General features: G+C 64.8%; 57 protein-coding genes and 1 tRNA gene (1 of these 58 running past the window's edge). 27 read left to right on the top strand and 31 right to left on the bottom strand.

Features of this window, described 5'->3' with window-relative positions; translation table 11 throughout:
* Positions 1–286, top strand: partial view of an inositol monophosphatase family protein gene (locus tag ACRCSW_RS12230; RefSeq protein WP_438705441.1) — the final stretch only. It extends 500 nt beyond the left edge of the window; 286 of the gene's 786 nt are visible here — the last part of the coding sequence; its start codon lies beyond the left edge, outside the window; its stop codon occupies positions 284–286.
* 72 nt (positions 287–358) lie between these two features.
* Here ACRCSW_RS12230 and ACRCSW_RS12225 read toward each other — a convergent pair whose 3' ends face one another.
* On the bottom strand, positions 359–1264 hold the full coding sequence (locus ACRCSW_RS12225; RefSeq protein ID WP_438705439.1) for a LysR family transcriptional regulator: 906 nt from the start codon (positions 1262–1264) through the stop codon (positions 359–361).
* A gap of 87 nt (positions 1265–1351) precedes the next feature.
* Between ACRCSW_RS12225 and metF the strand changes: the two genes are divergently transcribed.
* The 4 genes from metF (at position 1352) to ACRCSW_RS12205 (ending at position 5167) form a co-directional block, all read left to right on the top strand.
* On the top strand, positions 1352–2221 hold the full coding sequence (gene metF / locus ACRCSW_RS12220) for a methylenetetrahydrofolate reductase [NAD(P)H] (RefSeq protein WP_438705437.1): 870 nt from the start codon (positions 1352–1354) through the stop codon (positions 2219–2221).
* Positions 2222–2367: 146 nt separating this feature from the next.
* The gene (aroQ, locus tag ACRCSW_RS12215; RefSeq protein ID WP_438705436.1) at positions 2368–2808 is read left to right on the top strand and encodes a type II 3-dehydroquinate dehydratase; all 441 of its coding nucleotides are present in this window, start codon (positions 2368–2370) and stop codon (positions 2806–2808) included.
* Positions 2805–4106, top strand: a complete 1302-nt coding sequence (locus tag ACRCSW_RS12210) for an AMP-binding protein (protein WP_438705434.1) — start codon at positions 2805–2807, stop codon at positions 4104–4106. Before aroQ ends, ACRCSW_RS12210 begins: the two co-directional genes overlap by 4 nt.
* On the top strand, positions 4094–5167 hold the full coding sequence (locus ACRCSW_RS12205; RefSeq protein WP_438705432.1) for a thiolase family protein: 1074 nt from the start codon (positions 4094–4096) through the stop codon (positions 5165–5167). Before ACRCSW_RS12210 ends, ACRCSW_RS12205 begins: the two co-directional genes overlap by 13 nt.
* On the opposite strand, the gene ACRCSW_RS12200 is transcribed toward ACRCSW_RS12205, so the two are convergent.
* From ACRCSW_RS12200 to ACRCSW_RS12180, 5 genes are all read right to left on the bottom strand, one after another.
* Positions 5156–5698: a biotin transporter BioY gene (locus tag ACRCSW_RS12200; protein ID WP_438705431.1), complete on the bottom strand. Its 543-nt coding sequence runs from the start codon at positions 5696–5698 to the stop codon at positions 5156–5158. The genes ACRCSW_RS12205 and ACRCSW_RS12200 overlap by 12 nt on opposite strands.
* 26 nt (positions 5699–5724) lie before the next feature.
* On the bottom strand, positions 5725–6324 hold the full coding sequence (locus ACRCSW_RS12195) for an energy-coupling factor transporter transmembrane component T family protein (protein WP_438705429.1): 600 nt from the start codon (positions 6322–6324) through the stop codon (positions 5725–5727).
* Positions 6299–7042: an energy-coupling factor ABC transporter ATP-binding protein gene (locus ACRCSW_RS12190; protein ID WP_438705428.1), complete on the bottom strand. Its 744-nt coding sequence runs from the start codon at positions 7040–7042 to the stop codon at positions 6299–6301. Before ACRCSW_RS12190 ends, ACRCSW_RS12195 begins: the two co-directional genes overlap by 26 nt.
* A gap of 192 nt (positions 7043–7234) precedes the next feature.
* Entirely contained in the window at positions 7235–7495 is a 261-nt protein-coding gene (locus ACRCSW_RS12185; RefSeq protein WP_438705427.1) for a YtxH domain-containing protein, read from the bottom strand.
* A 130-nt stretch (positions 7496–7625) separates the two neighbouring features.
* Positions 7626–8903 carry a 4-aminobutyrate--2-oxoglutarate transaminase gene (locus tag ACRCSW_RS12180; protein WP_438705425.1) on the bottom strand — a complete coding sequence of 426 codons (1278 nt, stop codon included), beginning with the start codon at positions 8901–8903 and terminating at the stop codon, positions 7626–7628.
* A 177-nt stretch (positions 8904–9080) separates the two neighbouring features.
* Here ACRCSW_RS12180 and dprA point away from each other — a divergent pair, with 177 nt between their 5' ends.
* On the top strand, positions 9081–10226 hold the full coding sequence (dprA, locus tag ACRCSW_RS12175) for a DNA-processing protein DprA (RefSeq protein WP_438705424.1): 1146 nt from the start codon (positions 9081–9083) through the stop codon (positions 10224–10226).
* A 387-nt stretch (positions 10227–10613) separates the two neighbouring features.
* Positions 10614–13187: a type I DNA topoisomerase gene (topA, locus tag ACRCSW_RS12170; protein WP_438705422.1), complete on the top strand. Its 2574-nt coding sequence runs from the start codon at positions 10614–10616 to the stop codon at positions 13185–13187.
* A gap of 172 nt (positions 13188–13359) precedes the next feature.
* Here the strand turns inward: topA and scpA are convergent, their stop codons facing one another.
* The gene (gene scpA, locus ACRCSW_RS12165; RefSeq protein WP_438705421.1) at positions 13360–15492 is read right to left on the bottom strand and encodes a methylmalonyl-CoA mutase; all 2133 of its coding nucleotides are present in this window, start codon (positions 15490–15492) and stop codon (positions 13360–13362) included.
* A gap of 80 nt (positions 15493–15572) precedes the next feature.
* Between scpA and ACRCSW_RS12160 the strand changes: the two genes are divergently transcribed.
* Positions 15573–16022: a DUF4174 domain-containing protein gene (locus ACRCSW_RS12160; protein ID WP_438705419.1), complete on the top strand. Its 450-nt coding sequence runs from the start codon at positions 15573–15575 to the stop codon at positions 16020–16022.
* Positions 16023–16024: 2 nt separating this feature from the next.
* Here the strand turns inward: ACRCSW_RS12160 and ACRCSW_RS12155 are convergent, their stop codons facing one another.
* From ACRCSW_RS12155 to ACRCSW_RS12125, 7 genes are all read right to left on the bottom strand, one after another.
* Positions 16025–18025, bottom strand: coding sequence for an acetyl-CoA carboxylase biotin carboxylase subunit (locus ACRCSW_RS12155; RefSeq protein ID WP_438705417.1), 2001 nt, complete (start codon positions 18023–18025; stop codon positions 16025–16027).
* Positions 18026–18121: 96 nt separating this feature from the next.
* Entirely contained in the window at positions 18122–18340 is a 219-nt protein-coding gene (locus ACRCSW_RS12150) for a hypothetical protein (RefSeq protein ID WP_438705415.1), read from the bottom strand.
* A gap of 316 nt (positions 18341–18656) precedes the next feature.
* Positions 18657–19052, bottom strand: a complete 396-nt coding sequence (locus ACRCSW_RS12145) for a hypothetical protein (protein ID WP_438705413.1) — start codon at positions 19050–19052, stop codon at positions 18657–18659.
* A gap of 186 nt (positions 19053–19238) precedes the next feature.
* Positions 19239–19370 (bottom strand): hypothetical protein, encoded by a 132-nt coding sequence (locus ACRCSW_RS12140; protein ID WP_438705412.1) that lies wholly within the window; start codon positions 19368–19370, stop codon positions 19239–19241.
* Between the two features lie 211 nt (positions 19371–19581).
* On the bottom strand, positions 19582–19995 hold the full coding sequence (locus ACRCSW_RS12135) for a DUF6497 family protein (protein WP_438705410.1): 414 nt from the start codon (positions 19993–19995) through the stop codon (positions 19582–19584).
* Between the two features lie 4 nt (positions 19996–19999).
* Positions 20000–21532, bottom strand: coding sequence for an acyl-CoA carboxylase subunit beta (locus ACRCSW_RS12130; protein WP_438705409.1), 1533 nt, complete (start codon positions 21530–21532; stop codon positions 20000–20002).
* A gap of 137 nt (positions 21533–21669) precedes the next feature.
* The gene (locus tag ACRCSW_RS12125) at positions 21670–21843 is read right to left on the bottom strand and encodes a hypothetical protein (RefSeq protein ID WP_438705408.1); all 174 of its coding nucleotides are present in this window, start codon (positions 21841–21843) and stop codon (positions 21670–21672) included.
* Between the two features lie 353 nt (positions 21844–22196).
* On the opposite strand from ACRCSW_RS12125, the gene ACRCSW_RS12120 reads away from it, so the two are divergent.
* Both ACRCSW_RS12120 and ACRCSW_RS12115 read left to right on the top strand, forming a co-directional pair.
* Entirely contained in the window at positions 22197–23402 is a 1206-nt protein-coding gene (locus ACRCSW_RS12120) for a multidrug effflux MFS transporter (protein ID WP_438705407.1), read from the top strand.
* Positions 23403–23451: 49 nt separating this feature from the next.
* A complete protein-coding gene (locus tag ACRCSW_RS12115) occupies positions 23452–24846 on the top strand; it encodes a helix-turn-helix domain-containing protein (RefSeq protein WP_438705405.1) in 1395 nt (464 codons plus the stop codon).
* Here the strand turns inward: ACRCSW_RS12115 and ACRCSW_RS12110 are convergent, their stop codons facing one another.
* The 3 genes from ACRCSW_RS12110 to betI all read right to left on the bottom strand — a co-directional run bounded on the left by ACRCSW_RS12110 (position 24847) and on the right by betI (position 27400).
* The gene (locus ACRCSW_RS12110; protein WP_438705404.1) at positions 24847–25086 is read right to left on the bottom strand and encodes a YdcH family protein; all 240 of its coding nucleotides are present in this window, start codon (positions 25084–25086) and stop codon (positions 24847–24849) included.
* An 80-nt stretch (positions 25087–25166) separates the two neighbouring features.
* The gene (betA, locus tag ACRCSW_RS12105; RefSeq protein WP_438705402.1) at positions 25167–26816 is read right to left on the bottom strand and encodes a choline dehydrogenase; all 1650 of its coding nucleotides are present in this window, start codon (positions 26814–26816) and stop codon (positions 25167–25169) included.
* Positions 26817–26818: 2 nt separating this feature from the next.
* Positions 26819–27400 (bottom strand): choline-binding transcriptional repressor BetI, encoded by a 582-nt coding sequence (betI, locus tag ACRCSW_RS12100; protein WP_438705400.1) that lies wholly within the window; start codon positions 27398–27400, stop codon positions 26819–26821.
* Between the two features lie 85 nt (positions 27401–27485).
* Between betI and choX the strand changes: the two genes are divergently transcribed.
* The 3 genes from choX (at position 27486) to choV (ending at position 30502) form a co-directional block, all read left to right on the top strand.
* Positions 27486–28415, top strand: coding sequence for a choline ABC transporter substrate-binding protein (gene choX, locus ACRCSW_RS12095; RefSeq protein ID WP_438705399.1), 930 nt, complete (start codon positions 27486–27488; stop codon positions 28413–28415).
* A 180-nt stretch (positions 28416–28595) separates the two neighbouring features.
* Entirely contained in the window at positions 28596–29471 is an 876-nt protein-coding gene (gene choW / locus ACRCSW_RS12090) for a choline ABC transporter permease subunit (protein WP_438705489.1), read from the top strand.
* Positions 29468–30502 carry a choline ABC transporter ATP-binding protein gene (gene choV, locus ACRCSW_RS12085; protein WP_438705397.1) on the top strand — a complete coding sequence of 345 codons (1035 nt, stop codon included), beginning with the start codon at positions 29468–29470 and terminating at the stop codon, positions 30500–30502. Before choW ends, choV begins: the two co-directional genes overlap by 4 nt.
* Before the next feature lie 12 nt (positions 30503–30514).
* Here choV and ACRCSW_RS12080 read toward each other — a convergent pair whose 3' ends face one another.
* The 7 genes from ACRCSW_RS12080 to ACRCSW_RS12050 form a co-directional block, all read right to left on the bottom strand.
* Positions 30515–30868: an AAA+ family ATPase gene (locus tag ACRCSW_RS12080; RefSeq protein WP_438705395.1), complete on the bottom strand. Its 354-nt coding sequence runs from the start codon at positions 30866–30868 to the stop codon at positions 30515–30517.
* A gap of 43 nt (positions 30869–30911) precedes the next feature.
* Positions 30912–31964, bottom strand: a complete 1053-nt coding sequence (locus ACRCSW_RS12075; RefSeq protein WP_438705393.1) for an endonuclease/exonuclease/phosphatase family protein — start codon at positions 31962–31964, stop codon at positions 30912–30914.
* Positions 31961–32674 carry a TerB family tellurite resistance protein gene (locus ACRCSW_RS12070; protein ID WP_438705391.1) on the bottom strand — a complete coding sequence of 238 codons (714 nt, stop codon included), beginning with the start codon at positions 32672–32674 and terminating at the stop codon, positions 31961–31963. The genes ACRCSW_RS12075 and ACRCSW_RS12070 overlap by 4 nt, the downstream gene beginning before the upstream one ends.
* Positions 32675–32705: 31 nt before the next feature.
* On the bottom strand, positions 32706–33194 hold the full coding sequence (locus ACRCSW_RS12065) for a GNAT family N-acetyltransferase (RefSeq protein ID WP_438705390.1): 489 nt from the start codon (positions 33192–33194) through the stop codon (positions 32706–32708).
* Positions 33191–33808 carry a VOC family protein gene (locus tag ACRCSW_RS12060; protein WP_438705388.1) on the bottom strand — a complete coding sequence of 206 codons (618 nt, stop codon included), beginning with the start codon at positions 33806–33808 and terminating at the stop codon, positions 33191–33193. Before ACRCSW_RS12060 ends, ACRCSW_RS12065 begins: the two co-directional genes overlap by 4 nt.
* The gene (locus tag ACRCSW_RS12055) at positions 33805–35376 is read right to left on the bottom strand and encodes a Ppx/GppA family phosphatase (RefSeq protein WP_438705386.1); all 1572 of its coding nucleotides are present in this window, start codon (positions 35374–35376) and stop codon (positions 33805–33807) included. The genes ACRCSW_RS12060 and ACRCSW_RS12055 overlap by 4 nt, the downstream gene beginning before the upstream one ends.
* A gap of 119 nt (positions 35377–35495) precedes the next feature.
* Entirely contained in the window at positions 35496–35714 is a 219-nt protein-coding gene (locus tag ACRCSW_RS12050) for a DUF6324 family protein (protein ID WP_438705384.1), read from the bottom strand.
* 81 nt (positions 35715–35795) lie between these two features.
* Here ACRCSW_RS12050 and ACRCSW_RS12045 point away from each other — a divergent pair, with 81 nt between their 5' ends.
* Positions 35796–36683 (top strand): bifunctional helix-turn-helix transcriptional regulator/GNAT family N-acetyltransferase, encoded by an 888-nt coding sequence (locus ACRCSW_RS12045; protein WP_438705382.1) that lies wholly within the window; start codon positions 35796–35798, stop codon positions 36681–36683.
* Positions 36684–36726: 43 nt separating this feature from the next.
* Positions 36727–36803: transfer RNA gene (locus ACRCSW_RS12040), tRNA-His, on the top strand.
* Positions 36804–36829: 26 nt separating this feature from the next.
* Here ACRCSW_RS12040 and ACRCSW_RS12035 read toward each other — a convergent pair.
* From ACRCSW_RS12035 to ACRCSW_RS12015, 5 genes are all read right to left on the bottom strand, one after another.
* Complete coding sequence (locus ACRCSW_RS12035) at positions 36830–37456, bottom strand: glutathione S-transferase family protein (RefSeq protein WP_438705380.1); 627 nt, start codon at positions 37454–37456, stop codon at positions 36830–36832.
* Positions 37457–37469: 13 nt separating this feature from the next.
* Positions 37470–38060, bottom strand: coding sequence for a hypothetical protein (locus ACRCSW_RS12030; RefSeq protein WP_438705378.1), 591 nt, complete (start codon positions 38058–38060; stop codon positions 37470–37472).
* Between the two features lie 187 nt (positions 38061–38247).
* Entirely contained in the window at positions 38248–39669 is a 1422-nt protein-coding gene (tldD, locus tag ACRCSW_RS12025; protein WP_438705376.1) for a metalloprotease TldD, read from the bottom strand.
* A 302-nt stretch (positions 39670–39971) separates the two neighbouring features.
* The gene (locus tag ACRCSW_RS12020; RefSeq protein WP_438705375.1) at positions 39972–40751 is read right to left on the bottom strand and encodes an alpha/beta hydrolase; all 780 of its coding nucleotides are present in this window, start codon (positions 40749–40751) and stop codon (positions 39972–39974) included.
* Between the two features lie 41 nt (positions 40752–40792).
* Positions 40793–41602: an alpha/beta hydrolase gene (locus ACRCSW_RS12015; RefSeq protein WP_438705373.1), complete on the bottom strand. Its 810-nt coding sequence runs from the start codon at positions 41600–41602 to the stop codon at positions 40793–40795.
* A 175-nt stretch (positions 41603–41777) separates the two neighbouring features.
* On the opposite strand from ACRCSW_RS12015, the gene coxB reads away from it, so the two are divergent.
* The 12 genes from coxB (at position 41778) to ACRCSW_RS11955 (ending at position 52381) form a co-directional block, all read left to right on the top strand.
* Positions 41778–42689: a cytochrome c oxidase subunit II gene (gene coxB, locus ACRCSW_RS12010; RefSeq protein WP_438705371.1), complete on the top strand. Its 912-nt coding sequence runs from the start codon at positions 41778–41780 to the stop codon at positions 42687–42689.
* Positions 42690–42761: 72 nt separating this feature from the next.
* A complete protein-coding gene (cyoE, locus tag ACRCSW_RS12005; RefSeq protein ID WP_438705369.1) occupies positions 42762–43706 on the top strand; it encodes a heme o synthase in 945 nt (314 codons plus the stop codon).
* 1 nt (position 43707) lies between these two features.
* Complete coding sequence (locus ACRCSW_RS12000; protein WP_438705367.1) at positions 43708–43899, top strand: hypothetical protein; 192 nt, start codon at positions 43708–43710, stop codon at positions 43897–43899.
* On the top strand, positions 43896–44492 hold the full coding sequence (locus ACRCSW_RS11995) for a cytochrome c oxidase assembly protein (protein WP_438705365.1): 597 nt from the start codon (positions 43896–43898) through the stop codon (positions 44490–44492). The genes ACRCSW_RS12000 and ACRCSW_RS11995 overlap by 4 nt, the downstream gene beginning before the upstream one ends.
* A gap of 27 nt (positions 44493–44519) precedes the next feature.
* Positions 44520–45323 carry a cytochrome c oxidase subunit 3 gene (locus ACRCSW_RS11990; RefSeq protein ID WP_438705363.1) on the top strand — a complete coding sequence of 268 codons (804 nt, stop codon included), beginning with the start codon at positions 44520–44522 and terminating at the stop codon, positions 45321–45323.
* Between the two features lie 67 nt (positions 45324–45390).
* On the top strand, positions 45391–46059 hold the full coding sequence (locus tag ACRCSW_RS11985) for an SURF1 family protein (RefSeq protein WP_438705361.1): 669 nt from the start codon (positions 45391–45393) through the stop codon (positions 46057–46059).
* 10 nt (positions 46060–46069) lie between these two features.
* Positions 46070–47455, top strand: a complete 1386-nt coding sequence (gene thrC, locus ACRCSW_RS11980) for a threonine synthase (RefSeq protein ID WP_438705359.1) — start codon at positions 46070–46072, stop codon at positions 47453–47455.
* Positions 47452–48711 carry a M16 family metallopeptidase gene (locus tag ACRCSW_RS11975; protein ID WP_438705357.1) on the top strand — a complete coding sequence of 420 codons (1260 nt, stop codon included), beginning with the start codon at positions 47452–47454 and terminating at the stop codon, positions 48709–48711. Before thrC ends, ACRCSW_RS11975 begins: the two co-directional genes overlap by 4 nt.
* A complete protein-coding gene (locus ACRCSW_RS11970; RefSeq protein WP_438705355.1) occupies positions 48711–49295 on the top strand; it encodes a GNAT family N-acetyltransferase in 585 nt (194 codons plus the stop codon). The genes ACRCSW_RS11975 and ACRCSW_RS11970 overlap by 1 nt, the downstream gene beginning before the upstream one ends.
* A gap of 180 nt (positions 49296–49475) precedes the next feature.
* Positions 49476–50015 carry a DUF1697 domain-containing protein gene (locus ACRCSW_RS11965; protein ID WP_438705353.1) on the top strand — a complete coding sequence of 180 codons (540 nt, stop codon included), beginning with the start codon at positions 49476–49478 and terminating at the stop codon, positions 50013–50015.
* 80 nt (positions 50016–50095) lie between these two features.
* Positions 50096–50905, top strand: coding sequence for an MBL fold metallo-hydrolase (locus tag ACRCSW_RS11960; RefSeq protein WP_438705352.1), 810 nt, complete (start codon positions 50096–50098; stop codon positions 50903–50905).
* 57 nt (positions 50906–50962) lie between these two features.
* Positions 50963–52381 carry an FAD-binding oxidoreductase gene (locus tag ACRCSW_RS11955; RefSeq protein WP_438705350.1) on the top strand — a complete coding sequence of 473 codons (1419 nt, stop codon included), beginning with the start codon at positions 50963–50965 and terminating at the stop codon, positions 52379–52381.
* A gap of 314 nt (positions 52382–52695) precedes the next feature.
* Here ACRCSW_RS11955 and ACRCSW_RS11950 read toward each other — a convergent pair whose 3' ends face one another.
* Both ACRCSW_RS11950 and ACRCSW_RS11945 read right to left on the bottom strand, forming a co-directional pair.
* Positions 52696–53235 (bottom strand): adenine phosphoribosyltransferase, encoded by a 540-nt coding sequence (locus tag ACRCSW_RS11950; RefSeq protein WP_438705348.1) that lies wholly within the window; start codon positions 53233–53235, stop codon positions 52696–52698.
* A 34-nt stretch (positions 53236–53269) separates the two neighbouring features.
* Positions 53270–54136, bottom strand: coding sequence for an S-methyl-5'-thioadenosine phosphorylase (locus ACRCSW_RS11945; RefSeq protein WP_438705346.1), 867 nt, complete (start codon positions 54134–54136; stop codon positions 53270–53272).
* Between the last annotated feature and the right edge of the window lie 370 nt (positions 54137–54506).

The following is a 54506-nucleotide window of genomic DNA, read 5'->3' as shown; positions in this document are numbered from 1 at the left end:
CCTGCCGGCCATGCTGCAGGACCTTGCCCGCCTGATGCCCGGTTGTGCGGGCGTCCGGCGGTGGGGGGCTGCTGCTCTCGACCTCGCCTATGTCGCGGCGGGGCGCTTCGATGGCTATTGGGAGCGTGAGCTTTCCGCCTGGGACGTGGCTGCGGGCATCCTTCTCGTCAAGGAAGCTGGTGGCATGGTCGAAGGCCTGCGCAAGGGCTCGGACCCACTAGACGGCGCGCTGATCGCCGGGAACGACGGGCTTTTTGGCGCCTTTGCGGGCACGATCCGCGGTTGATGCTCGTCGATGACTTCGTCACTCCTCGCGGGCAACCCGACGAGGAGACGAAGTCGAACGAGGAGGCCCCCCTCAGACCCGCTGCAGCTTCACCGGCTCGCTCCGCGCCAGCCGCAGGAAATGCGCCATGTAGGGCTTGGCCACATCTTCCTCGCGGGTCGCGGCATACATCCGCTTTGTCACCACCTCTGGCCCCAAGGGCCGCGTGACATAGTCCGCGTTCGACTTCACCTCGCGCATCACCCAGTCGGGCAGCACCGCCACCCCTCGGTTCGAGCCGACCAGCATCAGGATCACTGCCGTCAGTTCCGCCGTCCGTTGCGCGCGGGGCTCCACTTTTGCGGGCGTCAGCACCTCGGTGAAGACATCCAGCTTGTCGCGGCTGACCGGATAGGTGATCAGCACCTCGTCCCGGAAGTCTTCAGCCGCGATGAAATCCTTTGCGGCCAGAGGGTTCTGGGATGAAGCGACAAAAGTCGGGTGGTAGTCGAAAAGGGGGTTGAACACGATCCCCGGCGGCGGCTCGCGGTCTGACGAAATCACCAGGTCCACCTCTTCCCGGTTCAGCGCAGGCAGCGCTTCAAACGCCAGCCCGGCCCGGATGTCGACGTCGATCTCTGGCCAGGCGTGGCGGAACAGTTCCAACACCGGGAATAGCCAGTCGAAACAGGCGTGGCACTCGATCGCGATGTGCAACCGCCCGGTCCGGCCCGCCCGCAACGAACGGAACTCCTCCTCCATCGCGTCGATCTCGGGCAGGATGCGTTCCGCCGCGCGCAGCATTCGCACGCCTGCCGCCGACAGCCGCATCGGCTTTGACCGGCGGACGAAAAGCTCCATCCCCGCCTGATCCTCCAGTCCCTTCACCTGATGCGAAAGCGCCGATTGCGTCATGTTCAGCATGTCCGCCGCCCGGGCCAGCCCCCCGGCCTGCTGAATGGCGCGGATAGTGCGCAGGTGGCGAAGCTCGACGTGCATGAACAGACCTCATGAAGATCGTGAGAATTATGAATTGGTCTCACATCATGGAATCTGCGACAAGAGCCGAAGTGAAGGAGTTTCCCAATGGCCAACGCGCCCCGCATCAGTTTCGAGTTCTTCCCGCCGCAGTCGCTCGACGCCTCGTTCCGGCTTTGGGAAACCGTGCAGGCGCTCGCGCCGCTCAAACCCTCCTTCGTCTCTGTGACCTACGGCGCGGGTGGCACCACCCGCACTTTGACGCATGAGGCGGTCTCGACGATTCACCGCAACTACGGCCTGCCAGTCGCGGCGCACCTGACCTGCGTCGACGCCACCCGGACCGAGACGCTTTCCATCGCCGAAGCCTACGCCGCCGCCGGTGTGACCGAGATCGTCGCCCTGCGCGGTGACGCGCCGAAAGGGGCCAATCGCTTCGTGCCGCATCCGCTGGGCTTTGCAAATTCGGTCGAGCTTGTTGAAAAGCTTGCGAAAAGCGGCAAGTTCACGATCCGCGTCGGTGCCTATCCCGAACCTCACCCCGACGCTGCCGACCAGAACGCCGATGTGACCTGGCTGAAGCGCAAGATCGACGCGGGCGCGTCGTCGGCCATCACCCAGTTCTTCTTCGACACGGACACGTTCTTCCGCTTCCGCGATGCCTGCCACCGCGCGGGCATCACCGCGCCCATCATCCCCGGCATCCTGCCGATCACCTCCTGGGAGGGCGCAAAGAAGTTTGCCCACCGCTGCGGCACATCGGTTCCGCCGAAGCTCGACGAAGCCTTCACCACTGCCATCCGTGATGGCCGCGAAGAGCTTCTGGCCCTCGCCCAATGCACAGCACTTTGCGACCGGCTTATCCAGGGCGGCGTCGAGGACCTGCATTTCTACACTCTGAACCGCCCGCATCTGACCCGCGAAGTTGTCCATGCACTGGGCATTCTGCCCGAGGTCGTTCTGGAGAAAGTAGCCTGAGATCAATCCTTCGGGATAAACGGTGTCTCCCTCGGCGGCTTTCCCGCCCGTCTCAACCGGGCCAAGGAAAGCCGCCACTTTTTTCCCGGGCTTGCCCCGGGGGGCATATCGGCTAATCTCGCGCGAACCTTTCGCCCGGACGCCCCATGTCAAAGCTTGTCACCCTTCTGAACGGCCCGAACCTGAACCTCCTCGGTCTCCGGCAGCCCGAGATCTACGGGCATGAAACCCTGGCAGACGTCGCCGCCAAGACCGCTGATCTGGCGGAAGAGCTGGGGCTCCGGCTGAAGGCGCTGCAGTCGAACCACGAAGGCCAGCTCGTCGACTGGATCCAGGAGGCGCGGGGCACTTCCGCCGGGATCATAATCAACGGTGGCGCGCTGACCCATACCTCCATAGCCGTCCTCGACGCGCTTCACGCCTTTGACGGCCCGGTGATCGAGGTCCACATCTCCAACATCCACAAGCGCGAGCCGTTCCGCCATCATTCCTACGTGAGCCAGCGCGCCGATGGGGTGATCGTAGGTTGCGGGACGGACGGCTATCTCCTCGCGCTCCGCCGGATCGCCTCGCTCCTCAAGGCATGACCGACAGCTTCCGCTGGCACCCGGACGCCCGGCTCTTTGATGGCGCTGGCAGAGAGTTCACGCGCCTGCCGCCTGAAGGCCCGGTCACCGACGACAGCCCCCAGGGCCTGGCCCAAGTCATCGGCCTCCCCGCCTTCCGCCTTGGCGCGACCGAAGAACCGCCCCCCGAACCAGGCCACCAGCCGGTTTTCGAGACCCTGACCTCCGGCTCCACCGGCAAACCCCGCCGCATCCGCCGCACGCAAGGCTCCTGGATCACAAGCTTTACTGTCAACGCCCGCTTCGGCATCGGCCCCGGCGCGCGGGTGGCCGTCCTCGGCCGACTGATCCACTCCCTCTCGCTTTACGGCGCCATCGAGGGCCTGCACCTCGGGGCCGAGGTCCACCTCCTCGACAGCCTTCGCCCCGACCGCCAGCGCCAGGCCCTCGCCAAACGCCGCATCACCCACCTTTACGCCACCCCCGCCCAGTTGCGTCTGCTGGAAGGGCAGGGCACGTGCCCCGACCTCCGCATCATCCTCGTTGGCGGCTCGAAACTCGATGAAACTCTTCGCAAGACCCTCGCGGCCATGGCCCCCGCCGCTGCCATCCGCGAATTCTACGGCGCGGCCGAAGCGAGCTTCATCACGCTCGCCGACGAGACCACCCCCGAAGCCTCGGTTGGCCGCCCCTATCCGGGGGTAGAGCTCTCGCTGGACCCGACGGGTGAGATCTGGGTCAAAAGCCCCTACCTCTTCCTCGGCTACGCAGGCACTCCGGATGCCGACCCGACCTTGCGACCCTCCGACAGTTTCCCTTCACCAAATATCCCCCGCGCGGCGCGCCCTTCGTCCGAGCCGGTTGCGCGCTCTTCGCGCGCAGAGGCGAGACAAAAGGCTTGCGCGCCAGCGCTCAATTCAAAAACCGCCCCCACCCGCTGGCGCGACGGTTGGCTTTCGGTCGGCGAGATCGGGCGAATGGAGGACGGCTACCTCTACCTCAAAGGCCGCGCGGGCCGGATGGTCACGGTGGCCGACCAGAACGTCTTTCCCGAGGAAATCGAAGCAATACTTGAAGCCTCGCCCGGCATCACACGGGCGGCGGTCCTGCCGATGCCGGACGCCCGGCGCGGCGCTGTGCTGGTAGCGATGGTCCAGGGCGACCCCTTCGTCGAAGATGCGGTGATGACGGCATTGCGCGCCGAGTTCGGGCCGCTCAAGGCCCCTAAAGCCCTGATCTGGAAGAAAGACTGGCCCGTCCTCCCCTCGGGCAAGACCGACCTCAAAGCACTGGAGCGTCAAGCCAAATGGCCCGCCTGATCGCCGCCCGCCGCACTGCCGTCGTCCCCCGTGGTGGCGCTTTCGCGAGGCTCAGGATCGAAGACCTCGCCGCCCCCGTCCTCACCGCCTGCCTCGCCGACGCGGGCCTAAGCCCCGACCAGGTCGATGAGGTCATCCTCTCGAACGCCCTCGGCGCAGGCGGCAACCCCGCACGCCGTGTGGCACTGGCCGCGGGCCTTCCCGAACGCATCGCCGGCCTCACCACAGACCGGCAATGCGCCGGTGGCCTCGACGCGATCCTCCTTGCCAAGGCGCTCGTCGACTCCGGCGCTGCCGATGTCGTCCTCGCCGGTGGCGTCGAAAGCTACTCCCGCCGCCCCCTGAGGCTCGCGACCGACCCCGACGGCGGCCCGCCCACCCCCTACGACGAAGCCCCCTTCACCCCCTGGCCCGACCGCGACCCCGGCATGGCCGAAGCGGCTGAGGCGCTTGCCGTTCGGCTAAACATCAGCCGCGAAAGGCAGGAGGCCTGGGCCATGGAAAGCCACGCCAAGGCCCTTGCCGCTGACCTCTCCGCCGAAATCGTCCCGCTTCAAGGCGTGACCCGCGACGCTTTCCCCCGCAGCCTCACCCCCCGCCTTCTTGCCCGCGCGCCTGTTCTCACCGGCAGCATCACCGCCGCCACCGCTGCAGTCGCGGCGGACGCAGCGGCGGTCTGCCTGGTGGTTTCCGACCGGATGGCGCAGGGCCGGGGCCTCGCAATCCTCGGCGGCGCGACGGTAGGTGGAAACCACGAAGAACCGGGCCTGGCCCCCGTCTCTGCCATCCAGCGCATCTGGCAGGGCGAACCCCTCGCCCAGGCCGAGATCATGGAGGCTTACGCCATCCAGGCCATCGCGGTCGTCGAAGGCGCCGGGCTCAATCCGGCCATCGTCAACCCCGACGGAGGCGGCCTCGCCCGAGGTCACCCCATAGGGGCCTCGGGCGCGATCCTTGCCGTCAGGCTCTTCCACGGGCTCCGGCAGGGCAGGGGCCTTGCCGCCATCGCTGCCGCCGGAGGGATCGGGACCGCGCTGCTCCTCGACGCCTCAGGCGCGTGACAGAAGCGAGGCGGGGCGCATCTTGGCAAGGCTCTGGGTTACAAGGCCCGCGATCACCGCCTTGACCGCATCACCCGGAAGGAAAGCCGCCGAAAGGAACGCTGCTTCGGTCAGGGACTTCTCCAGCACCACCGACATGCCAATGATCCCGAACACATAAAGCACGCCAATCCCGCCGATGACCGAGGCCGTGGTGGCCGCGACGGCGGGGGACAGCGTCGTGCGTTCCATCAGCCAGCCGATAACGAATGCGGCGACGGGAAACCCGATCAGGAACCCGACCGACGGCGTCGCAAAGACCCCTATCCCGCCACGCCCGCCGGACAGGAGCGGCAGGCCAGCGGCCACCAGCGCCAGGAACAGGATCACCGCCAGCGCACCACGCTTCGCCCCAAGCACGGTGCCGCAAAGCATGATCCCCAGGGACTGCGCGGTAATGGGAACCCCCGCCGCAAGGTCGATCTTCGGGATCAGCCCCAAGACCGCGATCAGTGCGGCGAACAGGGCGATGTGGGTGAGATTGCGTTCCATTGTGTCCCTCGTTGTATTGCCGGGGTTTAATCAGCCCCGCCGCGGGCGCGCAAGGCCTCGGCGGCACGATCTGCATCGTCAAGTGCTGCCAGGGTCGCTGGAACGAAGACGCGCCACCGCGGGCGGCGGGGGGACCGGGCCGACCAGGACTGGGTGATCTGGCTCAGCCGGTCCAGCATGACCGGGATGAACCGGATCATCAGCGCCACGGCAAGCGCCAGGTGGCGGGGGGACAGGCCCAAAAGCGCAAGAGGCCGGGAAAGCCATTGAAACACCATCAGCATGTCGGACAGCTTCGTCGTCATTGTGACGAAGTTCGCCAGCGCCACAGCCGTGACCATCCGCAGAAGCACGACGGCCCCGCCCGACAGATCACGTGTCCACAGGTGCCAGAGGCCCACGATCAGGACAAAGGGCCAAAGCGGGTAGAGAAGGCGCAGGCCGGTCACGGCAAAGCGACCACCGCCGGTAGCGTAAAGCGCTGCGGTGGCGATCGTTGCAAGCCCGAGGTGAAGGGGGTCCTTCAGCACGAAAAGCCCCGTCGTCGCCAGCGCCAGAAACCCCAGCTTCAGCCCCGCATGCAGCCCGTGCGCCCAGGTCTCAACCGGCGAGGTCAGCGTCAGCATCTAGCTCTCCGATCCGGCCCATCGCGGCGGTGAAGGCGGGGATGACCTCCCCCGGCGGGCCGTCGGCGACGATCCGGCCTTCATCCAGCCAAAGAACCCGGTCCACCCCCGCCAACGTCGCCGGATCATGCGTGATGGTCACCAACCGCTGGGGCAGGGCGGCGAAACGGCGTGCCAGCCTGCCTTGCGTGGGCAGGTCAAGACCCGCCAAAGGCTCGTCCAGCAGGATCGTCCTCGGCTGCATCAGCAGCACAGCCAGCAGGCACAGATAGTGCCGCTGCCCCTGGCTCAGCGTCGAGACCGGCGCTTTGGCCCAATGACCGCGACCCTCCTCCGCCAGAACCGCATGCGCCTTTGCCAGAGCCTCGCTCTGGGCCAGGCCCTGCTGCGCGAGCCCAAAGGCAAGCTCCTCTTCGACGGTTGGAAACAGGATCTGATGATCGGGGTTCTGGAACAGGATCCCCAGTGCGGACAGCGCCGCCTTGCGGTCCTTGAACGGGTCGAACCCGTCCACCCTGACCACGCCCCCATCCGGCGCAATCAGCCCCGCGATCAGGCGCAGAAGCGTGGTCTTGCCCGACCCGTTCCGCCCCAGAATACCGATGCGCCCTTCCGTCAGCCGAAGGGTCAGCCCGTCCAGCACCACACGCCCGCCCAGCGAAACGCTGGCCGAGGCAATGTCGATGCCGGGGGAAAGCTCGGGCAAAAGGGCAGGCATGAACGGCCTTCGGCAGGTTGGCCGCTCTTCTAGAGCATGTCCGACCGGGAGAGAAGCGCCAGCGAAACTTGCAGGGCTTCAGCAACCCCGCGACCTATGACGCGGCCAGCCTGGGACTGGTGCCCCCTGCCCGCAGCCGGGCAGAGGACGTCTTTGAACTTGCGGGTGCTACAGCCACCCGATACGGTCCGGTCAGCAGGGCGCAATGTACTCCTGGCCATACTGGTCGCGATAACGGCACTGGCCAGATTGCGAGGCAGGCCCAAGCAGGGTCCCTGCTGCGCCGCCCACAATTGCGCCGACGAGTGCACCTTTCTCCCGGTCCTCGTCAGAGGAGACGGCAGCACCAACCGCCGCACCGCCGACGGCGCCAAGAGCCGTGCTCTGCTGCTGCGGGGTGCAGGCCATCAAAGGCAGGGCCAGCAGCGGCAGGGTTAGAAGAAATCGGGTCATATCCAAGCTCCCAGAAAGTGAGTCTGCCGGCAGACACTAGCGTTCTCGCCGGCTGCCGGGGCCAGAATGTGACGGCCTGCGCGGAAATCGACCGATCCAGAGCACCAAGACCCGCGCTCCGCCGCCCGAATCAACCCTCGCGCGCCGCCACAACCGCAGCTTCCAGGATATCCATCGCCTCGGCGAAATGCGCGTCCGGAATGGTGATCGGCGCCAGGAACCGCACGACATTGCCATAAACGCCGCAAGTCAGGAGGAGAAGCCCCCGCTTCAATGCCTCCAGCCGCACCCGTCCCGTAAAGCCCGCATCCGGCTCTTTCGTGCCGGGCTTCGCGAACTCAACCGCCACCATGAAGCCCGGCCCCCGGATGTCCACGATCTCGGGCGACGTCGCGCGGATCGCCTCCAGCCGCTGCTTCAACCTTGACCCAAGCTCGTTCGCGCGGGCGCAGAGGTCTTCTTCTTCGATCACGTCCAACACAGCATTCGCTGCCGCTATCCCCAGCGGGTTCCCCGCATAGGTCCCGCCAAGTCCACCAGGGTTCGCCGCGTCCATCAGCTCGGCCTTGCCGGTCACCGCCGCCAGAGGCAGCCCGCCCGCCAGACCCTTGGCCATCGTCGTGAGGTCCGCCGCCACGCCATGTGTCTCCATGGCAAACAGAGCACCGGTCCGCGCGAAGCCTGTCTGCACCTCGTCCGCGATCATCACGATCCCATGCTGGTCGCAAAGCGCCCGGATCGCCTTCACCAGATCGGTCGGCGCAGGGTAGAACCCGCCCTCGCCCTGCACCGGTTCAAAGATGATCGCTGCCACACGGGCTGGATCGAGATCGGCTTTGAACAGCTTCTCGATCCCGGCCATCGCGTCCTTGGTCGAGATGCCATGCGGCTCCATTGGGAACGGCACATGAAAGACATCCGGCATCATCGCGCCAAAACCCTTCTTGTAGGGCTCGACTTTGCCGGTCAGGCTCATCCCCATGAAGGTCCGACCATGGAAGCCGCCGCCAAAGGCGATGACGGCGTTCCGGCCCGTCGCGATGCGGGCGATCTTGATCGCGTTCTCGCAGGCCTCGGCGCCGGTCGTGACAAAGATCGTCTTCTTCTTGAAGCTGCCCGGCACCTTGTCGTTCAGGCGCTCCGCCAGGCGGATGTAGTTCTCGTAGGGCATCACCTGATGGCAGGTATGGGTGAACTTCGTCATCTGGTTCGCCACCGCCGCCATGATCTTCGGGTGGCAATGCCCGGTGTTCACCACAGCGATCCCGGCCGCAAAGTCGATGTAGCGGTTGCCCTCGACATCCCAGACTTCCGAGTTCAGCGCCCGGTCGGCGTAGATCTGGGTCATCATCCCGACCCCGCGCGAGATGGCGTCGTCCCGGCGCTTGGCAACTTCGGCGTTCAGCATGGTTTTGCTCCCTTTGGCCCCCTCCCGACGTTCAGACTCGGGCCGCGGGGTGTTTTGCGTATTTGATCAAATATCGGCCGCAGGTTCAATCACCTTCAGTACCACATCGATCAGGGATTCAGCATTCGTTAACCTTCCCCGGTGCACCCTCTGCGAAGCGAACCATAGAGGTGCCGGATGCCGGACGGGCAGCTTTCCAACCCATCACGCCCCGCGTCGGAGGATGACCGGTTCGACCGGCTTCGTCTCCTGCGCTCGCGCCGCGTCGGTGCGGTGACTTTCCACCGGCTGATCGCCGAACATGGGTCCGCCCGCGCGGCGCTTGAGGCGCTGCCGGGCGTGGCGCGCGCGGCCGGTGTCGACGGATACGAGGTTTGCCCCGAAGGCGTCGTCTCAGCCGAGCTGAAGCAAGGCCGCGCCCTTGGCGCACGGCTTCTGGTCCATGGTGAGGCGGACTACCCGGCGGCCCTTCTCGATCTCCCCGATGCCCCGCCGGTCCTCTGGGCGTTGGGGGATGTTGCACTTCTCAACCGCCCGGCGGTCGGCATGGTCGGGGCCCGCAACGCCTCGTCCCTCGGGGTTCGTATGGCCCGAAGGCTCGGGCAGGGGCTGGCCGAGGCCGGGTTCACCGTAATCTCGGGCCTCGCCCGCGGCATCGACGCCGCTGCACACCACGCGGCCTTGGAAGCTGAAGCGCGAACCGTGGCCGTGATGGCAGGCGGCATCGATGTGATCTACCCGCCGGAAAATGATGGGCTGGCGCATGAGATCGCCGCGAAGGGCTGCCGTGTCAGCGAACACCCGCCGGGGCTGGAACCGCAGGCGCGGCATTTCCCCTTGCGCAACCGGATCGTCGCCGGGCTGTCCCGCGCGGTGATCGTGGTCGAAGCCGCAGCAAAGTCCGGCAGCCTGATCACCGCAAGGGCGGCCCTCGACTACGGTCGCGAAGTGCTGGCCGTCCCAGGCCACCCGTTCGACGCGCGTGCCTCGGGCTGCAATATGCTGATCCGCGACGGGGCGGTGCTGGTGCGGCAGACCTCCGATGTTCTGGAGGCCCTCGGCGCTGCCGACCGCGCGGCGCCCGAGCCTGAGGTCCGCCTCACTCCGCTCCCCGGACCCGAGGCGCCGCAGCGCCCGCTGAAAGAGGTGGCACTTCTTCACAGCATGATCCTGTCGCGGCTCGGCCCGAGCCCGCTCGCCGAAGATCAGCTCCTGCGCGATCTTGACGTCACCCCAGCACAGCTCTCGCCCGAGCTTCTGGCGCTGGAGCTTGAAGGCCGCATCGCCCGACAGCCCGGTGGTCTTCTGGCGCGCCTGGACTGACGAACCACGATTTTTCTGCGAAAAATCACGCCTGACGGCACCAATGTGCCTGGTCCGATCGATTCGATACCACTGGTTAACGCCATTACGACTTCCTTTCGTAGAGATGGAAAGAAGATAGAAAGAAGACGAAAAGAAGATCATCAACTTGTTGGAGAGCTTTAGGATTAACGCAGCGTTCTCAGTAGCTTGATGGTTCTCAGCCGCCTCGCTTCGCGCCGCTTGCGGAAATCGCGTTCACTGTTCGATAACCGATCCTCCTGGCCTGCCAAAGAAGACGAGACTCAGGGGCTCCACGAACCGCTACAAACGCCGCCCGGTTGACAACCGCCGCGCTTGTCCCACATGGTGCCGCGCCATCCGCGGGGCCTTGGAGATCGGGAAATCATGCCAGTCGTTGTCGTCGAATCCCCTGCCAAGGCCAAGACGATCAACAAGTATCTCGGCCCCGATTTCACTGTCCTCGCCTCCTACGGCCATGTCCGCGACCTGCCCGCAAAGGACGGCTCGGTCGACCCGGAGCATGGTTTCGACATGCTTTGGGAGGTCGCGCCCGAAAGCCGCAAACATGTGAAAGCCATCGCCGAGGCGCTGAAGACAGACGACACGCTGATCCTCGCCACCGACCCCGACCGTGAGGGCGAGGCGATCAGCTGGCACTTGAAGGAAGCCCTGCAAAGCAGCCTGAAGAAAGGCAAAACCGTCGCCCGCGTGACCTTCAACGCCATCACCAAAGACGCGGTGACCAAGGCGATGAAGGAACCGCGCGAGGTCGATCAGGCGCTTGTCGAAGCCTACCTCGCCCGCCGTGCGTTGGACTATCTAGTGGGTTTCACCCTCTCGCCGGTCCTCTGGCGGAAACTCCCCGGCGCAAAGTCTGCGGGCCGGGTGCAATCGGTCTGCCTCCGCCTGATCGTCGAGCGCGAAATGGAGATCGAGGCCTTCAAGGCGCAGGAATACTGGACCGTAAAGGCCGTCTTCCGCACCCCCCGCGGGCAGGAGTTCGAAGCCGGTCTTGTGACCCTTGGCGGCAAGAAGCTGGCCAAGTTCGACATCCCCAGCGCAACGGCCGCCGAGCTTGCGGTGCAGGCCGCGAAGTCGCGTGAATTCAAGGTGATGGCGGTCGAATCTAAACCTGCGACCCGCAACCCCTGGCCGCCCTTCATGACCTCGACGCTCCAGCAGGAAGCGAGCCGCAAGTACGGCATGGGCGCCAAGCAGTGCATGAATGCGGCACAAAGGCTATACGAGGCGGGCCACATTACCTACATGCGGACCGACGGCATCGACATGGCCCCCGAAGCGGTGATGGCCACGCGGGGCGAGATCGAGAAGCGCTTCGGTAAGGCCTATGTCCCTGATTCTCCACGGATGTACAAGAACAAGGCAAAGAACGCGCAGGAAGCGCATGAATGCATCCGGCCGACCGACATGGGCCTCGGGCCCGAGAAGATCCGGGTCGAGGACGACCAGCGCAAGCTCTACGACCTGATCTGGAAGCGCACTATCGCGAGCCAGATGGCTGCCGCCCGGCTGGAACGGACGGCGGTTGATCTGGCCTCGCCGGACGGGCAGGTGGCGTTCCGGGCAAACGGGCAAGTTGTTCTTTTTGATGGATATCTCAAGGTCTACGACCAGGGCCGCGACGACGAGGACGACGAGGAAGGCCGCCTGCCTCAGGTGATGCAGGGCGAGGCTGTCGACAAGGGAGCCATCACGCCCGACCAGCATTTCACCCAGCCGCCGCCCCGCTATACCGAAGCCACGCTCGTCAAGCGGATGGAGGAGCTGGGGATCGGGCGGCCCTCGACCTATGCCTCGATCCTGACCACGATCGTCGACCGGGAATATGTGCGGAAGGACAAGAACCGGCTGTTCCCGGAAGACAAGGGGCGGCTCGTCACGGCGTTCCTGGCCAACTATTTCAAGCGCTATGTCGAGTATGATTTCACCGCGGACCTTGAGACCGAGCTTGACGATGTCTCGGCCGGCGACCGCGACTACAAGGATGTCCTGGCCCGCTTCTGGCGCGACTTCTCGGCGGCGATTGCCGAAACTGCGGACCTGCGGATCGGCGAGGTTCTGACCAAGATCGATGACTTCCTGGCGCCGCACCTTTACCCCGCGCGGGCGGATGGCGGTGATCCGCGGATCTGCCCGACCTGTGGGACGGGGCGGCTGCATCTCAAGACCGCGCGGTCGGGTGGGGCGTTCATCGGCTGCGGGAACTATCCGAACTGCCGTTATACCCGGCCCCTGGCGGGGGATGCGGAAAGCGTGGCGTCGGACGGGCGCATTCTGGGGCCGGATGAAAACGGCATCGAGATCAGCCTGCGGGCGGGGCGCTTCGGCCCCTACGTCCAGCGGGGCGAGGCCACGGAGGCGCAGCCTAAGCCGGACCGGGCGAGCCTGCCGAAGGGCTGGTCGCCGGACGGGCTGACGCTCGACCGGGCGCTGGCGCTTCTTTCGCTGCCGCGGGAAGTCGGCAAGCATCCGGCGGACGGGGTGCTGGTGGAGGCCGGGATCGGGCGGTTCGGGCCTTATGTGAAGCACGGGCCGGTCTATGCGAACATACCGGAGGTCGAAGAGGTCTTCACCATCGGGATGAACCGGGCTGTCGAGGTGCTGGCGCAGAAGGTGGCCGGGCGGCGGGGGGCTTCGGCTCCGGCGGGGCCGCTGAAGGTTCTGGGTGCCCATCCGGATGGGGGCGACGTGCAGGTCATGCCGGGTCGGTATGGGCCTTACGTGAAGTGGGAGAAGGTCAACGCGACGCTGCCGAAGGGGATGGAGCCTGAGGCGGTCACGCTGGAAGAGGCGCTGGCCCTGATCGCCGAGAAGGCGGGGAAGGGTGGGGGCAAGAAGAAGGCTCCCGCAAGGAAAGCGGCGGCTGGAAAGCCGGCGGCGAAGAAGGCCCCGGCCAAGAAGAAGGTGGCCCCGAAGAAAGCAGCTGCCAAGGCTTGAGCTTGTCCCACGGTGGGACACAGTGCCGAACTGTTATAAATCAATGGGTTGTGCCCTCGTTCACCCTCTCTTTACCTTTCGGCCCAAGGGCCTGGCTTGGAGATAGAGGTGGAGAGCAGGTCTGCGGGACGGGAGAGAAGGGACGATCACAAAGGCAGATAGGCCAGCGCCTTCAGCCCGTCCGCCCTTGCCGGATCAGGTCCAGAATCTCCTTTGCTGCCGCCGGGATATTCGTCCCCGGCCCGAAGATCGCTTTCACCCCGGCGCCTTTCAGGAAGTCGTAGTCCTGCTGCGGGATCACCCCGCCGCAGATGACCAGGATATCCCCCGCCCCCCGCGCCTTCAGCACCTCGATCAGCTTTGGTGCCAGCGTCTTGTGCCCCGCCGCCTGGCTGGAGATACCGATGACATGCACATCATTGTCGATCGCATCCTGCGCCGCTTCCTCGGGCGTCTGGAACAACGGCCCCACATCCACGTCAAAACCGATATCGGCGAAGGCCGTGGCGATCACCTTTGCGCCACGGTCATGCCCGTCCTGGCCCATCTTGACGACCAGCATCCGGGGGCGGCGGCCTTCGGCTTCGGCAAAGGCCTCGACGTCCTTCTGGATCTGGGCGAAGCCCGCGTCGCCCTCATAGGCCGCGCCATAGACCCCGGCGAGCGTTTTCACTTCCGCGCGGTGGCGGCCGAAGACCTTTTCCATGGCGTCCGAAATCTCTCCGACTGAGGCCCTTGCGCGGGCGGCTTCGACGGCTGCGTCCAGAAGGTTCCCGCCTTCACTTGCCCTGCGGGTCAGTTCCGACAGCGCGGCCTGGCAGCGGGGCTCATCCCGCGCGGCGCGGGTGGCTTTCAGGCGGGCGACCTGGGCCTCGCGCACGGCGATGTTGTCGATGTCGAGGATGTCGATCGCGTCCTCGCGGTCCTTGCGGTACTTGTTGACCCCGACGATTACCTCTTCGCCCCGGTCGATCATCGCCTGCCGCCGGGCCGCCGACTCCTCGATCCGCAGCTTCGGCATGCCGGAGGCCACGGCCTTCGTCATACCTCCCATCGCCTCGACCTCCTCGATCAGCTTCCAGGCCTCGGTCGCCAGCTGGTCGGTCAGGCTTTCGACGTAATAGCTGCCCGCCAGCGGGTCGACGACATGGGTGATGCCGGTCTCCTCTTGCAACACAAGCTGGGTGTTCCGGGCGATCCGGGCGGCAAATTCTGTCGGCAAAGCAATGGCTTCGTCCAAAGCGTTCGTGTGGAGCGACTGAGTGCCGCCCAGGACCGCCGCCATCGCCTCATAGGCCGTGCGGATCACGTTGTTGTAGGGGTCCTGCTCCTGCAAGCTGACGCCCGAGGTCTGGCAATGGGTCCGCAGCATCAGGCTGGACGCCTTCTTTGCCCCGAACTCGTCCATGATCCGGTGCCAGAGCATCCGGGCAGCCCGAAGCTTGGCCACCTCCATGAAGAAATTCATGCCGATGGCGAAGAAGAACGACAGCCGCCCCGCGAAGTCATCGACGTCCATCCCGCGCGCGATGGCGGTTTTCACGTATTCGCGGCCATCTGCCAGGGTGAAGGCCAGCTCCTGCACCAGGTTCGCGCCCGCCTCTTGCATGTGGTAGCCGGAGATCGAAATCGAATTGAACTTCGGCATCTCGGCAGAGGTGTATTCGATGATGTCGGCCACGATCCGCATCGAAGGCTCGGGCGGATAGATGTAGGTGTTCCGCACCATGAACTCTTTCAGGATGTCGTTCTGGATCGTCCCGGAGAGTTCAGCGCGGGGCACCCCTTGCTCTTCCCCCGCCACGATGAAGCTGGCCAGGATCGGGATCACCGCGCCATTCATCGTCATGGAAACGCTGATTTTTTCCAGGGGGATACCGTCGAAGAGAACCTTCATGTCTTCGACACTGTCGATCGCCACACCGGCCTTGCCGACATCGCCGACCACGCGGGGGTGATCGCTGTCGTAGCCCCGGTGGGTGGCGAGGTCGAAGGCCACCGACACGCCCTGCTGCCCGCCTGCAAGCGCCTTGCGGTAGAAGTCGTTCGACGCCTCGGCGGTCGAGAAGCCCGCATATTGCCGGATCGTCCAGGGCCGGCCGGCATACATCGTCGCCCTTACCCCGCGGGTGAAGGGTGCTATTCCCGGCAGGCTGTCCATATGCGACAGGCCCGCAGTATCGGCGGCAGTGTAGAGCGGCTTGACGGTGATCCCCTCCAGCGTGGCCCAGGTCAGGCTGTCGGGCGAAGCACCCTTCAATTCCTTCGCGGCCAGGGCCTCCCAGGCCTTAAGATTCCCAGTCATTGCGTCCCCCGACCGATGCGTTGCATCGTCCCTTTTGCATTCCTTGGCGCGCGCCTATATCCCGTGGAAAGAGAGGTGCCATGCGACCTTTGCAAACGCTGATTTTCGCTGCTCTTCTGCCCTTCTCCGCGCTGGCGCAGGAGGCCACGTCCGATGCCCCGGCCTTCGGACCCCTGCCCGCAAGCGAGGTGGTCTTCGACGACCAGCTTTACGTGAAACGGCCCGTCGTCGTTTTCGCCGACAGTCCGAACGACCCGGCCTTCATCCGGCAGATGGAGCTTCTTGCCCGCGCCCTCCCCGAGCTTGAAAAGCGCGATGTGATCCTGGTCACCGACAGTGATCCGGAGGCGAAGTCGGAGTGGCGGCAGAAGCTGCGCCCGCGCGGGTTTTCGCTGGTGATCATGGACAAGGACTTGCGTCCCGTCGTGCGCAAGCCCCTGCCGTGGGACGTGCGCGAGATCACCAATGCCATCGACAAGCTGCCCTTGCGGCGGCAGGAGGTTCTGGAGCTGAACCCGGCGGGGCGGTGACATCACTCGAACTCCAGGATCACGTCGTCGACCCTTAGGCTGGCGCCTTCGCTGGCTTTGATGGCCTTGACCACGGCTTTGCGCTCGGCTTTGAGGATGTTCTCCATCTTCATTGCCTCGACTGTGGCCAAGGCCTGGCCTTCCTGTACCTCGTCGCCTTCGGATACGTTGATCCTGACCACCAGGCCCGGCATCGGGCAGAGGAGGTATTTCGAGGTGTCCGGTGCCGCTTTCTCGAGCATCAGGCCTGACAGAGCCTTTTGGCGCGGGGTCTGGACGTGAACCTTCAGGTCAGCGCCCCGGAGCCGCATCCGGAAGCCCATGGGTATCTTGGCCGTCTTGATCGCGAGCGTCGTGCCGTCGATCCAGAGGCGTGCGAGGGGCTGGCCCGGTGTCCAGTCGCTTTCGACCCTCAAGGCTTGGCCGTCGGGGAACGTGACGGTCGAGCCGTTGGGGTCGGCGGCGATTTTCACTGCGTGAGTCTGGCCTTGGAGCGAGACGATCCAGTCGTCACCGACGCGCCGGGTGTGGTTGTCCATCGTGCCGGAGATGCGGGTGCGGCGGATTTCGGCGACGCGGTTCATTGCGGCGGCGGCGGCGGCCACGCGGCGGAGGGTGGCGTCGTCAAGCGTCGCGCCCTGGAAGCCGTCGGGGTATTCCTCGGCGATGAAGGCGGTGGTGATGTTGCCGCTGGTGAAGCGGGGATGGTCCATGACTGCGCTGCAGAAGGGGAGGTTGTGGCCGATGCCCTCGACCTCGAACGTGTCGAGCGCCAGGCGCATTTCTTCGATGGCTTGGTGCCTTGTCGGGCCCCAGGTGCAGAGCTTGGCGATCATGGGGTCGTAGAACATGCTGATCTCGCCGCCCTCGTAGACGCCGGTGTCGTTGCGGACGATGCCGGTTTCCGTGGGGCCTTCGACCGGGGGCCGGTAGCGGGTGAGGCGGCCGATCGAGGGGAGGAAGTTGCGGTAGGGGTCCTCGGCGTAAAGGCGGGATTCCATTGCCCAGCCGTTGATCTTCAGGTCCGATTGCTTGAAGGGCAGGGGTTCACCATTCGCGACCCGGATCATCTGTTCGACCAGATCGACGCCGGTGATCAGCTCGGTCACCGGGTGTTCGACCTGCAAACGCGTATTCATTTCAAGGAAATAGAAGTTGCGGTTGCCGTCGACGATGAACTCTACCGTTCCGGCACTGGTGTAGCCCACGGCGTTGGCCAAAGCGCAGGCCTGTTCGCCCATGGCCTTGCGGGTGGCTTCGTCCAGGAACGGCGAGGGCGCCTCTTCGATGACCTTCTGGTTCCGCCGCTGGATCGAGCACTCACGCTCATGCAGGTAGACGCAATGCCCGTGCTTGTCGGCCAGCACCTGGATCTCGATGTGGCGGGGCTGGGTCACGAACTTCTCGATGAAGATGCGGTCGTCGCCGAAGCTGGCCGCAGCCTCGTTCTTCGACGACTGGAAGCCCTCGGCGGCTTCCCCGTCGTTCCAGGCGATCCGCATCCCCTTGCCGCCGCCCCCGGCGCTGGCCTTGATCATCACCGGATAGCCGGTCTCGCGGCTGATCTTCACCGCCTCATCCGCATCGGCGATCAGGCCCATGTAGCCCGGGACAGTGGACACCCCGGCTTCCATCGCGAGCTTCTTTGAGGTGATCTTGTCGCCCATCGCCTCGATCGCGGGGCTGGGCGGGCCGATGAAGACGACGCCTTCCGCCTCCAAGGCCGCGGCGAAGTTGCGGTTTTCGCTGAGGAAGCCGTAGCCCGGATGCACCGCCTGCGCACCGGTTGCGGCGATCGCCGCCATGATCTTGTCGATCACGATGTAGGACTGCGCCGCTGGCGGCGGGCCGATGTGCACAGCCTCATCCGCCATCTGGACATGCAGAGCGTTGCGGTCCGCATCCGAGTAAACGGCGACGGTTCTTATCCCCATCTTCCGGGCCGTCTTGATCACGCGACAGGCGATCTCGCCCCGGTTGGCGATCAGGATCTTGTCGAACATCCGTCTTCCCCTTCAGACGCGAATAAGAAAAGACCACCCGGGCGGTTGGCCCGGATGGTCTTTGCAGTTGGAACTGACCGCCCGAAGGCGGCTAGATCAGTAGCCGGAGTTGCAGGGCGGCAGGCCGAGTTCGATCCCGCAGGTGGCAACACCTGCAAGGCCGCCAATGGCCGCACCGGCGAGCATGTTTTCATCCAGCGCATCGGCGACAAGCGCGCCCGCAGCGGCACCTGCAACGCCGCGCGATGCAGGGTCCTGCAAGCAGCCCGCGAGAGGGGTAGTGAGAAGAGCGAAGACGATAAGCGACTTCCGCATTTGATACTGCCTCGTAGGTTTGTTGTTATTGAAGCGGATTCTACAGCAATATCACTGGTTTCAAAGCAGTTTCTGATACCTCTCACGCAATCGGCATTGCCCCGCCCACCAAGAAGGGTCGGTCCGGCCTGGGACGGGCCGGACCGAAGGGAAGGGGAAGGGTAACAACGTTGACTGCGCAAGTCATGGCTCAGCTGCCGGTGACCCGCTAGGAAACAATGGCGCGCACCTGATTGCATTGCAAACGCAATGAAAACGCCCCGCCCGGCCTGAGCAAAAGCATGCCAAAAGCGCTGTGAGGTCGGCAAGTTCACGCCTAATCTTCCTCCCCGTCCCAGTCATCGGCCAGAGCATCGGGTGCGTCGGGCGCGAAGACCTCGGGGAAGGCCGCTTCGGCACGCTTTACGTCGATCCGAAGAAGCGCTTCGTAAGAGCAGGGGTCGAACGGGTCTTCAGCAGCCACAACTTCGCGCCCGAACAGCCACGACAGCCGGCCAGCATCGAGATTGCCGCGCTCGAATGGCTCTTCGCCGAAGTATTGCCAGAGCGCCGCCATGAAGGCCTGATCGGCCATCCGGTCGACATGTTTGCGGTCCTTGAACCGCTCGCGCCGGACCAGTTTGGTCGGGCCTTCCTTCATGTTGGCGCGCCGGATGGTGAACTGGAAATCGGTTCCCGTCAGGCGGCCGGGAAAGCCGCGGTGTTTCAGCATCTGTCCTGTCCTGGGCTGAAGTCGTTGGCTGGACGGACGTGGGATAACACCGTCAAGGCCCAGAGGGGCCGACGCCAATGTCTTGAATTGTCAGGGGGGAATAGCCTTTCAGCCGCGCACAGGCGCAGGAGGCCGAGGGTTGGTGCGGGCCCGCCCAGCGAAAGCCGGCAGGCCCGCGCCGGAAGATTACTTGTACTTGCCGGTGTAAGTCGGCTCGACGGTAACCGGTGCGGGTTCCATCGGCTCTTCTTTCTTGGCGCAAGCTGCAATGGCCGAAACCATAGCCAGAACCAGAACGATACGTGCGCTCTTCGACATCCTCTACTCCATCCTTCTTGTGGTGCTTGGGTTTCCTTTCCGGAATCCTGCACCTGTTCGCTGTTAAAGGCCGAACTGGCCCGGCCCCCTCCCACCATATCCGAAAGGACTTCGGAATGGTATGGCGGTACAACCAAGTTCCCGACCTGTGGCGTTCCTACATCAGCCTGTTGCGCCTGGCCAGCCGGAAAATCAAGATTTTGGGGCCGCATCAGAACACCTCCCAGACGCAGGCGCCGTTCTCGATGCGGTAGGATTCGAAGAACTGCACGACGTCAGGCGCAGCCTCGCCGAAGGGCACCTCGGCCCCGGCGAAAGAGATGATGATCTGCTGCGGCGCAGGCACCATGCCGTCGATCCGGCTGACGGCGAAGCTGTCGCAGACGGCCTGCATATCCTCGGAGGCGGCCTCGACATCATCGGGCGAAAGACCCGGTGCAAGGAAACGGAACCGCGCCGCCGCGCCTTCGGGGCCGCGGGCGTTGGTGACGATGTCGATCAGCCGCAGCTCGCGCCCGGAGGGTACCTCGACCGCTTCGCCATCGGGGGCATCCTCGTTGCAGCCTGATGTCAGCGCCAGGGCGGTCAAGAGCAGGAACAGGTTTGGGGTGAAGCGGCTGTGCATGGTGTCAGAGCGGAATATTGTCGTGCTTTTTCCAAGGGTTCGATAGCTTCTTGCCCCGCAGTGCCGCAAACGCGCGCGCCACCCTGCGGCGGGTGGAATGCGGCATGATCACCTCGTCGATAAAGCCCTTTTCGGCCGCGACGAAGGGGTTGGCGAAGCGGTCCTCATAGTCCTTGACCCGCCCGGTGATCTTCTCCCTGTCGCCAAGCTCGGATCGGTACAGGATCTCGACCGCCCCTTTTGCCCCCATTACAGCGATTTCCGCTGTCGGCCAGGCATAGTTGACATCCCCCCGCAGGTGCTTTGACGCCATCACGTCATAGGCCCCGCCATAGGCTTTCCGGGTGATCACCGTGACCTTCGGCACCGTCGCCTCGCCATAGGCGAAGAGAAGCTTTGCCCCGTGCTTGATCACCCCGCCATATTCCTGAGACGTTCCGGGCAGGAAGCCCGGCACGTCGACAAAGGTCAGGATCGGGATTTCGAACGCATCGCAAAACCGCACGAAACGGGCGGCCTTGCGGCTGGCGTCGATATCGAGGCATCCCGCCAGCACTGTCGGCTGGTTTGCCACAACGCCGACCGACTGGCCCTCGATCCGGATGAAGCCGGTGATGATGTTGGCTGCAAACGCCGCCTGGATTTCAAAGAAATCGCCTTCGTCCGCCACCTTCTGGATCAGCTCTTTCATGTCATAGGGCTGGTTCGGGTTGTCGGGGATCAGGGTGTCGAGGCTGGGTTCGGTCCGGTCGGGCGCGTCGAAGAAGGGCCTGACGGGCGCCTTCTCGCGATTGGACTTTGGCAGGAAATCGATCAGCCGCCGGGTCTCGGCCAGGGCCTCGACGTCGTTCTCGTAGGCGCCATCGGCGACCGAGGATTTCCGGGTATGGGTCGAAGCCCCACCCAGTTCTTCGGCCGTAACCTGTTCATTCGTCACCGTTTTCACCACATCGGGGCCGGTCACGAACATGTAGGAGGTGTCCTTCACCATGAAGATGAAGTCGGTCATCGCGGGCGAATAGACCGCACCACCGGCGCAGGGGCCCATGATCAGGGAAATCTGCGGCACCACGCCCGAGGCCATGATGTTGCGCTGGAAAACCTCGGCGTAACCGGCCAGCGAGGCGACGCCCTCTTGTATCCGCGCCCCGCCGGAGTCGTTGATGCCGATGACCGGAGCGCCGTTCTGCAGCGCCATGTCCATGATCTTGCAGATCTTCTGGGCGTGGGTTTCCGAAAGCGACCCGCCGAAGACCGTGAAATCCTGGCTGAAGACATAGACCATGCGACCGTTGATCGTGCCCCAGCCGGTGACCACGCCGTCACCGGCGGGCCGGTCCTTCTCCATCCCGAAATCGGTGCAGCGGTGGGCGACGAACATGTCGAACTCTTCGAACGAGTCCTCGTCCAGCAGAAGCTCGATCCGTTCCCGCGCGGTCAGCTTGCCTTTGGCATGCTGCGCGTCGACCCGCCGCTCGCCGCCGCCCGCTCGGGCCACCGCCCGGCGCGCCTCCAGCTCTTCGAGAATGCCGTTCACCTGCCGACCTCCGCCTCATCCGACGGAAAGCCTAAAGCGCTGGAGGGGCGGGCGGAAGCGGTTTGTTGTGAATTTGCAAATTCAGTTCGGAGAGAGTCTTACAAATTGCAAATCCGCAAACTGCCCGGGCTGCTGAGTCAGGCCAAGTAGTTCGTATAGGCAAAACAGCCCGTACTGATGAGTATGCTGACCGCACCGCCGATCCGAAGGGGCGCGGACTTTCGGCCCCCGATAAACCAAAGCCCGATCAAGATCATGGTCAGGGCTCCGAACACGACCGAGCCCCAGGTTGCAAGCAGGAACCAATCCATCGGCAATCTCCTCAAAGGCGCTTCATCCGTTGGCAAGGCGATTGCCAAGCCAGATTGAACCGTGTGGTCCACACGGGTATCGCGATGAAAGCACCTCGAATGACACCTGTCATGTCAGCTATTCCAGTCCCCATCGTCACCATCGGCCTTCTTCTGGCCTATGACGTCTTCATGACCTTCGCCCGGTAAGGGCGCCTGAAGTTCAAGGAGACCGCGCTGATCACCGTGATCCTGGTCAGCTGGGGAATCGCGTTTTTCGTCTTTCGCAAATGAGTATGAAGGGAGCACTTCCGCACCCCGCTGTTGTCTTTAGGTCAATGGACAAGCCCGCGGCGGAAGCGTAGCCCAGGGCAATGCTAGAGCCGCGCTTCCTTGATCGCACGACACCGCCGAAAATCGTCACGCTCATCCTGATGGCAGGACTGGCGGCGCTGACGATGAACATCTTCCTGCCCTCGCTGCCGGGGATGGCTGTCTACTATGGCGTGCCCTATGGCGTCATGCAGCAGTCGGTGGCGCTTTACCTCGCGCTTTCGGCGGCCCTGCAGATCATCATCGGCCCGATTTCCGATCGTTTCGGGCGGCGCAAGGTGCTGGTCTGGTCGCTGATCCTGTTTCTGATCGCCACGGTCGGCACGCTTCTGGCACCAACCGCGACGGTCTTCCTGATCTTCCGGATGGCGCAGGCCGTGATCGCCTCAGGCATGGTGCTTAGCCGCGCGGTCGTGCGGGACATGGTGGCGGACGAACGGGCGGCCAGCATGATCGGCTATGTCACCATGGGGATGAGCCTGGTGCCGATGATCGGCCCGGTGATCGGCGGGTTCCTTGACGATGTTTACGGCTGGAAAGCCAACTTCGCGCTCCTTCTGGTGCTGGGGGTGGCTGTGCTGGCGCTGGTCTGGGCCGATCTGGGCGAGACGGCGACTTTGCGCCCGGTCAGCCTGATGGATCAGGTCCGCACCTATCCCGGCCTCTTCGCGTCACGCCGGTTCTGGGGCTACACGCTGGCCGCTGCTTTCTCGTCGGGCTGCTTCTTCGCCTATCTGGGTGGCGCGCCCTATGTCGGTGACAAGGTCTTTGAGCTGTCCTCAACCCATGTCGGTGCACTCTTTGCCCTCACCGCCATTGGCTATGCCGCCGGAAATTTCCTTGCCGGACGCTATTCGGTGCGGGTGGGCATGAACCGGATGATCCTCCTTGGCACGCTGGTGACCTCTTTTGGCATAGCTCTGCTGGCGGTCCTGACCTGGGCCGGATTGTCCGGCCCGACCATGTTCTTCGGCCTGACCGTGTTCATGGGCCTTGGGAACGGCATCGCACTGCCAAGCGCCAATGCCGGGATGCTGTCGGTCCGACCAGAGCTTGCGGGGACAGCGTCGGGCCTTGGCGGGGCCATCATGATTGGCGGTGGTGCTGCGCTTGCGGCTGTGGCGGGTGTCCTTCTGCATCCCGGCGCGACCGAAATGCCGCTTGTGCTCCTCATGCTCGCCTCATCCATCGCATCGGTCATCGCCACGCTCTTCGTCATCCGGCGCGCCCGGCAGATCGGCGCTTGACTGCTGAAGTTTGCAAAGCCACGTTCGGCTTTGCAAAATGGGGGCAGTCATGGCGACGCAAAAGCTTTATGCCGGTGTCAAACTGCGCGAGATCAGGGGTCGGCTGGGGCTGACCCAGAAAGTCTTTGCCGACAAGCTTTCGGTCTCGCTGCCCTACCTGAACCAGATGGAAAACAACCACCGGCCCGTCTCGGCTGCGGTTGTTCTGGCGCTGGCACAGGAATTTGGCCTCGACGTCACCGAATTGACCGTCGGCGAAAGCGAGCGCCTGGTCACCGACATGCGCGAGGCGCTGGCCGATCCGGTCTTCTCCTCGCAAGCGCCGCCCGTAGCCGATCTGCGCCTTGCCGCCTCGAATGCCCCGGCCCTGGCGCGGGCCTTCCTTGACCTGCATCGCGCGTATCGCCAGACGCATGAACGCCTTGCCTCACTGGATGAGGCCCTGGGGCGCGAAGACGCCGCGCTGCGTCCCTCTGCCTGGGAGGAAGTGCGGGACTTCTTTCACTATTGCGATAACTACCTCGATGCGGTCGATCGTGCTGCAGAGCATTTCGCCAGCCCCGCAACCAACGAAAAAGCCATCGAAAACCTCGCGCAGGACTTGTTCCGGCGTTCGGGCATCAGCTTGCACTATTCCGACACCGCGCCGCTTCGTCATTATGACCCTGCAGCGCGCCGTCTGGACATCTCGGCCCGCGCTTCCGGCCCCTCGCAACGGTTCCAGCTTCTGCATCAGGTGGCGCTTCTGACCCAGAACGACCTCTTGGAGGCCACGCTTGACCTTGCCCGCTTCTCAACCCCCGAAGCCCGTGACATCGCCAAGATCGGGCTGGCTAACTATTTCGCCGGTGCCGCCCTCTTGCCCTACCGCGCTTTTCTTGCGGCCGCGCAAGAGGTTCGGCACGACCTCGAACGCCTGGCCGACAGGTTCGGCGCTTCGATCGAGCAGGTGGCACATCGCCTGTCCACCCTGCAGCGACCGGGCGCCAAGGGCATCCCGTTCTTCTTTGTGCGCGTCGATCAGGCGGGGACGATCACCAAGCGCCATTCGGCCACGCGGCTGCAGTTCGCCCGTTTCGGCGGTGCGTGTCCGTTGTGGAACGTTCACCGGGCCTTCGAGACGCCCGGCCAGTTCCTGCGGCAGCTGGCGGAAACCCCGGACGGCGTTCGCTACCTGTGCCTGGCGCGGGACGTGTCGAAACCCGCGGGGGCGTTTCTCGCCCCGGTCCGCCGCTATGCCATCGGCCTTGGCTGCGAAGTGCAGCATGCGGGCCAGCTGGTCTATTCCGACGGGCTGGATCTGAAGGGCAGGTTCGAGCCCATCGGCATCTCCTGCCGGATCTGCGAGCGGACGGCTTGCCACCAGCGGTCCGTCCCGCCGCTGGAGGGCCGCCTGCGGGTCAACCCCAATGCCCGTGGCGTCCTGCCCTACGAGATCGGCTGATCAGGCCTTTCTGAGGGCCGCCCAGATCTGGTCCTTCAGATGCGACCGGGTCTTGCGGAGCACCTCTTCGTCCGCCTCGGTCAGGAGGTCCAGCCTGGTTTCCGAGCGATGTATCTTGTCGTTGACGACATCATAATCGACCAGAAGCTTGGCAAAGTGGGCATTTGCCACCTTGAGAGCGCTGATCTTCTGTGCCTCGGCCGGAAACTCGTCGTGCAGAGTGTGCGGGGTGTTCGACATCCGTCTCTCCTTTGACTGTCATGCGCAGTCTGGAGCCACCCGCACCCACAGGCCTTGACCGGGATCAAACAGCGGCGAAATCAACGCTGCGCGGTGCGCCAGTTCGGGTTGATCCAGGGCTCGAGGTTCGACGCCGGCAGGGGTGTGCGGCCCAGGATGTGATCCGCCGCCTTCTCGCCCACCATGATCGACGGCGCGTTCAGGTTGCCGTTCGTGACCTGCGGGAAGATCGAGCTGTCGGCGACCCGCAGACCCTCAACGCCAATCACGCGGCATTCTGGATCGACGACGGCCATCGGATCGGAGGCACGACCCATGCGCGCCGTGCCACAAGGATGATAGGCGCTTTCGACGTGCTGGCGCACGAAGTCATCCAGCTGAGCGTCGGTCTCATGGCCCGGCCCGGGTTGCAGCTCGGCCTTGAGGAAGGGCTTGAACGCCTCCTGTCCGAAGACTTCGCGGGTCAGCCGGATGCAGGTGCGGAACTCCTCCCAATCGTCGGGGTGCGACATGTAGTTGAAGCGGATCACCGGTGCATCGGTCGGATTGCCCGACCGCAAGGTCACCGACCCGCGCGACTTGGACCGCATCGGGCCGACGTGAGCCTGGAAACCGTGACCCTCGACCACTGCCTTGCCGTCATAGCGCACGGCGATGGGCAGGAAGTGGTACTGGATGTCGGGATACTCGATCCCCGCCTTTGACCGGATGAAGGCACAGGCCTCGAACTGGTTCGAAGCACCGGGCCCGGTTCCGGCGAGCAGCCACTGCGCACCGACCCAGGCTTTGCCGAAAAGATTCCAGTACTTGTAAAGCGTGATCGGCTGGCTGGCCGAGAACTGCATGTAAACCTCCAGATGGTCTTGCAGGTTCGCCCCCACCCCCGGCCGATCGGCGATCACCCCGACCCCATGCTCGGCCAGGTGCTTCGAGGGGCCGATCCCGGACAGCATCAGAAGCTTAGGCGTGTTGATCGAGGACGCCGCCAGGATGACCTCCCGGCCCGCCCGTATCACTTCGCGCCCGCTCCGCGTATCGACCTCGACGCCCACTGCGCGGGCGCCCTGCATCACTACTCGGCGTGCAAAGCCCCGCATGATGTGAACGTTGCCGCCTGCCATCGCGGGCTTCAGATAGGCATTGGCGGCCGACCAGCGCCGGCTTTTCCAGATCGTCGCCTCGAACGGGCCGAAGCCTTCCTGCTGCTGCCCGTTGTAATCCTGCGTGACGGGATAACCCGCCTGCCGTCCGGCTTCGATGAAGGCGTCGAAGAGCGGGTTTTCCCGCGCGCCCCGCGTCACATGCAACGGACCGTCCACCCCCCGGAACTCCGGCCCCGACCCGCCGTGCGAGGCCTCCATCCGCTTGAAATACGGCAGCACATCGGCATAGGACCAGCCATCGGCCCCCATCTCGGCCCAGCTGTCGAAGTCCTTCGCGTGGCCCCGGACATAGACCATCCCGTTGATCGAGGATGACCCCCCGATCACCTTTCCCCTGGGCGTCGCCAGTACCCGGCCGCCCAGATGCGGCTCCGGCTCGGTTGCGAAGCCCCAGTCGTAGATCCCCATGTTCATCGGGTAGCTCAAAGCCCCAGGCATCTGGATGAAGGGGCCCGCGTCCGATCCACCGTGTTCTATGACGGTGACCCGTTTCCCGGCCTCGGCCAGCCGGTAGGCGAGCGCGCAACCGGCCGATCCCGCGCCGACGATGACGTAATCCGCGTGCATCTTCAGGCCCCGCGCACCAGTTCGGCTTCCAGGTGCCGAAGCGCCAGAGCCACTGCCGCCACCCCGTCGGGTGCGCCCGACTTCAAGACTTCGCGGAGATAAAGCCCGTCGATCAGCGCACCCAACGATTCGGCAATCTCGGGCGCCCGATCCCCGGACAGCGGCCGGAGCGCCGCGATGAGGTTCGACCGCAGGCGGCGTTGATACACGGCCAGAAGCCGCTTCGCCTGCGGCACCGTCTGTGCGAGCACCCAGAAGTTCAGCCAGGCCCCCACCGCCTCGCGCCGGAAGTTTCCGGCACTGAAGGATGCCCGAAGGATGGCGCGAATCCGCCCTTCCGCCCCTTCGGCCGCCGCCAGCGCGCCACGCACTTCCGCGCCGTAAAGCGTCATGATGTGGCGCATCGCGGCCAGGAACATCTCTTCCTTGGACCCGAAATAGTGATGCGCCAGCGCCGAGGACATCCCCGCGCGCTTGGCGATCTGGCTGACGGTCACATCCAGCGACCCCACGCGGCCGATCTCGACAATCGTGGCTTTCACCAGCGCTTCCTTGCGGATAGGCTCCATTCCAAGCTTCGGCATCGGTGCGGCCCCAGATAATGCTTGCCAATCCGTATAAGCGCGAAGTTTATTGACTCGTCAATCAACAAAAAACCGGGGAGCCTACATGACCATCCGTTCCACCCTTCTGTCGACCGCCGTCACATTCGCGCTCGCAGGCTCAGCCTTCGCCGAAGGTTGCGACAAGATCATCTTCTCAGACGTCGGCTGGACCGACATCACTGCAAACACCGCCGCCACCACGCTGATCCTGGAAGCGCTGGGATATGAGACCGAGACCAAGGTCCTCTCTGTCCCCGTCACCTACGCCGGCCTGGCCGAAGGCGACATCGACGTTTTCTTGGGCAACTGGATGCCGACGATGGAGGCCGACATCGCCCCCTACCGCGATGCGGGCACGGTAGAAACCGTCCGCACCAACCTTGAAGGCGCGAAATACACGCTGGCCACCAACGAACATGGCGCGGCACTGGGCATCGCCGACTTCAAGGACATCGCCGCACAGAAGGACGCGCTGGAAGGCCAGATCTACGGGATCGAGCCCGGCAACGACGGCAACCGCCTGATCATCGACATGATCGCCTCTGGCCCCTTCGGCCTTGACGGGTTCGAGGTGGTCGAAAGCTCCGAGCAAGGCATGCTGGCCGAGGTGAAGAAGGCTACCGAGGACGGCAAGCCGATCGTCTTCCTCGGCTGGGAACCGCACCCGATGAACGCCAACTTCAAGATGACCTACCTCACTGGCGGCGACGACTACTTCGGCCCGAACTTCGGCGGGGCCACCGTCGCCACCAACACCCGTGCGGGCTATGTCGTGGAATGCCCGAACACCGGCAAGCTGCTGTCGAACCTCGTCTTTACCCTGCCGATGCAGAACGAGATCATGGGCGCGATCCTGAATGACGGTGCCGACCCGCGCGATGCCGCCAAGACCTGGCTTGCGGCCAACCCCGGAACCTGGGAAGCCTGGCTTGATGGTGTCACCACAACGGACGGCGGCGATGCGAAGGCCGCAGTCGCTGCCGCACTTCAGTAAGGTACGGTCGCCCCGGCGAAGGCCGGGGCATCTCCCCTCGAATTCGGGCAAGGAGCTGACCGGATGGATTGGATTGTCGGCTTCTTCACCGGCCTGTTCAATTTCCTGATCAATGCCGTGGTCTGGCTGGTCACGACCCTTTGGTGGCTGATCATCTCGATCCCCGACGTCGTGCACTGGATGTTCGTGTCGCTGGGCTGGTTTGTCATCTGGCTGCCGCAACGGCTTCTGGGCATGAGCGATGAGAAGCTTCCCATCGGCAAGAATGCCAAAGCCGCATTCGAATGGATCAACGACCGCGCGGGCGACTTCTTCGACTGGCTGTCGGACGTGATTACCGCCATGATCGACGGGCTGATGTGGTGCCTGCAAGCGCCCCATCCTGCCTTCGTCATTCTCGCTTTCGTAGCCCTTACCTGGTGGCTGCAACGCAGCTGGCGCGTCTGCCTGCTGGTGACGGTGGCCTTTCTGTTCATCCTCGATCAGGGATACTGGGAGGAGACCACCGAAAGCCTGACCCTCATCCTCTCCGCCTGTGTCGTCTGCATGGGTCTTGGCGTCCCCATCGGCATCGCCGCCGCGCACCGGCCAAAGCTCTACCGCGCCATGGTGCCGATCCTTGACCTCATGCAGACGTTGCCGACCTTCGTCTACCTGATCCCCGCCATCGTCTTCTTCGGCCTCGGCATGGTCCCGGGCCTCATCGCCACCGTGATTTTCGTCCTTCCCGCGCCGATCCGCCTCACCCATCTCGGCGTCTCCTCCACGCCGCAGGCATTAATGGAGGCAGCAACCGCCTTTGGTGCCACGCCGAAGCAGCGGCTGTGGAAAGTGGAACTGCCCTACGCCTTCCCGCAGATCATGGCGGGGCTGAACCAGACGATCATGCTCTCGCTCTCCATGGTCGTGATCGCCGCCCTTGTCGGCGCCGACGGCCTTGGTGTCCCGGTCGTGCGCGCGCTGAACTCGGTCAACACCGCGCTTGGTTTCGAGAGCGGCTTCATCATCGTCGTCGTGGCCATCCTCCTCGACCGGATGCTGCGGGTGACGCGATGACCGACACCCCTGCCGTCATCTTCGACCGTGTCTCCATCGTCTTCGGCGACCATCCGGAGCGCGCCCTGCCCTTGATGGACCAGGGCCTCAGCCGGTCAGAAATCCAGACGCAGACCGGCCAGATTCTCGGCGTCCACGACTGTTCGCTGACCGTCGCAAAGGGCGAGATTCTTGTGCTGATGGGCCTCTCCGGCTCTGGCAAGTCCACGCTCCTGCGCGCGGTGAATGGGTTGAACCCCGTGGTGCGCGGGTCGGTGACGATCAATGACGGCGACTGGACGGCGAATGTCACCCAGTCCTCACCCGCCGACCTGCTGCGGGTCCGCCGCGAATGCATCGCCATGGTGTTCCAGCAGTTCGGCCTCCTGCCCTGGCGAACGGTGCGGGAAAACGTCGGCCTCGGGCTGGAACTCGCCGGCCAGACGCCCGACCAGCGCCGCCCCAAGGTCGACGAACAACTGGCGCTGGTGAACCTGACGCAGTGGGCCGACCGGAAGGTGGGCGACCTTTCGGGCGGCATGCAGCAGCGGGTGGGTCTTGCGCGCGCCTTCGTGACCGACGCGCCGATCCTTCTGATGGACGAACCCTTTTCGGCGCTTGACCCGTTGATCCGTGCCAAGCTGCAGGACGAGCTTCTGGATTTGCAGCAGAAACTGCAGCGCACGATCATATTCGTGAGCCACGATCTGGACGAGGCCTTCAAGATCGGCAACCGCATTGCCCTGATGGAAGGCGGACGGATCGTGCAATGTGGCACGGCGCGCGAGATCATCGCCAACCCGGTTTCAGACTACGTTGCGGATTTCGTGGCCCACATGAACCCGCTGAGCGTGCTGACAGCACGGGATGTGATGGAAGCGGGGGAGGCAGGGCCTACGGCGCGCACGCTGCCCGCCGAGACTCCGGTCAAGGATATCATGGACATGATGTCGAAGGGGGTCGGCGAGCTGGTCGTGACGGAAAACGGCCGAAACCTGGGTCTTGTGCGTACCGCAGGCCTGATGGCCAAGCTGATCAACCCACGCGGCTGACGTTAGCGGAGACTAGAGCTCGATCTCGCCGTTCGGGCCGGGCGCGAATTCGGGTTTCGGCACCAGAGGTGCGTTGCGCCGGATCAGGATGTCGCCGTTTGGCAGCATGACCGGCGCGTCGTAGTTGCGGAAATCGTCGATCATTGCGATGAGTTCCTGGAACTTGGGACCAAGCTCATCCCACTTGGGCTTCATCTCGGTCAGCGCCTTTTCCATCTCGTTCAGCGCCGGTTCCATCTCGGTCATCATCCCGCGCATGACCAGCTTCATGCCTTCTTCCATCAGGCTGAAGCCGTCATCCTCGGCTTTTGGCACAGCCGGGACTTCCTGCGCAAAGGCAGGCATGGCCGCGACGCAAAGGATCAATGCTGCTCTCATGTCGCCAATATGGGCGCTTTGCCCCGCGATTTCAAATCACATCTGGCAGATCGATCGTCACCGGGAAGTGGTCGGAGGCCTGCAGCAGTGCTTTGTGGAGTTCGGGGATATCCAGGATCCGGGGATCGTTGAACGGGTGCCAGATGCGCCAGTCCGGCGACTTGGCCGCAAGATCGGACGAGACCATGATGAAATCCAGCAGCGCCTCGAAGTAGCGCTTCTGCGGGGCGAGGTAGAAGCGCGCGGTCGTGGGGGCAAAGCCGACCTTGCTTTGCAGGGCCATCGTGGCGTGGGGATCGGCAAGCTTGAGCGCGGGGTCGGGCATGGTGCCAAGCACGATCTCGACGCCCGAGTGGCCGAAGAGCTTCTCGAACTCGTCGATGCCGGGGCCGTCGTTGAAATCACCCATGACCACCAGGCTATCACCCTTGGCGAGATGTCCATCAACCCGCTGGCGAAGCCACAGGCACTGCGCCAGCTGCTTGCGGCGGTTCTCGATCGCCAGCCGCATCTGCGCCTCATGCCCGACCGCGCCGTAGGGGTTCTTCGACTTGGCATGCACCCCAATCAGGCGCAGTTTCGTGCCGCCCGTCGTCGTCACCGCAAGCTCCAGTGGGGGCTTCGAGAAGCGGATGGTTTCCGAGACATTGTCGGCGTCGAGGTCATAGCGGAACGTCCCGTCGAAACGGGGTGCGTCAGAGGAGCCGTGGCTGGTCGAGGAATTGCCGATAGCATCGTGTCGTGCCGACAGCCGGTCGGGATCGTAGAGGAAGGCAATCTCCTGTTCGGTATCGGAAGGAAACCCGATCAGCGCCTTTCGCGCCCTTAAGCCGACGGCACGGGCGAAGGTCTCCAGCGCCTTCACGGTCGAGCGTTTGCCGTTCGTATCCGGCGCTTCGATGATCATGATCCCGTCGGCATCGAGCGCAGTGAATACCACTCCAAGCGCGCCAAGCTGTTCGCCGCGGCTGGTCTTGTAGCGGGTCGAGGGTTCGCTGTCGTCGAGCATCCGGCCATGGTCGTCGAAAAGCGCGTTGAACCATTCGACATTGTAGGTCGCAAGTCGCAGGGATCGCTGGGTCATGCCGCCGCCTTGGCGGAAATCTCGCGCCAAGCCTCATTGATCAGTTGCAAGCGGCGTTCGGCAAGCTTCATTGCCTCGGGCGGGACACCCCGCGCCTGCATCACATCGGGGTGGGTGTCGCGGACCAGCGCCTTCCAGGCTTGCCGGGCTTCGTCCTTCGTAGCGTTTTGCGGCAGGCCCAGCACATCATAGGGATCGCGCGGCGCCCCCTCGACCAGGCGTGAGCGGACGGTGCGGAAGCAGCCCTCATCCAGACCGAACGCATCAGCGACATGGGCAAGAAAGGCGTCTTCGCCGGTGTGATAGCTGCCGTCGGCAAGGGCGATCTGGAAGAGCGCCTCCAGGATGTCGACCAGAACATGGTGGTCATCGGCACAGATGCGTTTGCCTTGGCGGTTGAAAAGACGTGCGATCTTGTGGGCATAGGCGTCAAAGCCCGCAACATCCTGCCGTGCCAGATTGAAGACATGCGCGGCATGCTCCTCTTCGCCCTCGGGGAAGGTGAAGATTCGGCGGAAGGCGGTGACCTCGTCTCGGGTGACAGTGCCGTCGGCCTTGGCCATCTTTGCCCCAAGGGCAAGGACGGCAATCGTGAAGCCTACGGATTGCTCGGGGGCCGGGTCGGCGCGCAGCTTGTCGAAGACAACCGAAAGCGGCTCGCCGTTGGCAAGCGCAGCAAGAGCTTCGGTGATGCGGGTCCAGATCGACATGGGCGGACCATAGCTTGGGCGTCGGCCGATGTCAGAGGAATTTCTGCATCAGCACAAGGTCCATGTATCGGTCGAACTTTAAGCCCGCTTGCGGCACGGTGGCCACATGGGCGTAGCCCAGCCGTTCATGAAAGGCGCGGCCTTCGGCGTTCTCGCCGGACACCCCGGCGATCATCTGGTGTGCCCCCGCCTTGCGGGCATGATCCTCGATCGCGGTCATAAGCGCCCGGCCTGTGCCCTTACCGTTCGCATCGCGTGATAGCGAGATCGAGTGTTCCATGCAGGTCTTGTAGCCGATCCCGGCCCGGAACTGGCCATAGCTCGCCTGACCCAGAAGCTGGCCGTCGTCCCCGATTGCCACCAGGAATGCATGGCCTGCGGCCTCTTTGGCCGCAATCATCTCGCGGATGTCGGCTTCGGTTTTGAGGACCGAGTTGAAGGTGATGGCCGAGGTCTCGATCCAGTGGTTCAGCAGCGCCGCGATAGCGGGCGCGTCTTCGGGCCGGGCAGGGCGGATCATGTCAGGACACGGGTCCCGTGCGGAGTAGAAAAGGTCGCGCGCAGGTGCTTGTGCGGGCTCAGGCGGATGACGACGCGAGGGTCATTGAACTCTGGGCCAAGCGCGTGCTGCAGCGCCTCGGCTTCGGGAAGCGAGATTTCAAGCTGGGTCAGCCGGACCCCGGCATCCGGCAGCGCCTTGGTCGGATGAAGGCTCCCCTGCCATTCGATCAGCGCGGGGTAGGCGTCGTTGAGGGGAAGGCGGCCATCCGCGGGCACTGCCATGCGCCAGCGAAAGTCGCCGCGTTGCAGGTCGACCGGGGTGCCTGCTCCGGGGGGTGCCGCGGCCAGGGCCTGGTCAAGGTCATCGGTTCGGCACACCCAGTTCGTCAGGCGAGGTGGGCCCTGGAAGTGGTCAAGGTTGAACCAGCGGGGCCATCCGGGATGGCGGGCGTCGGGGTCGGGGGCGATGACTTCAAGGTAAAGGTCCCCAAGGCCCAGAAGCCGGTTGTGGGTCGCCATGTGCGGATGCTTGCCGCCCCCGGCCAAAGGCACGCCAAGTGCTGCTTCGACCCACGCCGCGCCCTCGTCCAGCGACTGCGCGGAAATGGCGATGTGATCGAACACCAGGCTCATTCTTCGGCCTTCAGCACGATCTTCGTCTGCGCTTTCAGCGCCAGCGCCAGGGCAGTGAAGCGGGCCTGCGCGACCTCGCCGAAAAGGCCGACACCGTCTTCGGTCAACGCCAGGGTCAGAAGCCGTTTCTTCGGCTGCCAGCGAAGCTCTCCCGCCTGTGCGGGGTCGCCGACCGAGAACATCGCACCGAACCGCATGGCTTTGCCAAGGGCTTCGGCTTCCTGGACATCGGTTTCCGAAAGCAGGCGGAACAACGGCTCCATCCGGCTGCCTGCGCGGCTGTTCTTGTAGCGGTGCAGAAGCGCCAGGCCCAGGAAGACGCGACCGGGATGGTCGAGGCCGCCCAGGTTTGCACGGGTCGCATTGTCGAAGCAGGCTTCGGCCCGGTAGTCAGGATGTGCCCGCCAGGTGGTGTCATGCAGAAGGCAGGCGGCCTTGATCAGCCGAAGCCGTTCCACGCTGACGCCGCTGAATATCGGCTGGAGGAAGGTGAAAAGCTTCTTGCCGAAGCCGGGAATGCGGGCCTGGGTAAGCTCTGTCATCCTTGCGGCCTCGATCAACGGGTCGCGCGCGCGCAGACGCTCGGGCATCTGTTCGTAAAGCAGGCCCTCGCGGATGCCGTAGGCCGAAACGTCGATCTCGGACGGCTTCAGGACCCGGATCATTTCGCGCAGGACTTCGCAGGCCAGTGGCACAAGCTCCATCCGCTCGGCGCTTGTGCCCGTCCGGCCGCGAAGGGCTGCAAGGTCGGTGGTGGCCAGCCAGTCCAGCGTTGCGGTCAGGCCCTCCGGCGTCATCCGGTATTCGTGGAGGACGGTCAGCGGGTAATTCCGCCGCTCCATGTCCAGCCGCGCGATGACCCGCCAGCTGCCGCCCACCAGATAGACCCGGTCGCCTGCGGGCCTGATCTCTTTCGCAGCCGCCTCAAGGATCGTTTCGATATGGGCTTTGCGCTTCTTTGGGTCGTCCGAAACCTGCTGCAGGCGGAAGGGGCCAAGCGGGGTGGATACGCGCTTGCCGACTTTTCCATTGCCGATCCGGGCCAGTTCCATCGAGTTTCCGCCGATGTCGCAGACAATGCCCTGCGCCTCGGGCCAGCCAAGAAGAACGCCCTGGGCCGACAGCCTGGCTTCTTCATCACCGTCGATCACGTGAAGCTTCAGGCCGGTTTCGCGCAAGACCTCGGCCTGGAATTCCGGCCCGTCTTCGGCCTCGCGCGTGGCGGCGGTGGCCACGACGGTAAGGGGGTGGATGTCCATCCCCCTGGCCAGAAGCGAGAAGCGCTTCAGCGCGGCAAAAGCACGCACCTTGCCTTCGGGGTTCAGCCTGCCGGTCTGTGCCAGGCCTTTGCCAAGGCCACACATGATCTTCTCATTGTAGAAATAGGCGGGGCTGCGGGCCGCCCCGTCAAAGACCACCATCCGGACCGAGTTGGAGCCGACATCGACCACACCGACCCGGCTGAGGGCGCGGGCGGACGGGTCGTCGAAAAGCGGCTTGCCGAACGGGTCCCAGTCGCCGCTGTCGTCATCATCCTCGGGCCGAGGTGATTGTCCATCTGCAGCCATTCGAGAATCCCCTCCGGTCGTCTGCGGGCATCGTGCCGGTGACCGGGTGCAGGGTCAACCGGCAGGGGCGAGGCAATCTTTTCTGGCGATGACGGAAAATCTGCCTGAAGAGTCTTGCGTCAGCGCTTTTTCGGTTTCGGCTCGGGCTTCGCGCCAATGGCTCGGGCCGCTTCGGCAGCGGCGCGCAGTTCCTCGGCGATTTCCTCGGCCTCTTCGGGGTCGAAGTCCAGTGGCAGCTCGATCCCGCCTTCGGCTTCAACGTAGATGCGGACCATGCCCGCATCGGTCGGCCCGATCTGCAGGTTCGCGGCGATGTCACTGGGTGAGTTGATGCTCATGCATTTCGGGTAGCGCAGGGGCGGGGCTCTGTCCAGAGGGCTGATACTTGACTTGATCAAGCAACCGATCAATCTGCCTCTATGGACGCCATCGACCGAATCCGCGACTTCAACCGCTTCTACACCCGGGCCTTGGGGCTGACCGGTCGGACCTATCTACAGTCGGGTCGCACTCTGGCCGAAGTGCGGCTGATCCACGAGATCGGCGAAGGCGGGCCGGTGACGGCGCGGGCGCTGGCGCGGGGGCTGGGGATCGATGAGGCGCAGCTGTCACGGATGGTCGGGCGGCTGATGCGCGAAGGTCTGGTGGAACGCCATGCAGATGCCGCGGACGGTCGGCAGTTTCCGTTGTCGCTGACCGCCACGGGGCACGAGCTGTTGGGCCAGTTCAGCGCGCAATCGCGGGCGGCCTTGTCGGCCCTGATCCCTGAGGGGCGGCACGAGGCTCTGGCCGGGGCACTGGCAGCAGCGCGGCAAGTGATGGAACCCGGCGAGGTGACGATCCGGACGCTTGCGCCCGGTGACGCGGGCTGGATCATCGGGACGCACGGCGCGCTCTATGCACGGGACGAGGGTTACGACCAAAGCTTCGAGGCGCTGGTCGCCCGGATCATGGCCGACTTTCTTGAGCGGGGCGACGGGGCACGGGAAAACGTCTGGATCGCGGAAAACGGGCGGGAACGGCTCGGCACGATTTCCTGCATGCGGGAGGACGATCAGACCGCGCGATTGCGCCTTTTCATCCTTGTCCCCGAGACGCGGGGGCTGGGCCTTGGGCAACGGCTGCACGACACCTGCGTCGACTTTGCGCGAAGGGCTGGCTACCGCCGCATGGTGCTTTGGACCCACGAAAGCCACCGCGCGGCCTGCGCGCTTTATGCGAAGAATGGCTGGCGGCTGGTGCAGTCCCGGCCTGGCGAAGCCTATGGCCAGAAGGTCGTGGATCAGGACTGGGAAATCATGCTCTGAGGCTTGCATCGCGCGCGGTCAGGCGCTATGTGCGCCCCCGAGTGCAGCCTTAGCTCAGTTGGTTAGAGCACCAGATTGTGGATCTGGGGGTCCCCCGTTCGAGCCGGGGAGGCTGTACCATCCCCCCAGGCCCATTCCATCGAAGTTCAGCGCGGCATCTTCTCGAAATCGCTGATCGCTGCTGCTTGAAAGGCGGGCAACGTCTCGCAGTGCTCTGCCAGAGCGATGAGTCGGGCATGGTCGGTCGTCGAAAGACACTCATCCATCCGGTCCTGCATGTACCAGATCAGCGTGGCGATCATGACGTCTGCATGGGTCAGGGCGGGGCCGCAGGCATAGGGGCTGGCCAGAAGGCGGGTCAGCTCATCCAGGCCCGCGCGGGTCTGGCCGAGGCAGCGGGTCAGCCACTCGGCGCTCTGCTGTGGACCCTTGTGGAAATGGCGCTCGTAGACCACCGCGGCGGTCTTCTCCAGCGTGCCTTGCGCAAGCGCCGTCATTTGCAGAACCTGCCTCCGGGCGGGACCGGAGGACGGGCAAAGGGCGCGATCACCTGCCAGTTCGTCGAGATGGTCAAGGATCGCTGCGCTGTCGATCAGCACCTCGCCATCGTCCAGCACAAGGGCCGGGATGCGCGTCAGAGGGCTGATCCGACCGACCGCCTCGGCATCACCAAAGATCGACCGGGTGTCGCGGGTGAAGGGGATACCGTAGTGATGAAGTGCCACTGCCACGCGGCGGGTGACGGGGCTGTCGTACTGGCCGACGAGGATCATGGCGGGCTTTCCGTCACTCGGGTGCGGGGCAGAAACCAAGATCATAGACGCTGTCGGGTGTCCAGATGGCCGCGTCCAGCGCCTTTGGCGCCGGCGGGGTGAGCGTGATCGCTTCGCCACCGGCCAGGGACGTGCCGGCAAGGAGATCGGCCTCGCAGGAGTAACAGTCCTGACCGCACTCGAACGGTTCAGCAACTGGTTGGCCGTCGACGGGGTAGGCGTTGAAGTACTCCGCCCGAATGACGGTGACCCTGCCGTCCACCATGGCAAGCGTAAGCCTGTCCGAATAGGTGTACCCGTCGTTGATCGTGAGGGTGTTGACGAAGAGTTCGCCTTCGCCTGAAAATGCCAACCAGGCGCGGTCACTCCGCCGGGTCGGGCTTCGGGCAATCCCGGGGTTATCCAGGATTGCGACATCCGGGTCACCTTCGGGCGCAACCGGGAAAATCCGCAGGCGGACGAGGTCGCCTTCGGTTGAAAGCTCGGCCCTGAACTGGGCGTCGCTGGCAGACGGCCCCCACCGGCCTTCGGCGTTGACCGCGTCGCGCTGCGCGACGGCGGGAGAGGCGAGGAGGGTGGAGATGAGGACGAGGGGGCGAAGCATGCGACAAGTCTCCGGATGGCTTGCCAAGGATGTGCGCCGAGGCGTGATGCGGAGGCAAGCCGGGAATTGCCTACCTGCCCGTCAGCCGGCGCCGGTCAGGCGCTTGGCAAAAGCTCGGGTGTTTGCAGGGCGACGAGTAGCAGCGGCTCGATATCCTCGGCAACCGTTGGCCTCGGTTGCCAATTGGTCACGCCGCGGCGCCCCCGACCGTCAGCCCGCCGATCATCAGTGTGGGCTGGCCTACGCCCACCGGAACCCATTGGCCCGCCTTGCCGCAGTTGCCGATACCGGGGTCTAGCTTCAGGTCGTTGCCGATCGCGCGGATGCCTTTCAGCGCTGTAGCGCCGTCGCCGATCAGGGTTGCGCCCTTCACGGCTTCGCCCACTACGCCGTTCTTCACGCGGTAGGCCTCGGTGCAAGAAAACACGAATTTTCCAGAGGTTATGTCGACCTGGCCCCCGCCGAAGCCGACGGCGTAGATGCCGTCCTTCAGGCTGGCGACGATGCCCGCTGGATCGTCCTTCCCGGCGAGCATGTAGGTGTTGGTCATCCGTGGCATCGGGATATGCGCGAAGCTTTCTCGGCGCCCGTTGCCGGTGGGGGCGACGCCCATCAGGCGGGCGTTCTGGCGGTCCTGCATGTAGCCGACCAGGACACCGTCGTCGATCAGCACGTTCTTTGCCGAAGGAGTGCCTTCATCGTCGATGGAGAGGCTGCCGCGGCGGTCGGGGATCGTGCCGTCATCGAGTACGGTCACACCTTTGGATGCGATCTGCTTCCCCATAAGTCCCGCAAAAGCCGAGGTTTCCTTGCGGTTGAAGTCGCCTTCCAGCCCGTGGCCGATAGCCTCATGCAGGAGGATTCCGGGCCAGCCGGGGCCGAGGACGACGTCCATCACGCCCGCCGGGGCATCAACGGCCCCGAGGTTCACCCGGGCGATCCGGAGGGCCTCGGCGATCATCGGCTGCCAGGTTTCGGGGGACATGAGTTGCGCCAGACCATGCCGACCGCCCTTGCCCATGCCGCCCTGTTCGCGGCGGCCGTTTTCTTCAATCATTACAGAGACATTGAGCCGCGCCATGGGGCGGACGTCGGCGAGGCGCAGGCCATCGGGGCGAAGGATTTCAACCTCTTGCAGGCTGGCCGACAGCGTCGCCGAGACCTGCACGACGCGGGGGTCAAGGGCGCGGGCATGGGCGTCAAGTTCGCGCAGAAGCTCGATCTTCACCGGGAAGGCGGCGTCGGCCATCGGGTCTTCGGGGCGGTAGAGTCGGGTGTTGGTGCCGCGTGGCGGAGGTGCCAGAGTGCCGCCGCCTGCGCCTACTGCAAGGCGGGCCGTCTCGGAGGCGCGGCGCAGGGAAGTCTCTGAAATTTCAGTGGAATGTGCGTAGCCTGCGACCTCTCCGCGGACGGCGCGGAGGCCGAAACCCTGACTTGCGTCATAGGTCGCCTGACGGATGCGGCCGTCGTCGAGCACGATAGTCTCGGCCCGGCGGCGTTCCAGGAAAAGCTCGCCATCGTCGGCCCCTGCGGTCGCCTCGCGCAGGGTCGCAAGGGTTGCGGCCTCGTCCAGATGGGTCTCGAAGGGGCGGAAGGGTGCGTCGGTCATGGGGGAATCCTTACGGCGGGTTTCTGATAGGTAGGCCGGGGGAGGGGGGGCTGCAAGCGGTGGGGTTAAGGAGGGGTGAACGGATTTTCGAGATGGGTCGTCATTGGGGCCGCAAGGGCCTCCAACCCCTTGGGAACGCTGTGTTAAACTTGCACCTTTCGAACAAGCTAATGATCTTCTTTCTGTCTTCCTTTTGTCTTCCTTCCGTCTCTACGCACATGGAGGCGGAGGGGCGTTAACCTTGATCTGCGACTCGTTTGCCAACAAGAAGTTGAGAAGAGCCGGCGGCCAAGCCGGAGCGGTTAGCTGGGGAGGTGCGCGCGGAGGAAGCGGATTTCCTCGGCCCAGATCGTCGGACCGAAGAGGTCGACGTGGCCAACGCCGGGGAACAGGCGGATCTCCTTGGGGCCGGGGGCTGCGTCATGGAGGGCCTGGCCCATGGCGGTGGGAACGCGGGTATCGGCGGTGCCGTGGAGGACTAGGAGGGGCTCCTCGACCGCGCTGATGTGATCGAGCGAAGGGAAGGGGTCGAGGATCAGGAGCCGCGCGGGGACCCACGGGAAGCGGCGGGCCGCGACATCGGCCAGCGAGGTGTAGGGGGCCTCGAGGATCAGGGCACCGACCTCGCGGTCAGCGGCAAGCCGGGTGGCGACGCCGGTGCCCAGGGATTCGCCAACGACGGCGATTTGGTTGGCGGGGATGCCTTGGGCCAGAAGCCAGTCAAGCGCAGCGTCCGCGTCTTGGTGAAGGCCCGCTTCTGTGGGCGAGCCGTCGCTGCCGCCATAGCCCCGGTAGCTAAGGAATGCGACGCCCAGACCGGCGGCACGGTAGGCGGCCCAGCGTTTCGGGCGGTCGGCGATCTCGCCGCCTTTGCCCTGGAAGTAGAGAATGGTGGCGGCACCCGGTTCGGCGGGGGCGTACCAGAGGACGACGCGGGTGCCGTCGGCGGCGGTCAGGGCATGTTCGGTTACGCCGTCGAACCCGGCCTCGACTGGGGAGGGCGCGTTGCGGGCAGGGTAGTAGATCAGCTGGCGCTGGAACAGGAATAGCGCAGCAGTGCTGAGGAGATAGAGGGTCGTCAAGGTAACGAATACTGTCCTGACAGCGCGAAGGGGCGGCGGGGTCATCGCGGATAGAGGCCGTCGATGAAGTCGGCCCCCTTTGACCAGGTTTCGGAAGTGAAAAGCGCCTCATGCCCGACCGGGCCGAGCGAGAGGAAGGTCTTGGGGTCCTTTGCGGCCTCATAGAGCCGCTGGCCGAAGCCGAACGGGATCACCCGGTCCACTTCGCCGTGCAGGATCAGGAGCGGCGCCTGGATCAGAGCGACGTGGTCGCGTGAGCGGTACTGGTCCTTCATCAGAAGGCCAACCGGCACCCAAGGATAGGCGCGGCGGGCGACATCGACGGCGGCGGTGTAGGGGGCTTCCAGCACGACGGCGCCGACCGGGTTCTGCGCGGCGGTGATCACGGCGGGGCCCGTGCCGAGCGACTCGCCCACCAGCACGATCCGGTCCGCGGCAAACCCGAGGCTGCGGAGATGGTCGTAGGCGGTCTTGGCGTCGGCGAGGAGCCCGGTTTCGGTCGGCCGACCGGTCGACCCGCCATAGCCGCGCCAGGAGAGGAACGCGACGCCATAGCCCCGTGTCTGGTAGAAGGCGAAGCGGTCGGCGCGGTCGGCGATGGCCCCGGCGTTGCCGTGGAGGAAGAGGATCACGGGGCGCCCCTCGGCAGGTGGGCTGTACCACAGGACCAGCGTCTCGCCGTCGGGTGTGGCAAGCGTCACCCGCTCGACCCCAGTCAGCCCCACGGCCTCGGGCGCGGGGTCGTGGCGTGACGGGAAGTACTGGAGATCACGCTGGAAAACATACATCCCCGACAGCGCGGCTACGTACAAAACCCCGAACGTGACGAGGGTCAGCTTGATGAAGCCCATGCGGGTTTACCTCTCTCCGGCAGGCCGTTTACAAGCGCTGCTTTGTCGCAATGGTTTTGCTTGTCGCGGCCAAGCTAATATGGTTTGAGGGCCCTTGGGAACCAACGGGATTCTGCCCTTGACGGCGGGGCCGTAGAAGGCGGCGGCAAGCCGCGACGTGAACGGGATAAGCGACATGCGTCTTTCGACAGTGATCAACGGGATTGCCGCGGCTGGGATCGCCACGCTGGCGGCTGGCTCGGCCCTTGCGCAGCAGGCTTTGGAGATCATCGGGCAGCCGGTGGACGGCAAGATGGGCTTCCAGCCCGCGGCGACCGAGCTTGCCGACGACATCCACTGGCTGGACAACATGCTGCTTTATATCATCGCGGCCATCGTGATCTTCGTTACGGTGCTGTTGATCTATGTGATCGTCCGCTTCAACTCGAAATCCAACCCAACGCCCGCGCGCTTCACGCACAACAGCCCGCTGGAAGTTGCGTGGACCGTGGTCCCGATCGTGATTCTGGTCTTCATCGTCGCGCTCTCGCTGCCGATCCTGTTCAAGCAGCAGGAAATTCCGGTAGGTGACGTCACCATCAAGGCGACGGGCTACCAGTGGTACTGGGGCTATGAATATGTGGACGAGGGTGTGGCCTTCGACAGCTACATGATCGGCTCGCCCGCGACCGGGGGCACCAACATGCTGACCCCGGAAGTCGAGGCACAGCTTGTGGCGGCGGGTTACACGAAAGGGCAGTTCCTCCTCGCGACCGACACTGCCGTGGTGGTGCCGGTGGGCAAGACGATCGTTGTGCAGGTGACCGCGGCTGACGTGATCCATTCGTGGAAGGTTCCGGCGTTTGGCGTGATGCAGGATGCGGTGCCGGGCCGGACGGCGGGGCTGTGGTTCAAGGCCGAGAAGGAAGGCATCTACTTCGGCCAGTGCTCCGAGCTTTGCGGCCAGATGCATGCCTACATGCCGATCACGGTCAAGGTCGTGTCGGAAGCGGCCTATGCCGAGTGGCTTGCAAAGGCCAAGGCGGGGGATGTGATCCTGTCGCATGTGGCCGAGGAAGCGTCGACGCAGGTGGCCTCGAACGACTGAGGCCAAGAGTTCTGGGTGACCGTGACGGGGCTTGCCGGAAACGCAGGCCCCTCATGACTGAAAGATCGGTGAATGAGCGATATCGGAACATACCAGGGCGTGACCGAAACCCCGCATGAGGCGGGCTTCGGCGATTACGTGCAGCTTCTGAAGCCGCGCGTGATGTCGCTGGTGGTCTTCACCGCGTTGGTGGGTCTGCTGGTCGCGCCGGTTTCGCTGCATCCGGTAGAGGCGTTCTCGGCGATCCTGTTCATCGCACTTGGGGCTGGGGCCTCGGGTGCGCTGAACATGTGGTGGGATGCCGACATCGACGCGGTGATGAAGCGCACGAGGCGCCGTCCGGTGCCCGCGGGCAAGGTGCAGCCGGGCGAGGCGCTGGCCGTGGGCCTGGCGCTGTCGGGGATCAGCGTGGTGATGCTGTGGCTCGCGACGAACGCTGTGGCGGCGGCGCTTCTGGCCTTCACCATCTTCTTCTACGCGGTCGTCTATTCGATGTGGCTGAAGCGCTCGACACCGCAGAACATCGTGATCGGTGGTGCTGCCGGGGCCTTTCCGCCCATGATCGGCTGGGTTGCGGCGACGGGGAGTGTCTCGGTCGAGGCGTTCCTGATGTTCGCGCTGATCTTCATGTGGACCCCGCCGCATTTCTGGGCGCTCGCGCTTTTCATGAAGGAAGACTACCACACGGCAGGCGTGCCGATGCTGACGGTGACCCATGGCCGGAAGGCGACGCGGGTGCATGTGCTGGTCTACACGCTGTTGCTGGTGCCGGTGGCGCTGGGGGCCGCGATGACCTCGATCGGCGGGCCGTTCACGCTGGCGGTCGCGGTGGTGCTGAACCTCTGGTTTGTTGTGGGCGCCCTCCGCATCTGGCGGCGCGATGAAGCGGTGGCCGAGGCGGATGGCTACAAGGCCGAGAAGGCCTTCTTCCGCTTCTCGCTTCTCTACCTTGTCCTCCACTTCGCGGCGTTCCTGGCGGAAGTGGCGCTGAAGACTGTCGGGCTTGGGGGCTGGTGAGATGACTTTCCGGCCCGAGCACGAGCTGCACAAGCGCAGGTTCAGCCGGAATGTGGGCCTGGGCCTGACGCTTGCGGCCTTCGTGGCCCTGGTCTTTGCGCTGACGGTAGTGAAGGTAAAGCGCGGCGACCCAATGCAGGGGTTTGACCACGGCTACCAGCCTGAAGCGGTTCCGAGGGAGGCTCAGGAATGATCTTCCCGCGTCTTCAAGGTCCTGCCCGCACTGCGACGTTTCTTGCCGCCATGGTTGTCACGCTGGCGTTCACGACCATTGTGGTCATACCGCCGTTCTACGACTGGTTCTGCCGCGTAACCGGGTTTGGCGGCACCACCTCGGTCGCCGATGCTGGCTCGGATGTCGTCCTAGACCAGACCGTCAAGGTGCGCTTCGACGCCTCGCTGGAACAGGGGATGCCCTGGACCTTCAAGCCGGTCGAGCGCTCGATGGAAATCCGTATCGGCGAGACGGGACTTGCCTTCTACGAGGCACACAACCCGACCGATCGGGTGGTGGCGGGGACGGCGAGTTACAATGTCTTCCCCAATGCCGCTGGCGGCTATTTCACAAAGATCGACTGCTTCTGCTTCCAGGAGCAGGTGCTGCAGCCCGGTGAGACGGTCCAGATGCCGGTCAGCTTCTATGTCGACCCGGCGATGGTCGACGACATCGAAGGGCAGTTTGTGCGCGAGATCGTGCTCAGCTATACGTTCCACGAAACACCGCTGCCTGATGAACAGGCGGCGCTTGAAACTCCAGCCGTGCCCAATGCAGGTGCGGTGAACTGAGACAAGACAACGAGGGAAACGCCAGCCATGGCACACGCAAAGAACCACGATTACCACGTCCTGCCACCGTCGATCTGGCCCTTCCTTGGTGCGCTGGCGGGCTTCGTGATGCTCTTTGGTGCGGTCCTCTGGATGCACGGCTCGGGGCCGTGGATCGGGCTGATCGGTCTGGTGGGCGTCCTTTACGTCATGTTCGCCTGGTGGTCCGAGGTCGTGCACGAAAGTCGCGTCGGCGATCACACCCCGGTCGTCCGTCTCGGCCTGCGCTACGGTTTCATCCTCTTCATCATGTCCGAGGTGATGTTCTTCTCGGCCTGGTTCTGGACCTTCTTCAAGCACCGCATGTACCCGATGGGGCCGGACAGCCCGGCGGTCGACGGTGTCTGGCCGCCCGCGGGGATCGAGACGTTCGACCCCTGGCACTTGCCCTTCATCAACACCCTGATCCTGCTTCTTTCGGGCTGCGCGGCCACCTGGGCCCACCATGCGCTGGTCCACGAAAACAACCGCAAGGACCTGATAAACGGCCTGATTCTCGCTATCGGTCTGGGTGTCGTCTTCACGGGGATGCAGGCCTATGAATACAGCCACGCGGCCTTCGGCTTTGCAGGCAACATCTACGGCGCAAGCTTCTTCATGGCGACCGGCTTTCACGGCTTCCACGTGATCATCGGCACGATCTTCCTGACCGTCTGCCTGCTGCGCGCGCTGAAGGGTCACTTCACCCCCGAAAAGCACGTGGGGTTCGAGGCGGCCGCCTGGTACTGGCACTTCGTCGACGTGGTCTGGCTTTTCCTCTTCGCTGCGGTCTACGTCTGGGGCCAGGGCTGATCCTCAGCTTCTGACAGGCTTTCCAAGCGCGGGCCTTCGGGCCTGCGCTTTCATTTCCGGGAACACAATGCGCCGCTACTTCTTTCCGCTTCTCTTGGGCATTGCCGGGGTTGCCGTCCTGGTAAGCCTTGGGGTCTGGCAGCTGAACCGGATGGAGGAAAAGCGCGTCTATCTGGATGAGATGGAGGCGCGGATCGCCAATTCTCCCATCGCCTTGCCGGATGCGCCGGACGAGATGGCGATGAAATTCCAGGCCGTCTATGCCGAGGGGCGCTTTACCGGCGAGTATCTGGAAGTGCTCGCGGGCCAGAAGGGCGCAAGCCCCGGCGTCCTGTTGATCGAGGCCTTTGCGCTGCCCTCGGGTCGCCGCATCCTTGTCCAACGCGGGTTTGTGGAGGAAGACGCACGCACGACCCCCCGCACCACGACCGAAGCGCGGGTCGAGGGCAATCTGCACTGGCCGCAGGATTCGAATGCCTCCACCCCTGCGCCGGACGAAAAGACCGGCCTCTGGTTTGCGCGCGACGTGGCTGCGATGGCTTTGAAACTGAAGACCGAGCCTACGCTCATCGTCGCAAGCGCGCCTACCGGCGACGGGATCGAGCCGGTTCCGGTCGACACCGCCTCGATCCCCAACAACCACTGGGGCTATGCGATCCAGTGGTTCCTTCTGGCGGCGACATGGGCGGGGATGACAGTCTTTCTTCTGTGGCGTATCAGAAGCCGGACAAACTGAAAGCGAAGCGATGAACTACATCTCGACCCGCGGCACCGCGCCCGTCCTTGGCTTTGGCCAGGCGATGATGACCGGCCTTGCCCGCGACGGGGGCCTTTACGTGCCCGAGACCGTGCCGGTGATGACCGAAGCCGAGATCGCGGCGCTTGCGGGGCTGCCATATGAAGAGGTCGCCTTCCGCGTGATGCGGCCCTATCTGGGCGGGTTCTTTTCGGACGACGAATTCAAGGGCCTGATCGCAAAAGCCTACCATGGCTTCCACCACGCCGCCCGCGCGCCGATGGTGCAGCTCGCCGCGAACCACTTCCTTCTGGAGCTTTTCCACGGCCCGACGCTTGCGTTCAAGGACTTTGCCATGCAGCTCATCGGGCAGATGATGCAGGCGGCCTTGGCGCGGACGGGGGAGAGGATCACCATCGTTGGCGCCACCTCGGGCGACACCGGAAGCGCCGCGATGGAGGCGTTCCGAGGGCTGGCCAATGTCGATGTCTTCATCCTTTTCCCGCATGGCCGGGTGTCCGAAGTTCAGCGGCGCCAGATGACCACGCCGTCCGAGGCGAACTGCCATGCCCTGGCGCTGGAGGGCGATTTCGATGACTGCCAGGCGCGGGTGAAGGACATGTTCAACGACTTCGCCTTCCGCGACGGGGTGCGGTTGGCGGGCGTGAACAGCATCAACTGGGCCCGCGTGCTGGCGCAGGTGGTTTACTATTTCTACGCGGCCGTAGCGCTTGGTGGGCCGCATCGTTCCGTCAGCTTCACAGTGCCAACCGGCAACTTCGGCGACATCTTTGCAGGCCATATCGCCAAGCGGATGGGGCTGCCGATCGACCAGCTGGTGATTGCGACGAACCAGAACGACATCCTCGACCGTGCGCTGCGCCAGGGTGACTACCGGACGAACGGAGTGAAGCCCTCGATCAGCCCGTCGATGGATATCCAGGTCTCGTCGAACTTTGAACGCGCGCTGTTCGAGGCCTATGGGCGCGACGGCAACGCTATCGCCCAGCTGATGGCCGAGTTGAAGGCGGGCGGTTTCCATATCAGCCAGGGCGCGCTGCAGGCCTTGCGCGCGACCTTCGCCTCGGGCCGCTGCAGTGAGGAGGAGACGCTGGCCACGATCGCCCGGTATCGGGAGACGACGGGCGAGCTTCTCTGCCCGCACTCCGCTGTCGGCGTGAAAGTGGCCGAGGAGCATCTGGGCGCCAGCCCGATGGTCACGCTGGCGACCGCCCATCCCGCGAAGTTCCCGGATGCGGTCGAGAAGGCAACCGGCATCCGGCCCCGCCTGCCGCCGCATATGGCCGACCTTTTCGAGCGGAAGGAACGGATGACCCGCGTGCCGAACGACCTTGCCGCGCTGCAGGCGCTGGTCCGCGAAAGGATCGCCCAGTGACGCAAGCCCTTCACACCCTGCCGAACGGCTTTCGCATCGTCACTGAGGCCATGCCCGGTCTGCAGTCGGCCAGCGTCGGCCTTTGGGTCGAAGCCGGTGGTCGGCATGAAACGCCCGAGCAGAACGGTATCGCGCATTTTCTGGAGCATATGGCGTTCAAGGGCACTCGTCGGCGGTCGGCGCTGCGGATTGCCGAGGAAATCGAGGATGTGGGCGGCTATATCAACGCCTATACCAGCCGCGAGATGACCGCCTATTACGCCCGCGTCCTGTCGCAGGATGTGGTCATGGCCCTGGACGTGATCGCGGATATCGTGCTCAACCCCTTGTTCCGCAAGGCGGATATCGAGACCGAGCGGCACGTCATCCTGCAGGAAATCGGCCAGGCGCTGGACACTCCGGACGATATCATCTTCGACTGGCTGCATGAGGTGAGCTACCCCGACCAGCCCTTCGGGCGCACGATCCTGGGGCCCGAGGAGCGGGTAGCGGCATTCAAGAAGGCCGATTTCGAGGGCTTCACCCACGCGCACTACGGCCCCGACCAGATGATCCTGTCGGCCGCAGGTGGTGTCGACCATGCCGCCATCGTCGAGGCGGCCGAGCGCATCTTCGGCGATCTGAAACCGGTTGGCCGGTCCACCATCCAGCCCGCCCGGTTCGAGGGCGGCGAGCGGCGCGAGGTGAAGGACCTGGAGCAGGTCCATTTCGCTCTGTCATTCGAAGGGCCGGGCTATCGGGACGACAAGGTCTATGCTTCTCAGGTCTATGCGACGGCGATGGGCGGGGGCATGTCGAGCCGGCTCTTCCAGAAGATCCGTGAGGACCGGGGCCTTTGCTACTCGATCTATGTCCAGTCCTCGGCGTATGAGGACACCGGGCAGATCACGATATATGCCGGCACCTCGAAGGAAGAGATCGGCGATCTGACCACGCTTACCCTGGACGAGCTGAAACGCGCCGCCGAGGACATGACCGAGGCCGAGGTCGCCCGGTCCCGCGCCCAGCTGCGCGCAGGGCTTCTGATGGGCCTCGAAAGCCCGTCCTCCCGCGCCGAACGGAACGCGCGGCTTCTGTCGATCTGGGGCAGGGTGCCTGCCGTGGCCGAAGCCGTCACCAAGATCGACGCTGTGGATACCGACACCGTCCGCGCCTATGCCGCCGAGCTTACCGCTGCCCGGTCGGCACTTGCGATCTACGGCCCGGTTGCCAAGGCGCCCGGGATCGAGGCGATCCGGAAGGGGCTTGCCGCCTGATGCTGGGCCTGAAGCGCCGTGTGCGGGTTGAGACCGAACGGATGACGCTGCGGCTGCCAGAGCACGCCGACTGGCGGCAATGGTCGGAACTGCGCGACACCTCGGCCGAGTTCCTGGCGAAATGGGAGCCGGTCTGGGCCAACGACCACCTGACCCGCCGTGCCTTCACCAACCGCGTCTACTGGGCGCAGCGGGCCGAGGCGCAGGGCACGGCGCTTCCGATGCTGATGATGCGGCGGTCGGACAACCAGCTTCTCGGCGCGCTGACGCTTGACAACATCCGCCGCGGCCCTTCACAGGCGGGCACCTTCGGCTACTGGATCGGCCAGCCCTTCGCCCGCCAGGGCTACATGCGCGAGGCGATCCTGGCGCTGACCCACCACGCTTTCACCCGCATGGACCTTAGCCGCCTCGAAGCCGCCTGCCTGCCGGAAAACGTGGCCTCGCGCGGGGTGCTGGAGAAATGCGGCTTCAAGTACGAAGGCGTCGCGCAAAGCTACCTTCAGATCAACGGCCGCTGGCGGAACCACGTGCTTTACGCCAACCTGAGGGGAGATCGGCGGGGTCGGACGGATGTGGGCTGAGGCAACCGATTGGCGTCTGATCTGCCGCCGGGGCCTGGCGCCTCCCCTCCCCCTCGTGGGGAGGGGTTGGGGGTGGGGGGCCCTTTGGCCTGAGCGCATGCTGATCTTCTCGACCAGCCCCCCCTCCCTGACCCTCCCCCACGCGGGGGGAGGGGAGCCCTGCTTCCCCGGTCTTCGGACATGACCGGCGGACGCGCCCGCATCGCGCTTCTGCGCGGCGTCAACGTCTCGGGCGCGAACAAGCTGCCGATGGCCGAGTTTCGGACCATGCTTGCGGCGATCGGGCTGGAACGGGTCGAGACCTACATCCAGTCCGGCAATGCCGTCTTCGACAGCGACCGCCCCATCCCCGAGCTTGAAGCGACGATCCGCGACGCAATCGCCGCCCGCTTCGGCTTTGCGCCCGAGACCTTCGTCCTCGACGCCCCCGACATCGCCACCGCCCTGACGGACCACCCGTTCGCCAGCGCGGAGCCGAACCGCGTCCATGTCTTCTTCCTGAAGGAAAACCCGGTGCCGGACGAGGCCGCGCTGCAGGCCCTCGCCCTGCCTGGGGATGCTTGGGCCTCCGGACCCCGCCGCTTCACGCTTCACACTCCCGCAGGCGTCGGAACGTCGAAGCTTGCCGAGAAGCTGCCGAAATACCTTCCCACCCCCATGACCGCCCGCAATCTGCGCACCGTCGCCGCTTTGCACGCCATGCTGGCCGCCCGCGCCTGACCTCGCGCATCCGTGATCCCAAGGCCCGATGACGGGTGCCGATTCCACGTTACCCTCCGCAGAACCCCGGAGGTGACACGATGCGCCTGACGCTTGCCCCGATCCTTGCGCTTGTCGCAGCACCCGCCTTCGCGCAGGAGGAGCGCATCCCCTCACACTGCATCGCCGTGGCTGAGGCCGAGCCGCAGGTCGTCCCGGTCACCCTGGAAGAGGGGCTCGCACCCGACAGCGTGCTCATCCGCTACGTCGACCACGCGAGCTTTGCCATCGTCACCCCGGACGGCACGACGGCTGTCACCGACTACACCGGCTATATCGGCACCCAGGACATCGTCCCCGACGTCGTCACGATGAACAACGCGCATTCCACGCATTGGACCGCAAGCCCCGATCCCCGCATCCCCAATGTCCTTCAGGGCTGGAGCGAGGGCGAAACCCCCGTCGAACACCGCCTTGATCTTGGCGCCATGCTCGTCCGCAATGTCACCACCGACACCCGCGGTCCCTTCGGCGAGGGCGCGCGACAGGACGGCAACTCGATCTTCATCTTCGAGGCTGCGGGGCTTTGCATCGGCCACCTTGGCCATCTCCACCAGATCCCCTCGGACGAGCAATACGCCGCTATCGGGCGGCTTGACGTGGTCATGGTCCCGGTCGACGGCGGCTACACTATGCGGCTGGAGGATATGGCGGGCGTGGTCCGGCGCCTGCGCTCATCGGTCGTCATCCCGATGCACTGGTTCAGCGAGGCCTCGCTGCAAAGCTTCCTGTCCGAGATGTCTTCCGAGTTCACCGTGGTCGAGACCGGTGGTGCGCAGATCGCGCTGTCGCTGGATGAGCTGCCATCCGAACCCACGATCATGGTGCTGGAACCCGCCTACATCGACTGACGGCCCTCTGGCCCCCGCCCTGGCCCCGCGTTACGAAGGGCCGAAGGAGGGCCGCCGATGCTGAACCCCTGCGACAGCGCCTTTGTCACGGGCCTGGCCGAAAGCCTGCCCGACGGCACGCTTTCCGCACCAGAACCCCGCCATCTGGAAGAGCCGCGCGGGCGATGGCAGGGGCAGGCGGGTGCGCTGGCCCGTCCCCGGACGACGGACGAAGTCGCCCGGATCGTCCGCGCCTGCGCTGCGGCGCGGGTGGGGATTGTGGCCTGGGGCGGCGGCACCGGCCTTGTCGGCGGGCAGACCATGGCCCAAGGCCCCGCGCCGCTCCTTCTGTCGCTGGAACGGATGACGGCACTTCGCGGCATCTGGCCCGAGGAGAACGCGATGGTCGTTGAGGCGGGCATGGTCCTGGCAGATGTGCAGGCCGCTGCTGCCGGGGTGGATCGGCTCTTCCCGCTAAGCCTCGCGTCCGAGGGCAGCTGTCGGATCGGCGGCAATCTGGCGGCAAATGCCGGGGGCACGGCGGTCCTGCGCTATGGCAATGCGCGCGACCTTTGCCTGGGGCTGGAGGCGGTGTTGCCGGACGGCACGGTCTTCAACGGGCTCACGCGGCTTCGGAAGGACAATGCGGGCTATGACCTCCGCCACCTTCTGATCGGGTCCGAAGGGACGCTTGGGGTGATCACTGCTGCTAGCCTTAAGCTCTTCCCGCGCCCGGCTGCGCAGGTGGTTGCGATGCTGGCGGTGCCCTCGCCTTCGGCTGCACTTGATCTTCTGGCCCTTGTGGGGCAGCGGGTTGCGGGCCTTGTTTCGGCCTTTGAGCTGATCCATCGGATGGGCTTCGACTTCCTGGCTGAAACGATGCCCGAGCTCCGCGCGCCCTTCGATCCGCTGCCGGACTGGCTGGTGCTTCTGGAACTGGAGCTGCCCGCGGGGCTGGAGCCCGAGGCTACCATGGCCGGGCTCTACGATGGGGGTGCAGAGGCTGGACTGGTGAGTGACGGGGTCATCGCTACTTCGGAAGCCCAAGCCGCCGCCCTCTGGCACCTGCGCGAAGCGATCCCGCTGGCCAACCGCAAGATCGGCGCGGTGTCGAGCCATGACATCTCGCTGCCGCTTTCGGCCATACCGGGGTTCATCGAACAGGCCCCCAGGCTGTTGACGCCTTTGGGTGAGTTCCGGGTCAACTGCTTCGGGCATCTCGGCGATGGTAACCTGCACTGGAACGTCTTCCCGGCAAAGGGTCACAGCCGGAGCGAGCACGACGCAGTGCGGGACGAGGTCAAGACCCGCATCCATGACCTGGTCCATTCGCTGGGCGGGTCGGTGGCGGCCGAGCACGGGGTCGGGCGGCTGAAAGTCGGCGACCTCGCACGCTACGGCGATCCGGGGAAACTGGCCGCGATGCGGGCGATCAAGGTAGCCCTTGACCCACATGGGATCATGAACCCCGGCGCGGTGCTGGTATCCGGCATCTGATCCGGCTCGATCGGGCCGCTCCTCGATGACTTCGTCACTCGTCGCGACGCGCCTTCCGACGAGGAGACGAAGTCGAACGAGGAGGGATACCGGAGAGATGCCGCAAAAGAAACATCCCCGCCGCAGGAGACCTGCGACGGGGTGCTTTGGGTGTGTGGGTCACGCTGTGGGTAGCAGCGCGGCCGGGTTGGGTAGACCCGACAGGACCCGGTCTAGAGTGATTCCCTTTCGGGACGGTTAACGCCAGTTCATCTCAACGAGCGTCGGACCGATTTTCGACGAAAATCGGCAGGTTGGCTCGCCATTGGCGGGCGTCAAAGCCCTTCAAACTCGCAGAGCGCGTGGACATCCATGCCCATCGCCTCAAGCTTCCTGCGCCCGCCAAGGTCCGGCAGGTCCACGACAAACGCGCAGCCCACCACCTCGGCCCCGAGCCGCTCGATCAGCCTGATCCCAGCTTCCGCCGTGCCGCCAGTGGCCAGAAGATCGTCGACCAGCAGCACCTTCTCGCCCGGGCTCATCGCGTCGTCGTGCACTTCGACCACCGCCTCGCCGTACTCCAGCTTGTAGGCCTGCGATATCGTCTGGCCGGGAAGCTTGCCCTTCTTCCGGATCGGCACGAAGCCGGTCGAGAGCTGATGCGCCACCGCGCCGCCGAGGATGAACCCCCGCGCCTCAAGCCCCGCGACCTTGTCGATCCGCATCCCGGCATAGGGCGCCAGCAGCTGGTCCACACACATCCGAAAGCCGCGCGGATCGGCGAAAAGCGTGGTCACGTCGCGGAACAGGATTCCCTCATGCGGGAAGTCGACGATCGTTCGGATATAGTCCTTGACGGTTTTCTTCTTGGTCATGCTGCAGGTCCGGGTTCGGGGATCGGCTGGACGGTCAGAGCACGCGGCCCGCAACGGCGTCAAGCCTGGCGAGTAGATCGGGGTCGCGTTTGTCGGGGGCGGTCATGATCGCGTGGGTCAGCGCCCGGTCGCAGCTGTGGGGGCAGGGCTCTCGGTCGGGGTCCAGTAGGGCAGGGAGCCGGGCGACCAGGCCGCGGGCGGCGGCGGCGTTGGCGTGGACGACGGCGATCACCTGGGCCACGTCGACTGCGCCGTGATCGTCATGCCAGCAGTCGTAGTCGGTGACCATCGCGACCGAGGCGTAGCAAAGCTCGGCCTCGCGGGAGAGGCGGGCCTCGGACATGCCGGTCATTCCGATCACATCGGCGCCCCAGCTTTGGTACATCCGGCTTTCGGCGCGGGTGGAGAACTGGGGGCCCTCCATGGAAAGGTAGGTCGCGCCCTGGTGGATCGTCAGGCCTTCGGCTCGGCCGGCCTCGGCGGCAAGGGCACCAAGGCGGGGGCAGGTGGGGTCGGCGAGGCTGACGTGGGCGACGCAGCCGGGGCCGAAGAAGGACATTGGCCGCTGGCGGGTGCGGTCGATGAACTGGTCGACGATCACGAAGTCGCCGGGGGCGTAGTCTTCGCGGAGGGAACCGACGGCGGAGACGGCGACGAGGTCGGTGCAGCCGAGGCGCTTCAGGGCGTCGATGTTGGCGCGGTAGGGGACGTTGGCCGGGTCATGGACATGGCCCCGGCCGTGGCGGGGAAGGAAGGCTATGGGGAGGCCGGAAAGGCGGCCGACGAGGACCTCGTCCGAGGGTTTGCCCCAGGGGGTGGCGACCTTGACCCAGGAGGCGCCTTCCAGCCCGTCGATCTGGTAGACCCCCGATCCGCCGATGACGCCGAGCATGGTCTGCATTGGGCTCCCCCTTGGTTGGCCGGGGAGGAGGATAGACGGGTCGGAGAGGCGGGGGAAGGGGGAGTAACGCTGAGTTACGCCTGGAGGCCGCAAGGGATTCCAAAGGGTTAGCTGGGGGTCGTTCAGGATTTGTTAGGATTTGGGTTGATTGGGTTGTAGCTTGATCGCGGGGAGTTGGGGCGGCGCCAACTTAGCGTCAGGCTACAACTCCTAGAAACATCGAGTTTCCGGTTTGAGCGGTGGGTTCAACCGGTGGCTGCAACACTTCATTCTTTGATCGAAGAAGGAGTGTGAGCCATGACGTATCGTCGCCGGATCTACTATTCGGCCGAACAGCGCGCCGAGATATGGGCTCGTTGGCAGCGTGGGG

This window comes from Tabrizicola sp. (assembly GCF_051645465.1).
In the GTDB taxonomy this organism is placed as follows: Bacteria; Pseudomonadota; Alphaproteobacteria; order Rhodobacterales; family Rhodobacteraceae; genus Tabrizicola.
The sequence above is the reverse complement of the archived record's forward strand: the minus strand, read 5'-3'. Positions and strand labels throughout refer to the sequence as shown.

Excerpts from the sequence above, each read along its gene's own strand:
- choW (WP_438705489.1), top strand. The coding sequence starts at position 28,596 with ATGTTCGTGTCGCTGGGCTGGTTTGTCATCTGGCTGCCGCAACGGCTT.
- ACRCSW_RS12035 (WP_438705380.1), bottom strand. The coding sequence starts at position 37,456 with ATGATCCTCGTCGGCCAGTACGACAGCCCCGTCACCCGCCGCGTGGCA.
- ACRCSW_RS11965 (WP_438705353.1), top strand. The coding sequence starts at position 49,476 with ATGACCGGCGGACGCGCCCGCATCGCGCTTCTGCGCGGCGTCAACGTC.
- ACRCSW_RS12190 (WP_438705428.1), bottom strand. The coding sequence starts at position 7,042 with ATGCCTGCCCTTTTGCCCGAGCTTTCCCCCGGCATCGACATTGCCTCG.
- ACRCSW_RS12075 (WP_438705393.1), bottom strand. The coding sequence starts at position 31,964 with ATGACCCAGCGATCCCTGCGACTTGCGACCTACAATGTCGAATGGTTC.
- ACRCSW_RS12205 (WP_438705432.1), top strand. The coding sequence starts at position 4,094 with ATGGCCCGCCTGATCGCCGCCCGCCGCACTGCCGTCGTCCCCCGTGGT.
- ACRCSW_RS12225 (WP_438705439.1), bottom strand. The coding sequence starts at position 1,264 with ATGCACGTCGAGCTTCGCCACCTGCGCACTATCCGCGCCATTCAGCAG.
- ACRCSW_RS11985 (WP_438705361.1), top strand. The coding sequence starts at position 45,391 with ATGCGCCGCTACTTCTTTCCGCTTCTCTTGGGCATTGCCGGGGTTGCC.
- ACRCSW_RS12050 (WP_438705384.1), bottom strand. The coding sequence starts at position 35,714 with ATGAGCATCAACTCACCCAGTGACATCGCCGCGAACCTGCAGATCGGG.
- coxB (WP_438705371.1), top strand. The coding sequence starts at position 41,778 with ATGCGTCTTTCGACAGTGATCAACGGGATTGCCGCGGCTGGGATCGCC.
- dprA (WP_438705424.1), top strand. The coding sequence starts at position 9,081 with ATGCCGGACGGGCAGCTTTCCAACCCATCACGCCCCGCGTCGGAGGAT.
- ACRCSW_RS12125 (WP_438705408.1), bottom strand. The coding sequence starts at position 21,843 with ATGGATTGGTTCCTGCTTGCAACCTGGGGCTCGGTCGTGTTCGGAGCC.
- scpA (WP_438705421.1), bottom strand. The coding sequence starts at position 15,492 with ATGACTGGGAATCTTAAGGCCTGGGAGGCCCTGGCCGCGAAGGAATTG.
- choV (WP_438705397.1), top strand. The coding sequence starts at position 29,468 with ATGACCGACACCCCTGCCGTCATCTTCGACCGTGTCTCCATCGTCTTC.
- thrC (WP_438705359.1), top strand. The coding sequence starts at position 46,070 with ATGAACTACATCTCGACCCGCGGCACCGCGCCCGTCCTTGGCTTTGGC.
- ACRCSW_RS11960 (WP_438705352.1), top strand. The coding sequence starts at position 50,096 with ATGCGCCTGACGCTTGCCCCGATCCTTGCGCTTGTCGCAGCACCCGCC.
- aroQ (WP_438705436.1), top strand. The coding sequence starts at position 2,368 with ATGTCAAAGCTTGTCACCCTTCTGAACGGCCCGAACCTGAACCTCCTC.
- ACRCSW_RS12180 (WP_438705425.1), bottom strand. The coding sequence starts at position 8,903 with ATGCTGAACGCCGAAGTTGCCAAGCGCCGGGACGACGCCATCTCGCGC.
- betI (WP_438705400.1), bottom strand. The coding sequence starts at position 27,400 with ATGCCGAAGCTTGGAATGGAGCCTATCCGCAAGGAAGCGCTGGTGAAA.
- ACRCSW_RS12115 (WP_438705405.1), top strand. The coding sequence starts at position 23,452 with ATGGCGACGCAAAAGCTTTATGCCGGTGTCAAACTGCGCGAGATCAGG.
- topA (WP_438705422.1), top strand. The coding sequence starts at position 10,614 with ATGCCAGTCGTTGTCGTCGAATCCCCTGCCAAGGCCAAGACGATCAAC.
- ACRCSW_RS12160 (WP_438705419.1), top strand. The coding sequence starts at position 15,573 with ATGCGACCTTTGCAAACGCTGATTTTCGCTGCTCTTCTGCCCTTCTCC.
- choX (WP_438705399.1), top strand. The coding sequence starts at position 27,486 with ATGACCATCCGTTCCACCCTTCTGTCGACCGCCGTCACATTCGCGCTC.
- ACRCSW_RS12015 (WP_438705373.1), bottom strand. The coding sequence starts at position 41,602 with ATGGGCTTCATCAAGCTGACCCTCGTCACGTTCGGGGTTTTGTACGTA.
- ACRCSW_RS12210 (WP_438705434.1), top strand. The coding sequence starts at position 2,805 with ATGACCGACAGCTTCCGCTGGCACCCGGACGCCCGGCTCTTTGATGGC.
- tldD (WP_438705376.1), bottom strand. The coding sequence starts at position 39,669 with ATGACCGACGCACCCTTCCGCCCCTTCGAGACCCATCTGGACGAGGCC.
- ACRCSW_RS12120 (WP_438705407.1), top strand. The coding sequence starts at position 22,197 with ATGCTAGAGCCGCGCTTCCTTGATCGCACGACACCGCCGAAAATCGTC.
- ACRCSW_RS11970 (WP_438705355.1), top strand. The coding sequence starts at position 48,711 with ATGCTGGGCCTGAAGCGCCGTGTGCGGGTTGAGACCGAACGGATGACG.
- ACRCSW_RS12135 (WP_438705410.1), bottom strand. The coding sequence starts at position 19,995 with ATGCACAGCCGCTTCACCCCAAACCTGTTCCTGCTCTTGACCGCCCTG.
- ACRCSW_RS12185 (WP_438705427.1), bottom strand. The coding sequence starts at position 7,495 with ATGACCCGATTTCTTCTAACCCTGCCGCTGCTGGCCCTGCCTTTGATG.
- cyoE (WP_438705369.1), top strand. The coding sequence starts at position 42,762 with ATGAGCGATATCGGAACATACCAGGGCGTGACCGAAACCCCGCATGAG.
- ACRCSW_RS12140 (WP_438705412.1), bottom strand. The coding sequence starts at position 19,370 with ATGTCGAAGAGCGCACGTATCGTTCTGGTTCTGGCTATGGTTTCGGCC.
- metF (WP_438705437.1), top strand. The coding sequence starts at position 1,352 with ATGGCCAACGCGCCCCGCATCAGTTTCGAGTTCTTCCCGCCGCAGTCG.
- ACRCSW_RS12045 (WP_438705382.1), top strand. The coding sequence starts at position 35,796 with ATGGACGCCATCGACCGAATCCGCGACTTCAACCGCTTCTACACCCGG.
- ACRCSW_RS12070 (WP_438705391.1), bottom strand. The coding sequence starts at position 32,674 with ATGTCGATCTGGACCCGCATCACCGAAGCTCTTGCTGCGCTTGCCAAC.
- ACRCSW_RS12065 (WP_438705390.1), bottom strand. The coding sequence starts at position 33,194 with ATGATCCGCCCTGCCCGGCCCGAAGACGCGCCCGCTATCGCGGCGCTG.
- ACRCSW_RS12000 (WP_438705367.1), top strand. The coding sequence starts at position 43,708 with ATGACTTTCCGGCCCGAGCACGAGCTGCACAAGCGCAGGTTCAGCCGG.
- ACRCSW_RS12195 (WP_438705429.1), bottom strand. The coding sequence starts at position 6,324 with ATGCTGACGCTGACCTCGCCGGTTGAGACCTGGGCGCACGGGCTGCAT.
- ACRCSW_RS12150 (WP_438705415.1), bottom strand. The coding sequence starts at position 18,340 with ATGCGGAAGTCGCTTATCGTCTTCGCTCTTCTCACTACCCCTCTCGCG.
- ACRCSW_RS12200 (WP_438705431.1), bottom strand. The coding sequence starts at position 5,698 with ATGGAACGCAATCTCACCCACATCGCCCTGTTCGCCGCACTGATCGCG.
- ACRCSW_RS11945 (WP_438705346.1), bottom strand. The coding sequence starts at position 54,136 with ATGCAGACCATGCTCGGCGTCATCGGCGGATCGGGGGTCTACCAGATC.
- ACRCSW_RS12145 (WP_438705413.1), bottom strand. The coding sequence starts at position 19,052 with ATGCTGAAACACCGCGGCTTTCCCGGCCGCCTGACGGGAACCGATTTC.
- ACRCSW_RS12110 (WP_438705404.1), bottom strand. The coding sequence starts at position 25,086 with ATGTCGAACACCCCGCACACTCTGCACGACGAGTTTCCGGCCGAGGCA.
- ACRCSW_RS12030 (WP_438705378.1), bottom strand. The coding sequence starts at position 38,060 with ATGCTTCGCCCCCTCGTCCTCATCTCCACCCTCCTCGCCTCTCCCGCC.
- ACRCSW_RS12060 (WP_438705388.1), bottom strand. The coding sequence starts at position 33,808 with ATGAGCCTGGTGTTCGATCACATCGCCATTTCCGCGCAGTCGCTGGAC.
- ACRCSW_RS11990 (WP_438705363.1), top strand. The coding sequence starts at position 44,520 with ATGGCACACGCAAAGAACCACGATTACCACGTCCTGCCACCGTCGATC.
- ACRCSW_RS11955 (WP_438705350.1), top strand. The coding sequence starts at position 50,963 with ATGCTGAACCCCTGCGACAGCGCCTTTGTCACGGGCCTGGCCGAAAGC.
- ACRCSW_RS12155 (WP_438705417.1), bottom strand. The coding sequence starts at position 18,025 with ATGTTCGACAAGATCCTGATCGCCAACCGGGGCGAGATCGCCTGTCGC.
- ACRCSW_RS11950 (WP_438705348.1), bottom strand. The coding sequence starts at position 53,235 with ATGACCAAGAAGAAAACCGTCAAGGACTATATCCGAACGATCGTCGAC.
- ACRCSW_RS11995 (WP_438705365.1), top strand. The coding sequence starts at position 43,896 with ATGATCTTCCCGCGTCTTCAAGGTCCTGCCCGCACTGCGACGTTTCTT.
- betA (WP_438705402.1), bottom strand. The coding sequence starts at position 26,816 with ATGCACGCGGATTACGTCATCGTCGGCGCGGGATCGGCCGGTTGCGCG.
- ACRCSW_RS12055 (WP_438705386.1), bottom strand. The coding sequence starts at position 35,376 with ATGGCTGCAGATGGACAATCACCTCGGCCCGAGGATGATGACGACAGC.